General features: G+C 62.4%; 55 protein-coding genes (1 of these 55 cut by a window edge). 5 read left to right on the forward strand and 50 right to left on the reverse strand.

Features of this window, described 5'->3' with window-relative positions:
* The 6 genes from flgG to flgB all read right to left on the reverse strand — a co-directional run.
* Positions 1–425: the 5' portion of a flagellar basal-body rod protein FlgG gene (flgG, locus tag AT302_RS26545; protein ID WP_058376553.1), read on the reverse strand. Its footprint begins 358 nt before the window's first position; 425 of the gene's 783 nt are visible here — the first part of the coding sequence; its start codon is at positions 423–425; its stop codon lies off the left edge, out of view.
* 58 nt (positions 426–483) lie between these two features.
* The gene (locus AT302_RS26550; RefSeq protein WP_058376554.1) at positions 484–1,227 is read right to left on the reverse strand and encodes a flagellar basal body rod protein FlgF; all 744 of its coding nucleotides are present in this window, start codon (positions 1,225–1,227) and stop codon (positions 484–486) included.
* Between the two features lie 40 nt (positions 1,228–1,267).
* Positions 1,268–2,524, reverse strand: a complete 1,257-nt coding sequence (gene flgE, locus AT302_RS26555) for a flagellar hook protein FlgE (protein ID WP_058376555.1) — start codon at positions 2,522–2,524, stop codon at positions 1,268–1,270.
* A gap of 108 nt (positions 2,525–2,632) precedes the next feature.
* Complete coding sequence (gene flgD, locus AT302_RS26560) at positions 2,633–3,367, reverse strand: flagellar hook assembly protein FlgD (protein WP_058376556.1); 735 nt, start codon at positions 3,365–3,367, stop codon at positions 2,633–2,635.
* 22 nt (positions 3,368–3,389) lie between these two features.
* Positions 3,390–3,794: a flagellar basal body rod protein FlgC gene (gene flgC / locus AT302_RS26565; protein WP_058376557.1), complete on the reverse strand. Its 405-nt coding sequence runs from the start codon at positions 3,792–3,794 to the stop codon at positions 3,390–3,392.
* A gap of 5 nt (positions 3,795–3,799) precedes the next feature.
* Complete coding sequence (gene flgB, locus AT302_RS26570; RefSeq protein ID WP_407668813.1) at positions 3,800–4,237, reverse strand: flagellar basal body rod protein FlgB; 438 nt, start codon at positions 4,235–4,237, stop codon at positions 3,800–3,802.
* Positions 4,238–4,668: 431 nt separating this feature from the next.
* Here flgB and flgA point away from each other — a divergent pair, with 431 nt between their 5' ends.
* From flgA to AT302_RS26585, 3 genes are all read left to right on the forward strand, one after another.
* Positions 4,669–5,721, forward strand: coding sequence for a flagellar basal body P-ring formation chaperone FlgA (gene flgA, locus AT302_RS26575; RefSeq protein ID WP_058376558.1), 1,053 nt, complete (start codon positions 4,669–4,671; stop codon positions 5,719–5,721).
* A 126-nt stretch (positions 5,722–5,847) separates the two neighbouring features.
* A complete protein-coding gene (gene flgM, locus AT302_RS26580; RefSeq protein ID WP_058376559.1) occupies positions 5,848–6,183 on the forward strand; it encodes a flagellar biosynthesis anti-sigma factor FlgM in 336 nt (111 codons plus the stop codon).
* On the forward strand, positions 6,180–6,638 hold the full coding sequence (locus AT302_RS26585) for a flagella synthesis protein FlgN (RefSeq protein WP_058376560.1): 459 nt from the start codon (positions 6,180–6,182) through the stop codon (positions 6,636–6,638). The genes flgM and AT302_RS26585 overlap by 4 nt, the downstream gene beginning before the upstream one ends.
* Positions 6,639–6,680: 42 nt before the next feature.
* Here the strand turns inward: AT302_RS26585 and AT302_RS26590 are convergent, their stop codons facing one another.
* Positions 6,681–7,007, reverse strand: coding sequence for a type II toxin-antitoxin system HicB family antitoxin (locus AT302_RS26590; RefSeq protein ID WP_058376561.1), 327 nt, complete (start codon positions 7,005–7,007; stop codon positions 6,681–6,683).
* A gap of 351 nt (positions 7,008–7,358) precedes the next feature.
* On the opposite strand from AT302_RS26590, the gene AT302_RS26595 reads away from it, so the two are divergent.
* The gene (locus tag AT302_RS26595) at positions 7,359–7,631 is read left to right on the forward strand and encodes a CBU_0592 family membrane protein (protein WP_218918979.1); all 273 of its coding nucleotides are present in this window, start codon (positions 7,359–7,361) and stop codon (positions 7,629–7,631) included.
* 32 nt (positions 7,632–7,663) lie between these two features.
* On the opposite strand, the gene AT302_RS26600 is transcribed toward AT302_RS26595, so the two are convergent.
* From AT302_RS26600 to AT302_RS26815, 43 genes are all read right to left on the reverse strand, one after another.
* Positions 7,664–8,392, reverse strand: coding sequence for an RNA polymerase sigma factor FliA (locus AT302_RS26600; protein ID WP_058376563.1), 729 nt, complete (start codon positions 8,390–8,392; stop codon positions 7,664–7,666).
* Between the two features lie 37 nt (positions 8,393–8,429).
* Positions 8,430–9,278, reverse strand: a complete 849-nt coding sequence (locus AT302_RS26605; protein ID WP_058376564.1) for a MinD/ParA family ATP-binding protein — start codon at positions 9,276–9,278, stop codon at positions 8,430–8,432.
* Entirely contained in the window at positions 9,271–10,554 is a 1,284-nt protein-coding gene (gene flhF / locus AT302_RS26610) for a flagellar biosynthesis protein FlhF (protein ID WP_058376565.1), read from the reverse strand. Before flhF ends, AT302_RS26605 begins: the two co-directional genes overlap by 8 nt.
* Complete coding sequence (gene flhA / locus AT302_RS26615) at positions 10,551–12,656, reverse strand: flagellar biosynthesis protein FlhA (protein ID WP_058376566.1); 2,106 nt, start codon at positions 12,654–12,656, stop codon at positions 10,551–10,553. Before flhA ends, flhF begins: the two co-directional genes overlap by 4 nt.
* Positions 12,657–12,659: 3 nt before the next feature.
* On the reverse strand, positions 12,660–13,802 hold the full coding sequence (gene flhB, locus AT302_RS26620) for a flagellar biosynthesis protein FlhB (protein WP_058376567.1): 1,143 nt from the start codon (positions 13,800–13,802) through the stop codon (positions 12,660–12,662).
* Positions 13,803–13,904: 102 nt separating this feature from the next.
* Positions 13,905–14,579, reverse strand: a complete 675-nt coding sequence (gene cheZ, locus AT302_RS26625) for a protein phosphatase CheZ (protein ID WP_371328806.1) — start codon at positions 14,577–14,579, stop codon at positions 13,905–13,907.
* Positions 14,576–14,974 (reverse strand): chemotaxis response regulator CheY, encoded by a 399-nt coding sequence (gene cheY, locus AT302_RS26630; RefSeq protein ID WP_058376568.1) that lies wholly within the window; start codon positions 14,972–14,974, stop codon positions 14,576–14,578. Before cheY ends, cheZ begins: the two co-directional genes overlap by 4 nt.
* Before the next feature lie 129 nt (positions 14,975–15,103).
* Positions 15,104–16,126 carry a protein-glutamate methylesterase/protein-glutamine glutaminase gene (locus tag AT302_RS26635; protein ID WP_058379973.1) on the reverse strand — a complete coding sequence of 341 codons (1,023 nt, stop codon included), beginning with the start codon at positions 16,124–16,126 and terminating at the stop codon, positions 15,104–15,106.
* 53 nt (positions 16,127–16,179) lie between these two features.
* Entirely contained in the window at positions 16,180–16,854 is a 675-nt protein-coding gene (gene cheD, locus AT302_RS26640; protein WP_058376569.1) for a chemoreceptor glutamine deamidase CheD, read from the reverse strand.
* Position 16,855: 1 nt separating this feature from the next.
* On the reverse strand, positions 16,856–17,797 hold the full coding sequence (locus AT302_RS26645; protein WP_084656492.1) for a CheR family methyltransferase: 942 nt from the start codon (positions 17,795–17,797) through the stop codon (positions 16,856–16,858).
* Between the two features lie 28 nt (positions 17,798–17,825).
* Entirely contained in the window at positions 17,826–19,457 is a 1,632-nt protein-coding gene (locus AT302_RS26650) for a methyl-accepting chemotaxis protein (RefSeq protein ID WP_058376570.1), read from the reverse strand.
* Positions 19,458–19,837: 380 nt separating this feature from the next.
* Complete coding sequence (locus AT302_RS28335) at positions 19,838–21,637, reverse strand: methyl-accepting chemotaxis protein (protein ID WP_058376571.1); 1,800 nt, start codon at positions 21,635–21,637, stop codon at positions 19,838–19,840.
* A 62-nt stretch (positions 21,638–21,699) separates the two neighbouring features.
* Positions 21,700–24,093 carry a methyl-accepting chemotaxis protein gene (locus AT302_RS28340; protein ID WP_058376572.1) on the reverse strand — a complete coding sequence of 798 codons (2,394 nt, stop codon included), beginning with the start codon at positions 24,091–24,093 and terminating at the stop codon, positions 21,700–21,702.
* A 151-nt stretch (positions 24,094–24,244) separates the two neighbouring features.
* Positions 24,245–24,760, reverse strand: coding sequence for a chemotaxis protein CheW (locus AT302_RS26665; protein WP_058376573.1), 516 nt, complete (start codon positions 24,758–24,760; stop codon positions 24,245–24,247).
* A 17-nt stretch (positions 24,761–24,777) separates the two neighbouring features.
* Positions 24,778–26,922, reverse strand: a complete 2,145-nt coding sequence (gene cheA, locus AT302_RS26670; protein ID WP_237172228.1) for a chemotaxis protein CheA — start codon at positions 26,920–26,922, stop codon at positions 24,778–24,780.
* Between the two features lie 108 nt (positions 26,923–27,030).
* Complete coding sequence (locus AT302_RS26675) at positions 27,031–27,411, reverse strand: response regulator (protein ID WP_058379975.1); 381 nt, start codon at positions 27,409–27,411, stop codon at positions 27,031–27,033.
* A 29-nt stretch (positions 27,412–27,440) separates the two neighbouring features.
* Positions 27,441–28,448 (reverse strand): flagellar motor protein MotB, encoded by a 1,008-nt coding sequence (gene motB, locus AT302_RS26680; protein WP_058376575.1) that lies wholly within the window; start codon positions 28,446–28,448, stop codon positions 27,441–27,443.
* 12 nt (positions 28,449–28,460) lie between these two features.
* Positions 28,461–29,321: a flagellar motor stator protein MotA gene (gene motA / locus AT302_RS26685; RefSeq protein WP_058376576.1), complete on the reverse strand. Its 861-nt coding sequence runs from the start codon at positions 29,319–29,321 to the stop codon at positions 28,461–28,463.
* Between the two features lie 117 nt (positions 29,322–29,438).
* Complete coding sequence (flhC, locus tag AT302_RS26690) at positions 29,439–30,053, reverse strand: flagellar transcriptional regulator FlhC (RefSeq protein ID WP_058376577.1); 615 nt, start codon at positions 30,051–30,053, stop codon at positions 29,439–29,441.
* 66 nt (positions 30,054–30,119) lie between these two features.
* Positions 30,120–30,437 (reverse strand): flagellar transcriptional regulator FlhD, encoded by a 318-nt coding sequence (gene flhD / locus AT302_RS26695; RefSeq protein WP_010807753.1) that lies wholly within the window; start codon positions 30,435–30,437, stop codon positions 30,120–30,122.
* A gap of 473 nt (positions 30,438–30,910) precedes the next feature.
* On the reverse strand, positions 30,911–32,128 hold the full coding sequence (locus AT302_RS26700) for a Bcr/CflA family multidrug efflux MFS transporter (RefSeq protein WP_058376578.1): 1,218 nt from the start codon (positions 32,126–32,128) through the stop codon (positions 30,911–30,913).
* A 192-nt stretch (positions 32,129–32,320) separates the two neighbouring features.
* On the reverse strand, positions 32,321–34,039 hold the full coding sequence (locus AT302_RS26705; RefSeq protein ID WP_058376579.1) for an AMP-binding protein: 1,719 nt from the start codon (positions 34,037–34,039) through the stop codon (positions 32,321–32,323).
* A 345-nt stretch (positions 34,040–34,384) separates the two neighbouring features.
* Positions 34,385–34,804 carry a F0F1 ATP synthase subunit epsilon gene (locus tag AT302_RS26710; protein WP_058376580.1) on the reverse strand — a complete coding sequence of 140 codons (420 nt, stop codon included), beginning with the start codon at positions 34,802–34,804 and terminating at the stop codon, positions 34,385–34,387.
* A 148-nt stretch (positions 34,805–34,952) separates the two neighbouring features.
* Positions 34,953–36,344 carry a F0F1 ATP synthase subunit beta gene (gene atpD, locus AT302_RS26715; protein WP_058376581.1) on the reverse strand — a complete coding sequence of 464 codons (1,392 nt, stop codon included), beginning with the start codon at positions 36,342–36,344 and terminating at the stop codon, positions 34,953–34,955.
* Between the two features lie 61 nt (positions 36,345–36,405).
* Positions 36,406–37,293, reverse strand: coding sequence for a F0F1 ATP synthase subunit gamma (gene atpG / locus AT302_RS26720; RefSeq protein WP_058376582.1), 888 nt, complete (start codon positions 37,291–37,293; stop codon positions 36,406–36,408).
* Positions 37,294–37,381: 88 nt separating this feature from the next.
* Positions 37,382–38,923 carry a F0F1 ATP synthase subunit alpha gene (gene atpA, locus AT302_RS26725; protein WP_058376583.1) on the reverse strand — a complete coding sequence of 514 codons (1,542 nt, stop codon included), beginning with the start codon at positions 38,921–38,923 and terminating at the stop codon, positions 37,382–37,384.
* A gap of 51 nt (positions 38,924–38,974) precedes the next feature.
* Positions 38,975–39,505, reverse strand: coding sequence for a F0F1 ATP synthase subunit delta (locus tag AT302_RS26730; RefSeq protein WP_058376584.1), 531 nt, complete (start codon positions 39,503–39,505; stop codon positions 38,975–38,977).
* A gap of 2 nt (positions 39,506–39,507) precedes the next feature.
* Positions 39,508–39,978: a F0F1 ATP synthase subunit B gene (locus AT302_RS26735; RefSeq protein ID WP_058376585.1), complete on the reverse strand. Its 471-nt coding sequence runs from the start codon at positions 39,976–39,978 to the stop codon at positions 39,508–39,510.
* A gap of 122 nt (positions 39,979–40,100) precedes the next feature.
* Positions 40,101–40,367 (reverse strand): F0F1 ATP synthase subunit C, encoded by a 267-nt coding sequence (gene atpE, locus AT302_RS26740; protein WP_010807762.1) that lies wholly within the window; start codon positions 40,365–40,367, stop codon positions 40,101–40,103.
* An 84-nt stretch (positions 40,368–40,451) separates the two neighbouring features.
* Positions 40,452–41,303, reverse strand: a complete 852-nt coding sequence (atpB, locus tag AT302_RS26745; RefSeq protein ID WP_058376586.1) for a F0F1 ATP synthase subunit A — start codon at positions 41,301–41,303, stop codon at positions 40,452–40,454.
* A 67-nt stretch (positions 41,304–41,370) separates the two neighbouring features.
* The gene (locus AT302_RS26750) at positions 41,371–41,874 is read right to left on the reverse strand and encodes an ATP synthase subunit I (protein ID WP_058376587.1); all 504 of its coding nucleotides are present in this window, start codon (positions 41,872–41,874) and stop codon (positions 41,371–41,373) included.
* Positions 41,875–42,117: 243 nt separating this feature from the next.
* The gene (locus tag AT302_RS26755) at positions 42,118–43,245 is read right to left on the reverse strand and encodes an SLC13 family permease (RefSeq protein WP_058379976.1); all 1,128 of its coding nucleotides are present in this window, start codon (positions 43,243–43,245) and stop codon (positions 42,118–42,120) included.
* An 80-nt stretch (positions 43,246–43,325) separates the two neighbouring features.
* Positions 43,326–44,225, reverse strand: a complete 900-nt coding sequence (locus AT302_RS26760) for a ParB/RepB/Spo0J family partition protein (protein ID WP_058376588.1) — start codon at positions 44,223–44,225, stop codon at positions 43,326–43,328.
* Positions 44,226–44,252: 27 nt separating this feature from the next.
* Entirely contained in the window at positions 44,253–45,023 is a 771-nt protein-coding gene (locus AT302_RS26765; RefSeq protein WP_058376589.1) for a ParA family protein, read from the reverse strand.
* 184 nt (positions 45,024–45,207) lie between these two features.
* Positions 45,208–45,798: a lipocalin family protein gene (locus AT302_RS26770; protein WP_058376590.1), complete on the reverse strand. Its 591-nt coding sequence runs from the start codon at positions 45,796–45,798 to the stop codon at positions 45,208–45,210.
* Positions 45,795–46,475, reverse strand: a complete 681-nt coding sequence (gene rsmG, locus AT302_RS26775) for a 16S rRNA (guanine(527)-N(7))-methyltransferase RsmG (protein WP_058376591.1) — start codon at positions 46,473–46,475, stop codon at positions 45,795–45,797. Before rsmG ends, AT302_RS26770 begins: the two co-directional genes overlap by 4 nt.
* An 11-nt stretch (positions 46,476–46,486) precedes the next feature.
* Positions 46,487–48,451, reverse strand: coding sequence for a tRNA uridine-5-carboxymethylaminomethyl(34) synthesis enzyme MnmG (gene mnmG / locus AT302_RS26780; protein WP_058376592.1), 1,965 nt, complete (start codon positions 48,449–48,451; stop codon positions 46,487–46,489).
* Between the two features lie 2,004 nt (positions 48,452–50,455).
* Entirely contained in the window at positions 50,456–51,202 is a 747-nt protein-coding gene (locus tag AT302_RS26790) for an ABC transporter ATP-binding protein (RefSeq protein ID WP_058376594.1), read from the reverse strand.
* Positions 51,202–52,998, reverse strand: a complete 1,797-nt coding sequence (locus tag AT302_RS26795; RefSeq protein ID WP_058376595.1) for a branched-chain amino acid ABC transporter ATP-binding protein/permease — start codon at positions 52,996–52,998, stop codon at positions 51,202–51,204. The genes AT302_RS26790 and AT302_RS26795 overlap by 1 nt, the downstream gene beginning before the upstream one ends.
* Positions 52,999–53,016: 18 nt before the next feature.
* On the reverse strand, positions 53,017–54,072 hold the full coding sequence (locus AT302_RS26800) for a branched-chain amino acid ABC transporter permease (RefSeq protein WP_058376596.1): 1,056 nt from the start codon (positions 54,070–54,072) through the stop codon (positions 53,017–53,019).
* Between the two features lie 334 nt (positions 54,073–54,406).
* Positions 54,407–54,907, reverse strand: a complete 501-nt coding sequence (hpaR, locus tag AT302_RS26805; RefSeq protein WP_058376597.1) for a homoprotocatechuate degradation operon regulator HpaR — start codon at positions 54,905–54,907, stop codon at positions 54,407–54,409.
* 244 nt (positions 54,908–55,151) lie between these two features.
* Complete coding sequence (locus AT302_RS26810; protein WP_058376598.1) at positions 55,152–56,297, reverse strand: ABC transporter substrate-binding protein; 1,146 nt, start codon at positions 56,295–56,297, stop codon at positions 55,152–55,154.
* A 174-nt stretch (positions 56,298–56,471) separates the two neighbouring features.
* Positions 56,472–57,251, reverse strand: a complete 780-nt coding sequence (locus AT302_RS26815; protein ID WP_058376599.1) for a sulfite exporter TauE/SafE family protein — start codon at positions 57,249–57,251, stop codon at positions 56,472–56,474.
* Between the two features lie 74 nt (positions 57,252–57,325).
* Between AT302_RS26815 and AT302_RS27785 the strand changes: the two genes are divergently transcribed.
* Complete coding sequence (locus AT302_RS27785; protein WP_157125884.1) at positions 57,326–57,616, forward strand: hypothetical protein; 291 nt, start codon at positions 57,326–57,328, stop codon at positions 57,614–57,616.
* The last annotated feature ends 55 nt before the right edge of the window (positions 57,617–57,671 follow it).

The following is a 57,671-nucleotide window of genomic DNA, read 5'->3' on the forward strand; positions in this document are numbered from 1 at the left end:
ATCGTGATCGCCGGCTGAATCGGGTAACCCGACGCCGTCACCAACTGACCGTTGTTGTCGACCTGAAACGAGCCGTCGCGCGAGTAGGCAGTCGTGCCGTCCGGCATCAGCACCTGGAAGAAACCGTCGCCGTTGATGGCCACGTCCTTCGCGTTGCTGGTGGACGTCAGGTTGCCCTGCGTGAAGATGCGCTCGGTCGCGGCCGGACGCACACCGGTACCCAGTTGCAGGCCCGACGGCAGCAGCGTTTGCTGCGACGACTGGGCGCCGGGCTGGCGAATGGTCTGGTACAGCAGGTCCTCGAACACCGCACGGCCTTTCTTGAAGCCGTTCGTGCTGGTGTTGGCGAGGTTGTTCGAAATCACGTCCATGTTCGTCTGCTGGGCATTCATGCCGGTAGCAGCGATGTAGAGCGAACGGATCATTTGGTGTTTCTCCCCGTGTACGGTCGTGGCGCGCCGGGTGTGGCGCGCCGTCGGCCCGTTAGCTGAAATTCAGCAACTGGTTGGCGGACTGCTCGTTGGTATCGGCCGTTTGCAGCATCTTCATCTGCATTTCAAACGCACGCGACTGCGAAATCATGTTGACCAGGCTACTGACCGGGTTGACGTTGCTGTTCTCGATCGAGCCTGCGACCACGACGACATTCGGGTCGACTTGTACCGGTGCGTTGTTGCCCGTACGGAACAAGCCGTCGTCGCCGCGCACCAGATTGCCTTCCGGCGGATTGACCAGCTTCAACTGCCCCATCACGGCGATCGAGTTGGGCGGATCGCCCTGCCCCAGCGCCGAAATCGTGCCGTCGGTGCCGATGGTCACGGCCGCGCCCGGCGGCACGGAGGCCGGCCCGGCGTCGGTCATGACCGGCAGACCGTGCAGCGTGATCTGACCGTCGGCCGTCATTTCGAGGTTGCCGCCACGGGTGTAGGCTTCGCGGCCCTGCGCATCGCGCACTGCCAGCCAGCCTTGTCCCTGAATGGCGACGTCGAGCGCGCGGCCCGTTTGCTGCATCGCGCCGGGCGTGAAGTCGGTACCCGGCGTCGAGGTCGTGACGAAGGTACGCGTGCCGGCAGCGCCGTCTTCGGCGCGCACCGGCACCTGACGGAACGAGGCGAGCTGGGCCCGAAAGCCCGGCGTCGAGACGTTGGCCAGATTGTTGGCGGTGGTCGATTGCTGCTCCATCGCCTGCTTCGCGCCAGTCATGGCGACATAGATCAGACGATCCATCGACGTCCCTCGTGCAAGTTACGCATGCGCGCCGCTCCGCTTACAGGTTGACCATCGTTTGCATCAACTGGTCTTCCGTCTTGATCGTCTGCGCGTTGGCCTGATAGTTGCGCTGCGCGGTGATCATGTGGACCAGTTCGGCGGTCAGATCGACGTTCGAGGCTTCGACGGCACCGGCTTGCAGCTTGCCCATGTTCGTACCGCCCGGCACGCCGACGATGGGGATACCCGAGGCGGCCGACTCTTGCCAGAGGTTGTTGCCCATCGGGATCAGACCCTGCACGTTGTTGAAGTTGGCGAGGGCCACCTGGCCGAGCACCATCGACTGCGTGTTCGAGTACGTACCGACGATCGTGCCGTCCGCGTTGAACGTGAAGCCCGTCAGGCGGCCCGACGTGTAACCGTTCTGCGTGAGCGTGTTCGGCGTGTACGTGTTGCCGTACTGCGTCGTGCCCGTCAGGCTCATCTTGATGTTGCCCGCCGATGCGCCGTTGCCGTACGCAATCGTCGGCAGCGTGATCGGGCCGGTGACGGCAGTGCCCGTCGAGTCGGTTTGTCCCGTAAGACTGCCGGCCGAGTTGAACGTGAGCGTAGCGACCGGGCCGGTGCCGATCTGCGTCGTGCCATCGACCGACGCGTAGACCTGCCACGTGGCGTTGTTCGTCACCGGGTCGACGGCCGACTTCTTGAAGTACAGGTTCACGTCGTGGGAATTGCCCAGCGAGTCGTAGACCTTGAGCGACGTACCGTTGGTGTACGAGTTCGGATCGGTGATCGAGAACGTCGTGGTGTTCACGGCGCTGCGCGAGTCGAGGTTGAACTGACCAGTGATCGTGCTCGTGGCCGTCGGCGCCAGATCGCCCGTCGGAATTTGCAGAGCGACCGGCGACACGCTGTTGATGATGCCGTTCGGGCCGGCCAGATAGCCGGTCAGCTGGTCACCGTTGGCGTCGACGATGTAGCCGTTCTTGTCGAGCGAGAACTGACCGTTACGCGTGTAGGCGATGGTGCCGCCGTTCGACACGCGGAAGAAACCGTTGCCGGAGATCGCCAGATCGAGCTGACGGTTCGTCACGGTGATGTCGCCCTGCGTGAACTGCTGCGAGATGTTCGACACGCGCGTGCCGATCCCGACCGTATTGTTGCCGGCGCCGAACAGCGAGCTGGCGTAGATGTCGGCGAATTGCGCCTGACCCTGCTTGAAGCCGACGGTCGCCGCGTTGGCAACGTTGTTGCCGATGACGTCCAGATCCTTGGAGGCGGCGTTCAGGCCGCTCAGTCCGGTCGAAAAGGCCATGGTGATACTCCTGAAATTCGGTTGACGACGCTATCGGTCGCGATAAAACGGTTAAAGACTGACTTCGCTTGTTATGTCGCTTGATACGTATTCGGTGTCACACGCGGCTTACAAGATCTCGCGCACATCCGAGAGCTTGATGTTCGAGCCCGTGCCGACGTTGAGCAGCGGCGCGCCGGTGGTGCTGGCCACCACGCTTTGCACTTGTGCGTACGACAGCAGCGTCGGCGTCACGGCCTTGCCGTTGGACGTTGCGGTGACCGCCAGCGTGTACTTGCCGTCCGCCACGGCGTTGCCCGCGTCGTCCTTGGCATCCCACGTGAGCGCCTGCACGCCCGCGTCGAGCGCACCCGCGTTGACGGTGCGCACCACCTTGCCGGTGCTGTCCTTGATCTGGATCGTGACGGTGTCGGAGTCGCTCGGCAGCTCGAAGCCGAACGGCGTGGCCGTCTTGGTCACCGTGCCGTCGGTCGCCGTGGTGCTGCCCACGCCGATGTTGTTGCCCGGGATCAGCACGCCCTTGCCGACCAGCGCTGCGGCTTGCAGGCTCTGCGTCGAATTGAGCTGCGAGGTCACCGACGACAGCGTGGTGTTCAACTGGGTGATGCCCGAGACCGTGCTGATCTGCGCGAGCTGCGAGGTCACCTGCGAGTTGTCCATCGGGTTGAGCGGATCCTGATTGTTCATCTGGGCGACGAGCAACTTCAGGAAGCTGTTCTGCAAATCGTCCGCGCTGCCGGCCGACGATTTGGAGCTCGAGCTGCTGCTATTGGCGGTGCCGTTGACCGAATCGAGGAAGGTCTGCGAGAAATTCGCTGCGTTCGACGTATTGATACTTGCCATCTTCTGGTCTCCGCGCGGCTGCTTATTGGCCGACCGTGAGGGTTTTGAGCATCAGCGTCTTGGCGGTGTTGAGCGCCTCGACGTTGGCCTGATAGGAGCGGGAGGCGGAGATCATGTTGACCATCTCCTCCACCGGGTTGACGTTGGGCATCGTCACGTAGCCCTGCGCGTTGGCCGCCGGGTTCTTCGGGTCGTAGACGGTCTTGAGCGGCGACGAGTCTTCGACCACGCCCGCGACCTTCACACCGCCCACTTCGCTGCCCGTCACCGGGTTCACCTGAAACACGACCTGTTTGGCGCGGTACGGCTGCCCGTCCGGCCCGGTCACGCTCTCGGCATTGGCCAGATTGCTGGCGGTGACGTTCATGCGCTGCGACTGGGCCGTCATGGCCGACCCGGCGACATCGAAAATGCTCATGAGTGGCATGGCGCTTACCCTTGACTCGTGATGGCCGCCAGCATCGTCTTGATCTGGCTGGAGAGGACCGTGAGGCCCGTTTGGTAATGCACGGCGTTATCGGCGAAGTTCACCCGCTCGGCGTCGAGTTCGACGGTGTTGCCGTCGATGCTTTGCTGATACGGCACGCGGTAAAGCAATTCAGGGCTGCCCATGGCCGGGGCCGGCGTCGTGGCGCGCGCAGCGATATGGCGCGAGGAGGTGCGCGTGAGCGACACGCTCGACTCGGTGGCGAGTTGCTGCTGGGCGCCGCGCTCGACCGCCTGACTCAACGCGTTGTTGAAGTCGACGTCGCGCGCTTTGTAGCCCGGGGTATCGGCATTGGCGATGTTCGAGGAAATGACTTCCTGACGATACGCGCGCATGGCTAACGCCTGCTGGTTGAACCGCATTGCCGCGTCCAGTTTGTCCATGATCTCGCCTCGCTCGATGCTTGCCTTGATGCCCGGTACTGCTGAATAAGATGGCCCCCGCTGCCCGGGACGCCGCGATCGGTGTCCACTGGCGTCTGCGGTGTGCGCCGCTGAGCGCTGGCTCATCGGCGTGTACAGACGGGATGCCCTGCCGGGTCCGAAAAAAGTACGGACCTTTTGGCATGCTTCGCATCGTATGCCTCACCCCGTCGGTTCAATCGGAGGAATAGCAAGGGTATTGACCGCCATTTCGACCCATAGCGTGGGGCCGGACGTCTCTAGAATGGCTTCCTGACGGCATCGGGCGGAGCTCGCCCCCCAGGCACAGGAGCGCTGCCCGGTGTCGTCGGCTTCTGAAGAGGGACGCGACGTCCCGGATGGTTGAGCGTGCGGCTGACGCAACAGCGGGCCGCGCCGCAAGGAGAGAGAGCATGGCTGGCAAGTTCGGCGGCAGTTCCGCCTTGGCCTCCCGCGCGCGACAAGCGCTGCGGCATGGCCGGCGCACGGCCGTACTGCGCTCCGGCCTGCTGGCTTCGGTGCTGGCACTGGCGGGTGGATTTGGCCTCGCAGGCGTCGCCGGCATGGCAAATGCGGCCAATCCCGCGCAAGGCATCGCCACCGATCCCAACGCCCAGAATCTCGGCGATACCCTCGGACCCGGTGCCATCGTCATCCCCGGCAACAATGCCGCAGCGGGTGGCGTAGCGACCAACGCGCCGAACAATCCGCGCTCGGTTGCCCCGGCGGCTGCGGTGAACGCCAACAACGGCTATGCCAATGGCGGCGCGAATGGCGGCGTAGCAAGCGCACCGGCGCAGCAAGCCGCGCAAGCCCCCCAGAACAATTCCCAGTTCCAGAACACGGAAACCGTACGGCAGACTGCCGAGCGGTTTCTGCGCGAACAGACGACCGGCTTGCCCGGACGCGTAACCATTACCGTGGGTGACGCGGTATCGGACCGCATGCCGGCGTGCGGCGCGCTTGAGCCGTTCCTGCCGCCGGGTGCGCGCCTGTGGGGGTCGACCACGGTGGGCGTGCGTTGCGCGGGCGAGCGCCCGTGGACGCTCTACCTGCAAGCCCGCGTGAGCATCAACGCGACCTATTTTGTGGCCGCGCGCCAGATCAACCCGGGCGAGACCATCGGCCCGAACGATCTGTCGCCGCGTCAGGGCGACCTCACGCTGTTGCCGCGCACGGTGGCCACCGACGCCGGGCAGATCGTAGGCACCGTGGCCGTGAACCGTATTACGTCGGGCTTGCCGATCCGCTCAGACCTGTTGCGCAGTGCCATCGCCGTGCAGCAAGGCCAGACCGTGCGTGTGGTCACGCGGGGTTCTGGCTTTGAGGTGAGCACCGAGGGTCAGGTGCTGTCGCGGGCCAGTGCGGGCGACCCGGTTCAGGTGCGTACACGCGCCGGTCAGGTCATCAGCGGCACCGTGAAAAGCAACAAACAGGGCAATATTGAAGTCGAAGTTGCACTATAAGTAAGTATTCACTCTTACCAAGAATTTGCTGACTTCACCCGGGCACTTGAACTGGTAACAGTATGTTACTTGCCTAAAGTTACAGCGGATAATGCCGTTACACAGGCAGGTTTCTGGGGAAAGCACATGAAAATCGAACCACCCGCCAATCCGTTGCCCGGCGTCGGCCCGACGAAGGGGACGACGACCGATCGGACGAGCACCGGCGCTGCGAGCGCTGACGGCGCGGCTACGCCTGCGGCCGGTAATGACGCGAGCGTGAGCACGAGCGCGTTGTCGTCGGAGATGCGCGCGTTGCAAGCGGCCCTGGCCCAAACGGGGTCGGCCGACATCGACGTCGCCAAGGTGTCCGAGATCAAGCAAGCGATTGCGGAAGGGCGTCTTACCATCGATCCCAGCAAGATTGCGGACGGGCTCATTTCGACCGCACGCGATCTGCTCTCCACGCAATCGAACTCATGAACACCGAAGCCCTGCTGACTGCCCTCACGACCGAGATGAACGCGATCAACGCGTTTTCGGCGTTGCTAGGCGAAGAACAGCAGGCTTTGGTCAGTGGCACGCTCGACTCGCTGCCTGAGTTGACCGAGCGCAAGACGCGCGCGGTCACCGACCTCGCGACGCTCGGTCGCGAGCGCGATGCGCAATTGCAAGCGTTGGGTTATTCGCCGGATGAAGCCGGTGCGACGGCGGCTGCCGCCAGCGAACCGCGTCTGGGCGCCGCGTGGCAGGCATTGTTGGCCGCTGCGGCCGAAGCCAAGCGCGCCAACGACACCAATGGCGTACTCATCCGCACCCGCCTGACGTACACCCAGCAAGCGCTGAACGTGCTGTACGGCCCGGAACAGAACGCCCCGCTCTACGGCCCCGACGGCCGCACCACACCGCGCTCTAGCGGTGGGAGTGTGACGGCGTAATCACGCCAATCGCGGTGCGCCCTGCCCGCCTGACGCAACGCGTTAGTTTGCCGCCAGTTTCAGACTCGCCAGCCGGTTCAGGCTGACCCCCAATTCCGCAGCTTCAATCACCAGCGCACGGTGCAGCGTTGGAGGAATCCGCACGCGAAATTCTCCGCTATAGCGATGTTCCGCGAGGGGCGCGGGAACAGCTTCGCCATTCGCCTGCATATCCGCCACCACTTCGGCGACGACTTTCCGAATCCCATCAAGCGCTCCCTCCGGCGTCACGTCCAGCCACGACAGGGAAGGAAACTCGGTACATAGACCGACGTGCTCGTTGTCTTCGGGCGACCAGGTCAGGCGGTAGGTGTAGTGATCAATGTCCACGGTGGCGGTCCTCGAATTTGCGGATAGCTTCTAGAACCTGGCGTACCTGATAGCCTTTCGCCATCCCTCGCGAATTTTGCAGATTAATGCGGGGATCCCCTTGCCAAGGTGTCTTGAACACGGTGTGACTGCCCGATCGCCGGGGAACGCCAAAGTACATTTCACACAAAGACACCAATTCGATAAACCGGACGTTATCCGGTTCACGGACGATTTTGGCAAGACGTTTGGCGGAAGATGACATGCCAGAATGGTGCCAATAATAGCACCACCTCGACAAGCCTGATTATTCCGAAAAATTTGTGATCAGCGGACATCACCGCATTTGCCACGTACGATCCCCCGTTTGTCGTGACCACGCGCAGCCAGCACATGCCTATTTCCCCGCCTGATTTCATCGGCATTCTCGGCGCCGCATTCGTGGTGCTCGCCTACTTCCTGAATCAACGCGGACGACTGTCGTCCAGCGATTGGCGCTTTCCCGGCATCAATTTGTGTGGTTCGGTTTTGATTACGGTGTCCCTCATCTACAACCCGAACCCGGCTTCTCTATTGATCGAAATCTTCTGGGGAGCAATTAGTCTCTACGGATTGCAAAAAGCCCTCAGACGCGCGAGCGCCTGAGGGCTTTTCTGTTCTGCTAATGACGTTACCGTTTAACCCGCCGACGTCCACGCCTTATCGCGCAGCGTCGCGCGCAAACGTGAAATCGCCTGGCTGTGTAACTGGCACACGCGCGATTCGCTGACTTCGAGCACCGCACCGATCTCGCGCAGATTCAGCCCCTGCTCGTAGTACAAGCTCATCAGCAACTTCTCGCGGTCCGGCAGCCGGTCGATCGCATCCACCACGCCGTGACGCAACCCCTCGTCGAGCAGCATCTTGAGCGGGTCCGCCCCCGGGTCTGCGCAAATCCGGTCGATGAACGGCTCTTCATCCGCCGATTCGAAGTCTTCGTAGTAGATCAACTGGCAGCCGTGCACATCCTGCAACATCTGCTGATACTCAGTCAGTCCGATCGACAACTCGCCCGCAATCTCGCTCTCCGACGGGCCACGGCCCAGCCGTTGCTCCAGCCGCTGCACCGCCTTCTCGATCTGACGCGCCGTCTTGCGAATGCCGCGTGACGCCCAATCCAGCTCGCGCAACTCGTCAAGCATCGCGCCGCGAATGCGCTGACTCGCGTACGTCTCGAACTGCGCACCCTGCGTTTCCTGATACCGGTTCGCTGCATCGAGCAGCCCCAGCATGCCGGCCTGAATCAGGTCTTCCAGCTCCACACTCGCCGGCAGCTTGGCCATCAATTGCAGCGCCAGTCGGCGCACCAACGGCGCGTATTGGGTCAGCGTGTCGTTCGTGTCGACCTTCCCGCGCGCGGTATACATGTTTCCCTCCGCTTCCTCTCGACGCGTGCCGTGGCGCTCAGGCGGTGGCCGCAGGCAATACGCCCGCGCCATGCGCCATCTCGCCCATGTCAGCCATGCCCGCAGCCACTGTCTCGCGTGCCGCCAACGGCCAATGCATCACCTGTGCCGCCAACTGACGATACGCCACCGCCGCCGGTGCCATCGGGAACGCATCGACCACCGTGCGCGTCAGTTGTCGCGCGCGCAGCACCTGCCGATCCGACGGTACATGACCCGCCAGCTCCAGCGACACCGCCAGATACCGGCTCGCGGTCGTGGCCAGATTGCGGCACACCACTCGCGCTTCCACATCCTCGGCGCGGTTCACCAACACCCGGAACTGCGCCAACGCATATTCGAAATGGGCCTGCTTGATCCACGAGTACGCCCCCGTGATCGACGCCGGCTCACACCCCAGCACCACCAGCACATCGTGCGCATGCGCCGCCAACGGGCTCAGCAACGCGCCCGCGTGCGTGCAGTCGATGACAACCACGTCCGGCTCGCCCACGGTGAGCAACGGCATGGCCCGCACCGGGTCGATGCGCTCGGGATGACGGTGCGCCACCGGCACCAGGACAAAGTTGTCGCGCGTACTCACCCGAACGGCGTCGGGCGAGACTCGCCCAGCCAGCACGTCATGAATGTCGCCACGCAGCGGCAACCCCATGGCGGGCGCGGCATGGCCGCTTTCGTCGGCCAGCACGACATCCTGACCATGATGGGCCAGCGCACTGGCCAGATTGAGGGCAACACTCGTCTGACCGGCTTCAGGCGCACTTCCCACCACCGCGACGACGCGCGTGGTATGGCGCGCCACCAACCGGCGCAGCCCTTCCGCTTGATCGAGTACGAGTTTAACCAAAGCACGCCTCGCCTGAAGGTTGGGCGGGCGCGAACAGCCCGCTGTAGTTAGGATCGACCCCGCGCACGACGGCCATCAGATCTTCCTCGGCCGGCACGAACGGCGACCCGGTCACCGGCGCCGACAACGCCGTGTCGATCAGGAACTGACGGTCTGCCACGTGCAGGTTCTCCGGCACGCGCTGCCCCGTCGACACGTAATGCACCGGCAAACGATGACGAATCACCGTGTCGAGTACCGACCCGAGATTGGTGGTTTCGTCGAGCTTCGTCAGAATACACCCGGCCAGGTCACTGCCACCTTCCGCGCTCGCGCTCCGGTAGGCATGCACCACTTCATTGAGGGTGTCGCCATGGCTCGTGGCGTTAAGCAGCAACAGGCGCTGCACCGGCGTCTCCGCGCCGCACAGCATCGCGACTTGCTCGGGCACGGTGCGGTCGCGCTGGCTCATACCGACCGTGTCGATCAGCACCATATGTTTGTTGCGCAATTCGGTCAGCGCCAGACGCAGGTCCGTCGCGTCTTTCACCGCATGCACCGTTACGCCGAGAATCTTGCCGTAGATGCGCAGTTGCTCGTGACCACCGATACGGTAGCTGTCGGTCGTGAGCAGTGCGAGCTTCTCGGCACCGTGGCGCATCACGCAACGTGCCGCGAGCTTGGCCGTCGTCGTGGTCTTGCCTACGCCGGTCGGCCCCATGAGCGCATACACGCCACCGCGCTCCATCAATTCGTCTTCATTGGGCATGACGGGCAGGTTGCGCTTGAGCGCGTTCTTCACCCAGTCGAGCCCGGCATCGCGGTCGCTGCCTTCGGGCAGGTGTTCCAGCAACGCACGGCCCAGTTGCGCCGAGAACCCAGCGGCCAGCAGCGTGCGCAGAATCTCGCCCTGTGCCGGCGAGCGGCGCTGTTTGTCGTTCCACACCAGCCCCGCCACCTGCTCTTCGAGCAGACCGCGCATGGACTGAAGCTCGCCCATCATGCTCTGTGCAAACGCGCTGGCCGCCGCCGCGTCGTGCGCCGAAGCGGTTGGCCCGGCAACCGCAGCCGGTGCAGCCGCCACGGGTTGTATGGGCTGGGCCGGACGCGGACGTGGCCGGTGCGTCGGCATGTCGCCGCCGGCGAGTGCGTCCAGATCCTCTTCCGCCAGCGCGACGATTTCCACGCCGTTGGCGACCGAACGATTGGACAACACGACCGCGTCGGGTCCGATTTCCTCGCGAATCTGGCGCAGTGCGTCGCGGCACGTGCCCGCAAAGAATTTACGAATCTTCACGCTTGACCTCCGATGAGTGCCGTCATTTTCACGTTGCGCGTATCAGGCACTTCCGCATACGACAGAACCTTGAGCTGCGGCAGGCTGCGGCGCAAGAAGCGCGAGAGCAGCGAACGCAGCGGATGTTGAACCAGCAAGACGGCCGGCAGCCCCTGACGCTCCTGACGCGCCACCGCTGCCTGTGTTTCGCGCAACAGCGTGTCGGCGAGGCCCGGCTCCAGACCGGTACCCCCGCCAGCGGACAACGCCTGCGTCAGAATGCGTTCGAGATTGGCGTCGAGGCCAACCACTTCGAGATCGCCGTTGCCCGGGAACACGCTCTGCGTGATCGCGCGGCCCAGCGACAGGCGCACCAGCGCCGTGAGTTCGTGCGGGTCCTGCACGCGCGCGCCATGTTCGGAAATCGCATCGATGATGGTGCGCATATCGCGAATCGGCACCTGCTCTTCGAGCAGGTTTTGCAGCACCTTTTGCAGCGTAGTGAGCGCGACGGTCTTGGGCACCAGGTCTTCGATGAGCTTCGGCGCGTCCTTGCCGATGCGCTCGATGAGTTGCTGCACTTCCTGACGGCCGAGCAATTCGTGGGCGTGCCCGTTGATCAGGTGATTCAGGTGAGTGGCCACGACCGTACCGGCATCGACCACCGTGTAACCGTAAGCCTGCGCCTGGTCGCGCTGGCCCACGTCGATCCACATGGCGGGCAGGCCGAACGCCGGATCGCGTGTGGGCGTGCCTTGCAGCGGTGCGCTCACCTGACCCGGATCGATCGCGAGCAACTGGCCCGGATACGCCTCGCCTTCGCCGATGATCACGCCCTTGAGCGTGATGCGGTACTGATTCGGACGCAGTTCCAGATTGTCGCGGATATGCACCACCGGGGCGAGGAAACCAATTTCCTGCGCGAATTTCTTGCGAATGCCCTTGATGCGCTTGAGCAACTCGCCATCCTGATTGCGGTCCACCAGCGGAATCAGGCGATAACCCACTTCCAGACCCAGCGGGTCGACCAGCGCCACGTCGTCCCACGAGGCCTCGGCCACTTCGCTGGGTGCCGACGTCGCGACCGGCGCGGGACGCGTCGATTCCTGCTTGGCGCGCTCGGTGCGCTGATGCTGCCAGCGGGCCAGTGCGCCCAGCCCGAAGGCCAGTACCAGGAAGGCAAAGTGCGGCATGCCCGGAATCAGGCCCATCAACCCGAGAATCGCGGCCGTAATACCCAGCACGCGGGGGTTGTTGAACAGTTGCGAGACGACCTGCTGACCGATATCTTCGTCGGTCGCCACGCGCGAGACGACCACACCGGCCGCCGTCGAGATCACCAGCGCCGGGATTTGCGCGACCAGACCGTCACCGATCGTGAGCAGCGTGTAGTTCTTGGCGGCCGTGCCGATGTCCAAACCGTGCTGGGCCACGCCGACGATCAAACCGCCGACGATGTTGATGACCATGATCATCAGGCCCGCCACCGCATCGCCGCGCACGAACTTCGATGCACCGTCCATCGAGCCGTAGAAGTCGGCTTCCTGCGCAATCACCGTGCGGCGCTTGCGCGCTTCGTCTTCCCCGATCAGGCCGGCGTTCAGGTCGGCGTCGATGGCCATCTGCTTACCCGGCATGGCGTCCAGGGTAAAACGTGCGCCCACTTCGGCGATACGCCCGGCACCCTTGGTGATCACCATGAAGTTGATGACCACGAGGATGATGAACACCACGATACCGACGGCGTAGTTGCCACCGACGAGGAAGTGGCCGAACGCCTCGATCACCTTGCCGGCCGCATCCGGACCGGTGTGACCTTCGAGCAGCACCACCCGGGTGGACGCCACGTTCAGCGACAGGCGCAGCAGCGTGGAGAACAGCAACACACTTGGGAAGGCCGCGAAGTCGAGCGGCTTTTGCGTGTACATGCTGACCAGCAGCACCATCACGGCAAGCGCGATGTTGAACGTAAAGAGCAGATCCAGGATGAACGGCGGCAGCGGGAGGATCATCATGCCCAGAATCATGACGATCAGCACCGGCGCGGCGAGTGACTTCAGGTTGCCGCCGAGCAACGTTTGGGACGAGCGCAGAAACTGGTTCGCGCGGGGGTTGAGGTTCATTCGTTACGCTCCGGCGCGCGGCAGCGCGTCGAGTTCAGCCGGGACCGGCAGATCCGACGGGGTACGCGGCTCGGCGCCCCCTTCGTTACGCCAGCGGCGAAGCTGGAAGACCCACGCAAGCACTTCGGCCACGGCCGTGTAGAGCGTGGCCGGAATTTCGTGACCGATTTCCACGTGCTTATGCAGCGCACGGGCCAGCGGCGGGGCTTCGAGAATCGGGATACGGTGCTCTTCGCCCATTTCGCGGATACGTTTGGCCACCAGATCGGTGCCCTTGGCCAGCACACGCGGCGCGCGCATGTTGTCCTTGTATTCGAGCGCGACGGCAAAGTGCGTCGGGTTGGTGACGATCACGTCGGCCTTGGGCACGTCCTGCATCATGCGCCGGCGCGCCGCCTGGCGCTGCAACTGGCGGATATGCGCCTTGACGTGCGGATCGCCTTCGTTTTCCTTGTTCTCCTGACGCACTTCCTCTTTGGTCATGCGCAGCTTCTTGTAGTGCTGCCAGAGCTGGAACGGGATATCGATGGCCGCCACGAGCAGCAGCGACATCACGATGAACGCGCAGCACACCACGATCATCTCGCCCACGTGCGGCAGGGCCACGCGCGGCGACTGGGTCATCAGGCCCATCACGGCGTCGCGGTCGCGGGCGATCGCCCAGTAAGCGACGGAGCCCACGAGCACGGTCTTGGCGATGGCCTTGATCAGCTCGACCAGACCCTGCGTGGAGAACATGCGCCCCAACCCCTTCGCCGGGTTGAGCCGGCCGAAGTTGGGTGCGAGCGATTTGGTGGAGAAGAGCCAGCCGCCCAGCGCCATGGGCGCGGTGATCGCCGCCAGCACCAGCAGGCCGAGCAGCGGGGCAATGACCATGAGGGCGTCGGCGCCCGAGTGAGCGGCATTGGCGAGCATGCGGTGGGTGTCGAGCGCCGTGCCCGGCTCGAACTGCATGCCGTGGCGCATCAACTGGGCGAAGCCTTGGGAGATCCGGTCGGCAGTCATCCACATGCCGGCGACACCGGCAGCCAGCAGGGCAAAGGTGGATAGCTCGCGCGAACGCGCAACCTGCCCCTCCTCGCGCGCCTTTTCAAGACGCCGGGGAGACGCGGGTTCCGATTTTTCGAGATCGCTTTCCTCAGCCATGCCCTATCCACGTCGGGCGGACAGACCCACCCTATCCCGACCGATTATGTCCGTAACCGTCAAGACACAAAGGGGGGAATAGAGGCGGGAATGGGCGGTATTTCAGAACCCGAGGCTGGCAAGCAGGTCATCGACCTGCTCTTGATCGGACACGATGTCCGTGCGACCTTCTTTTTTGACCTGCGGACCGTTGAGCAGGGAGTCTTCCGCTTCCTTGCGCTTCTCGGGCGGCATGTTCTCGAGCAGCGTCTGGAACAGGTGCTTCTCGATCTCCTGCACGACTTCCATGATCTTCTTGATGACCTGACCGGTCAGATCCTGAAAGTCTTGCGCCATCATGATTTCCATCAGATGGGCATTGGTCGCGCGAGTGTCTTCGGGCACCCGGCGCAGGTAGCCGCGCGTCTCGGTGACCAGCTTGCGCGCATCTTCGAGTTCGAGCGGCTGGTCGAACCACTTCTCCCAGCGCGCGTCGAGCGCGTTGGCGTCGACTTCCAGCCGCTCCTGAATGGGCTTGGCCAGCTCAATCGCGGTGAGCGCACGCACGGCGGCCTGTTCCGTCATCGTCGCGACGTAGTTCAGCCGGTCGCGCGCGTCGGGGATAGCCTCGGCAGCTTGCTCGAGTTGTTTATCCAGGCCGAGTTCGCGCAGGTTGTCGCGCAGCATGCGCGTCAATTGCCCGATGCGCATGAGCATGCGCTCGGCCGGGTCTCCTGCCGGCGCGGCCCCGTTGGGCTCGACCGGCCATTCAGTGCTCGCGTCGTGGGTCACGCTCAGGCCCCCGTCTTTTCCATTTTCTCGAAGATCTTGCCCAGCTTTTCATCCAGGGTGGCGGCCGTGAACGGCTTGACCACATACCCGCTCGCCCCCGCCTGCGCGGCAGCGATGATGTTTTCCTTCTTGGCTTCGGCAGTCACCATCAGCACCGGCAGCTTCGAGAGGTTCGGGTCGGCGCGAATCTGCTGGAGCATCGTCAGGCCGTCCATGTTCGGCATGTTCCAGTCCGAGACCACGAATTCGAAACTGCCGCCGCGCAGCTTAGCCAGCGCCGCCGCGCCGTCTTCGGCTTCGTCGACGTTCGAGAAACCCAGCTCTTTGAGCAGGTTTCGCACAATCCGGCGCATCGTCGGGAAATCGTCGACGACCAGAAACTTCAAGTTCTTGTCTACCATCATCACTCCAATTCGGCCGGTGCCCCCGAGGGGCCCGGCGCCATTTCATGGGGCCTTCGCCGCAGCATCCCAGTGCCCTGGGAGCCCGCAAAACATGCGAAGCATACTGCGAAAACGTAAAGCGCCCTACTATACTCGTTGCGTGCGTTCGCCAAATTTCGCGACCTGATGCAGCACTTTGCGCGCCATCTCCGACAGGGGCACGACCTCTTCGGCCCCGCCCATCGCAATGGCTTCGCGCGGCATGCCGAACACGATGCAGCTCGCTTCGTCCTGCGCAAACGTGTGCGCGCCTGCCCGGCGCATCTCCACCAGCCCAGCCGCACCGTCGCGGCCCATCCCCGTGAGGATTACCCCGATCGCATTGCGCCCGGCGTGGACCGCTGCGGAGCGAAACAATACATCGACCGACGGCCGATGTCGATTCACCGGCGGTGCCGGGTCGAGCAACGCCACATAGTTGGCACCGCTACGCGAGAGCTGCAAGTGGGTGTCGCCGCCCGGCGCAATGTACGCGTGGCCCGGCAGAACGCGCTCGCCATGTTCGGCTTCCTTCACCGTGATACGGCAAAGCCCGTTCAGGCGCTGCGCGAACGACTTGGTAAAGCCGGCCGGCATATGTTGCGTAATCAGAATCGCAGGCGCATCGGGCGGCATCGGCACGAGCACTTCGCGAATCGCTTCGGTCCCGCCCGTCGACGCGCCGATGATGATCAACTTCTCAGTCGACACCAGCGGGTTGCGCAACAGCGGCGCCGCTTCGATCGGTGCCGGCGTTGCGCTCTTGGGCGGTGCACTGCGCACGCGGGCGCGCGCCGCAGCGCGAATCTTGTCGGCAATCATCTCGCCGTACTCGAGCATGCCGTCGCGAATACCCAGACGCGGCTTGGTCACGAAGTCGACCGCGCCCAGTTCCAGCGCACGCAGCGTGACTTCCGAGCCGCGCTCGGTCAGCGACGACACCATCAACACCGGCATCGGCCGCAGACGCATGAGCTTCTCGAGGAAGTCCAGACCGTCCATGCGCGGCATTTCGACGTCGAGCGTGAGCACGTCAGGGTTGTGTTGTTTGATGAGATCGCGCGCGACCAGCGGGTCGGGTGCGGTCGCCACCACCGTCATGTCCGGTTGCGCATTGATGATCTCGGTCATCAGGCTGCGCACGAGTGCGGAATCGTCCACGCACAGGACTTTGATAGGTTCGCTCAAGCCTCCTCCATTTTTCGGTTGTCAGGCCCCGGCCGAGGCTTGGCGGTTCTGGCCGGTGGCGCAAAGAGTTCTACGGAGCCCCGTACTTCGCGTGTGCGCAGTCGCTGCGCATACGCCTGTTCGCGCTGTGCAATCGCCGGGTCTCCGCGATCGCCCAGTTTCTTGACCATCACCCGGCCGGTGCGCGGCAGAAAGCACACCTTGCGCGGATGCGGTCCGAGCAGATCCTGCGCGGTCACGCGAATCTGCTCGGTCTCGAGATAGCGCAACACAAAGTTCGCGTTGCGATCCCCGATGTTCAATGTGGTCATGCCCGCCAGCACGGCGCCGCCGCCAAACACCTTGGCTTCGAGCCGCTCACGGCGTGCCCCGAGCTTGATCAGCTCGTTGATGAGCATTTCCATGGCATACGCGCCGTAGCGCATCGATGCCGAGAGCAACCGGTCGCGGTCGCTCTCGCCGTCGTCGGGCAGCATGAAGTGATTCATGCCACCGATGCCCGTGACGTTGTCGCGCACACACGCGGCCACACACGAGCCCAGCACCGTCACGAGCATGATGTCTTCGGTCGTGACGAAGTATTCGGACGGCAGCAGTTTGACGGCGCGGGTATTGAACGCGCTGTCGAAGTAATGATTGGTCGCGAGGGCTTCGGCCAGCGGCTGCGCCATGTCAGGCTCCCCTTGCTCCGGTGCCGGCCAGTTCGTACACCGTCTGCCCGCGCAGACGGAACGCCCGGCTCACATACGTGAAGTTCTCGGAATGCCCCGCGAAGAGCAGCCCGTCCGGTTTAAGCAACGGCACGAAGCGCTCGAGAATGCGCGCCTGCGTCGCCTTGTCGAAATAGATCATCACGTTGCGGCAGAAGATCACGTCGAACGGCCCGCCCAGCTGCCACGACGGGGCGAGCAGGTTGAGCGGCGCAAACGTGACCAGTTGCTGTAATTCGGGACGCACCTTGATCTTTCCGGCGTTCGCGCCCGTGCCACGCAGAAAGTGGCGGCGCAGTTGCTCTTGCGAGAGCTTGCCGGTTTGCTCGCCGTTGTAGACCGCTGCTGAAGCGCGCGCAAGCACCTGCGTGTCGACGTCGGTCGCAATCACGCTGGCGTTGGGCCGTGAGCCCAGCGTATCGACCAGCGTCATCGCAATCGAATACGGCTCTTCGCCGGTCGAGGCTGCACAGCACCAGATCGAGATCGGCTTGGCGCGGTTGCGGATGAACTCGGCGAGCAGCGGGAAGTGATGCGATTCGCGGAAGAACGACGTGAGGTTGGTCGTGAGCGCGTTGGTGAACGACTCCCACTCGCTGTCGCCGGTGTCGGCTTCGAGCATGTCGAGGTATTCGGTGAAGCTCGTCATGCCGAGCGCGCGCAGCCGCCGTGCGATGCGGCTGTAGACCATCTCACGCTTGTGTTCGGCCAGCGCGATGCCCGCACGCTGATAAATCAGATTGCGAATGCGGCCGAAGTCGGCCAGCGAGAACGCGAAGTCGCGCTCGCCCGCGAGCGCAGCCCCGCTGGCACGGGCAAACTCCGTGCTGCGGCTGCCGTCGCCACCCTCGTTACCGGGGGTGCCGCGACGCGTCGTATGCGAGGTAATGCGCGAGTCAGTCATTGAGTTTCACCGGCGTCAGTGGCTCGCCTTATGCCGCGCGAGCGAACGGTTGCGGCGTGTTTTCGCGACGCGTGGCACTCATCGCATGAATACTTGCGCTGCCCGCCCCGCTCGTCTGGAATACCGAAACCGCCGCGCGCAGTTCGTGCGCCTGCGATTCCAATGCCCCGGCGGCCGCGGCCGCCTCTTCCACGAGTGCCGCATTCTGTTGCGTGACTTCGTCCATCTGGGTCACGGCACGATTGACCTGCTCGATACCGTTCGACTGCTCGGCCGACGCCGCCGAAATTTCGCCCATGATGTCGGTCACGCGCTTGACCGCCTGCACGATCTCTTCCATCGTCTGGCCCGCTTGTGCGACCTGCGAGGTGCCGTCCTGCACCCGGCGCGACGACTCTTCGATCAGTGCCTTGATTTCTTTCGCGGCCGACGCGCTGCGCTGGGCCAGCGTGCGCACTTCGCCCGCCACCACCGCGAAGCCACGGCCTTGCTCGCCTGCACGCGCGGCTTCCACGGCGGCGTTCAGGGCGAGAATGTTCGTCTGGAAGGCAATGCCGTCGATCACGCTGATGATGTCCACGATCTTGCTGGAGCTGGCGGAAATGCCATCCATCGTCGTGCCGACCTGCCCGGCCACCTGACCGCCACGCGAGGCGATCTCCGACGCGGTCACCGCGAGTTGGCTGGCCTGACGCGCGTTGTCGGCGTTCTGCCGGACGGTCGCCGTGAGCTGCTCCATCGACGACGCAGTTTCTTCCAGCGAAGCGGCTTGTTGTTCCGTACGCGCCGACAGATCGGTATTGCCCGCCGCAATCTGCTGCGCGGCCGTCGTGATGGACTCGGTGCCCTGACGAATCTGTCCGATGGTGTCGGCCAGCGTGTGTTGCATGCGCTGCATCGCGAACAGCAGGCTGGTGTTGTCGCCGGCGGCGACGTTCACATGGCTTTGCAGATCGCCCGCCGCAATGCGTTGCGCAATTTCTGCCGCGTATTCAGGCTCGCCGCCAAGGCTGCGCTGCACATTGCGGATGATCGCGACCATGGCCGCCGTGACGATGCCGCCGATGAGCAACAGCACGATGCCGTAGCGCAGCAGCGTCGCGAGGAACGCGTCGTCGACGTCCTGCACATACACGCCGCTCATGAAACCCCAGTCCCACGGCGCGAAGTACTTCACGAACGAGAGCTTGGCCATGCGCTTGTCGCTGCCGGCCACTCGCCCGTAATAGTCGACGAAGCCCGCGCCCTTGTCTTTGGCCACGCGGGCCATTTCGACATAGAGCAGCTTGCCGTTCGAATCCTTGTAGGTGGAGACGTCTTTGTTCACCAGATCGGCGAGCGTCGGGTGCATGAGCACGGTCGGCTTGGTGTCGAAGATGACCACATAGCCGCTGCCGCCGTCGCCGTAGCGCATCGACTTCAGACGTGCCATTGCCTGCTGTTTGGCCTCGGCCTCAGGCATCTTGCCCGCAGCGGCCTGTGCGGCGTAATCGCGCACGATGCCGTCGGCGGTGGTCACGATGTCCTGCACGGCATCTCGCCGCTCGGCCAGCATCGTGCCGCGCTCATGCCACGACGCCCAACCGCCGAGCAATAAAAGACCCAGCCACATCAGCGCGAGCGCGGACCAGAGTTTTGCCTTGAGACTCAACTGCATCATGATGTGACCCTCCACCACCGGCTCACCGTCGCGCGGACATCGTGTCCCGCGCGCACGGCGGCTTTTGTCTTACCCATTGTTGCCACTTGCCGACACGCACCGCCCGGAGCTGTAAGCTGCCATCTCCGGACAGGCACGTGCACCGTTCCTGTAGTTACTGCTTGTGTTGCTTGTGTTGCTTGTGTTGCTTGTGTTGCTTGTGTTGCTTGTGTTGCTTGTGTTGCTTGTGTTGCTTGTGTTGCTTGTGTTGCTTGTGTTGCTTGTGTTGCTTGTATTGCTTGTATTGCTTGTATTGCTTGCATTGCTCGACTTGCGGGTGTTGCCTGTGCTGCGTTGCCGGAAGCGCGCGCTATCGCGTGATAACACGCGCTTCAAGACGATCAGAATGTTTCCCAATCGCCGTTGGCGTCATCCGTGCCAGTGCGCGCTGCCGGGGCCGCTGTGGCCGGGGCCGGACGGCGCAACGGTGCGGCTGCCGGGGCGGCCTTGGGTGCTGCTGCTTTCGGGGCGGCTGCCGGGGCCGGCGCGGCGGTCTTTCTCACCGGCGGGCGAGCAACGGCTCGCGGTGCGGGTGCTGCCGCCAGTGCCGGTGCCGCATGCGCGGCGTGGCCAGCATGGGAACCTGCGGCCTGACTGGCGTCCAGACGGAACACCGACACGACCGACTTGAGGCGGTTGGCCTGCTCTTCGAGCGAACCGGCAGCCGCGGCGGCTTCTTCAACGAGTGCCGCGTTCTGCTGCGTGACTTCGTCCATCTGCGTCACGGCACGATTGACCTGCTCGATGCCGCCCGACTGCTCGGCCGACGCGGCCGAAATCTCGCCCATGATGTCGGTCACGCGCTTGACCGCCTGCACGATCTCTTCCATCGTCTGACCGGCCTGCTCGACGAGCGCCGAACCGTCCTCGACCTTGTGGGCCGAGTCTTCGATCAGCTCCTTGATTTCCTTCGCGGCTGCGGCGCTGCGCTGGGCCAGCGTGCGCACTTCGCCTGCAACCACCGCGAACCCACGACCCTGCTCGCCTGCGCGCGCAGCTTCCACGGCGGCGTTCAGCGCCAGAATGTTGGTCTGGAAGGCGATGCCGTCGATCACGCTGATGATGTCGACGATCTTGCTGGAGCTCGTCGAGATGCCCTGCATCGTGCCGACCACCTTGCCCACCACGTCACCGCCGCGTGCCGCGATATCCGATGCATTCACCGCGAGCTGGCTCGCCTGACGGGCGTTATCCGCGTTCTGCTTGACGGTGGCGGTGAGCTGCTCCATCGACGAGGCGGTTTCTTCCAGCGAGGCAGCCTGTTGCTCCGTACGCGCCGACAGATCGGTGTTGCCTGCGGCGATCTGTTGCGCAGCGGACGTGATCGACTCGGTGCCCGAACGCACTTCGGCGACGGTACGCACGAGGCTGTCCTGCATGTGCTTCACGCCCTTGAACAGGCGGCCGGTCTCGGTGTCGTTCCACACGTCGATGCGCTGCGTGAGGTCGCCGCCGGCGATTTTTTCGAAGTGCTTGATGGCGTCGTCGATCGGGCCGACGATGGCGCGCGTGAGCGTGATCTGCGTGATCAGACCGACCACCAGACCCACGATCAGGCCGATACCGACCATCCACATCACCAGCGTGTAGCGGGTCTGCGCCACGTCGTAACGATCTTGCGCATTCTTGACCTGAAGGTCGGCCAGCGTCGTCATCGCCTTGGTGTAATCGCCGAACAGGCGCGGCACGTCCATCACGGTCTTGGCGTGGAAATCGGGAATGTCGCCCGATTCGATCGCCTTGAGCGCGGGCAGAATGCCTTCGTTCACGACTTTGCTGCGGGTGGCGATGGCCGCGTCGGCCAGCGGCTTTTCGCCATCGCTCATCGGCAGCGCGGCGTAGGTGGCCCACGCATCGTCAGCCTTCTTGAGGTTGTTGCGCACCCCGTCGATGGCCGTCTTGATTTCACTCGGATCGGCGATGAACTCGATGCGCGCCAGGGTCACACGTGCGGAGAGCGTGGAGAGCGTGGTCTGTGCGAGGGCACGCGACGACGCCATGTCGTTCGTGTACATATCCTGCAACGACGCGTTGCTCTGTCGCAGCGACAAGAGCCCCACCGCGGCGCCGACGACCAGCAGCACCATGAAGAGTCCAAGCGCCAGCGTCAGCCGTGCCCGGATGGTGACATTTTTAAACATAACGACCTCTACCCCGTGAATACCGGCTCACGCCGGCGTACCCATCCCAATCACCGAAACGTTCAAAACTCTTCCCAGTCGCCCGAGTCGCTCGCGCCACCGGCAGGTGCGCTGCCGGGTGCCGCTTTGCCGCGACGCGCCGCCAGTTGCAAGACCTGCGCATCTTCCTGTGCATTCGTGGCAGCCGCCGCCGATCCGGCAGCAGCGGCCGGAGCAGCCGTTTGCGGACGGCGCGTTACCGTGCGTGCCGCAGCGGCACCGGCGCTTGCGCGGGCAGTGGCTGCCCCTGCGGCGGTTGCAGCCGCTTTCGGCGCACTCGCGGCCGATGCTGCCTTGGCTGCGCTCGCGACGGGTTGCGCTGTGCTTGCTGCCGTCGAATGACGAACCGTCTGGGCGCTGGCTGCGCGTGCCGCACTGCGTGCATCGCCCGCCTTGAACGCATCACCGACACGGAACACCGAGACGGCGTCGCGCAGGCGGTGCGCCTGTTCTTCCAGCGAGCCCGCCGCCGCGGCCGCTTCTTCGACCAGTGCCGCGTTCTGTTGCGTGACCTCGTCCATCTGCGACACGGCGCGGTTGACCTGCTCGATGCCACCCGACTGTTCGGCGGACGCTGCCGAAATCTCGCCCATGATGTCGGTCACGCGCTGCACGGCCTGCACGATTTCGTCCATCGTCTTGCCGGCCTGCGACACGAGTGCCGAGCCGTTCTCGACGCGGCCCACCGAGTCTTCGATGAGCACCTTGATTTCTTTCGCGGCCGACGCGCTGCGCTGCGCCAGCGTGCGCACTTCACCCGCCACCACAGCAAAGCCACGGCCTTGTTCGCCCGCACGCGCCGCTTCCACGGCGGCGTTCAGCGCGAGGATGTTGGTCTGGAAGGCAATGCCTTCGATGACACTGATGATGTCGACGATCTTGTGCGAACTCGACGAGATGCCCTGCATGGTGTCGACCACGTTGCCGACCACCTGACCACCGCGTGCTGCAATTTCCGACGCATTGACGGCCAGCGCGCTCGCCTGTTTGGCGTTGTCCGCGTTCTGCTTGACCGTGGCGGTGAGCTGCTCCATCGACGACGCCGTCTGTTCCAGCGACGCGGCCTGTTGTTCGGTGCGTGCCGACAGATCGGTGTTGCCCGCCGCGATTTCGCGCGACGCCACGTTGATCGACTCGATGCCCTCGCGCACGTCGGAGACGATCGACAGCAAGCTGTTCTTCATGACCGTCAGGCCGAACAGCAGCTGGCCGACTTCGTCGCGCCCGGTGCCTTCGGCCTTGCCGGTCAGGTCACCCGCCGCAATCTGCTTGGACATCGACAGCGCCACGCGCAGCGGATGATTGATCGCACGGCGCAGAATGCTGCCGAGCACGAACAGCACGATGATGCCGCCGATCACCGCCACCGCCGTGAGCGCACGCACGATGGTGTGCTCGCGCTGGCCCTGTTGATACAAGTCGGTGGCCTGCGTGAGTTCCAGTCGCGTGAGCACGTTGAGCTCGTCGCGCATCGGACCGTACGCGGGTTTCACCTTCTCGAGATACGTCTGTTGCGCGCCTTCTGCCGAGCCGACCTTGAGCATCTCGACGGTCTGTTGCAGGCCATCGGTGGTAAAGCGCTGGCGAATCACGTTGAAGCGTTCGGCCTGTGCCTGCGTGGCCGGGTCGACCGACTTCATGTAGGTCGCCCACTCGCGATTGATGTCGTCGAGGCTGGCGGTGATCTCATCGCCCGCACGCTTCATCGCGTCGAGATTCGGGCTGCCGATGGCTTCCGCCACTAGCAATACGTCGCGGTCGAGTTTCTGGCCGATGGCGCCCAGCGTGCCGACCGGCACCATACCGTTCTGGTACACCTGAAGCAGCTTGGCGTTGCTGCTCGACATGCCCCACAGACCCAGTCCGCCCACAATCGCGAGCAACAGCGCACCGAGCACGATGATGCCGGTCAGGCGCGCACGCAGCGTGTCGATGCGAATCTTGCGCACGAGTGCAGCAATGCCACCCCGTTCGACCCGGCCACCGCGAATGCGCAGATTGCCGGCCTGACCATTGCGAAAGCGCGCGTAGATGGTTTCAGCCTGGTCGGTCGCCCCGGCAGCCGGACGCACGCGCACCGAGGTGTAACCCACCACGGCGTCGTTTTCGAGCGTCGGGGTGACGGTTGCCAGCACCCAGTAGAAGTCGCCGTTCTTGCGGCGGTTCTTCACGAGACCCGTCCACGTATCGCCGCGGTTGATCGTGTCCCACAGGTCGCCGAACGCTTCGGGCGGCATGTCGGGATGGCGCACGATGTTGTGCGGCGCGCCCAGCAGTTCGTCACGCGAATAGCCACTCACCTCCACGAAGGCGGGATTGGCATACGTGATCCGCCCCTTCAGATCCGTTCGCGAGATCAGGTACTGATGCTCGCCGATGACGAATTCGTTCTGGGTGACGGGCTGGTTATCGCGCACGTGCTCGGTCTCCGTAATCTTCGGGTGAGTGGGTTATGTCTGTGGGTAACGCTGCGGGTGTCTCTGCCCGTCTCTTTCGATCACTTTGCTTCTGCTTCTGTCGGCACGGCATCCCCGGACGCCGTGCCATGGTGCTTCGCTTTCGCCGACCTTAGCTCGCCAGACGCTCGATGAGCGCCATGTCGTCGCTGGTCATGAGCTTCTCGATGTCCATCAGGATCAGCATGCGGCCTTCGACCGTGCCAAGGCCCGTGATGTACTCGGTCGCCAGTTGTGCACCGAACTCGGGGGCCGGCTTGATTTCGCCGCGCGCGAGCGTGAGCACGTCGGACACGCCGTCAACGACCATGCCGACCACACGGCCGGCCACGTTCAGAATGATCACGACCGTCTGGGTGTCGTACTCGACGCGGCCGAGGCGGAACTTGATGCGCATGTCCACGATCGGCACGATGATGCCGCGCAGGTTGATCACGCCCTTGATGAAGTCGGGGGCGTTGGCGATGCGCGTGACGGCGTCGTAGCCGCGAATTTCCTGCACCTTCAGGATGTCGATGCCGTATTCCTCTTCACCGAGCGTGAAGACCAGAAATTCCTGGCCGTCGCCCTCGGTCTGCATGGCGCCGCCCTGGCGCGACATGGCATGCTCTTGCGAAAGCTTTTCCATCTGACGACTCTCCGACTTCAGTTGAAGATGGTGGCCGATGCCGAGCGCTGGCCGCGCTGAAGCGCCGCCACGTCCACGATCAGGGCCACACTGCCGTCACCCATGATGGTGGCGGCAGAAATACCGTGAATACGGCGGTAATTGGTTTCGAGGTTCTTCACCACGACCTGCTGCTGGCCCACCAGCTCGTCGACGAGCAGCGCAAAGCGGCGGCCTTCGGCTTGCAGGATCACGATGATGCCTTGCGTGGGATCCCCACGCGCCTCGGGCACGTCGAACGCACGGTACAGCTCCACCAGCGGCAGATACTCGCCACGCACCAGCACGACCTGCCCTTCGCCGGTCACCGCGCGAATGTCGTCACGGCGCGGTTGCAGCGACTCCATCACGAAGTTCAGCGGCAGGATGAAGATCTCCGTGCCGACCTTGACGGACATGCCGTCCAGAATCGCCAGCGTCAGCGGCAGCACGATGCGGATGGTGGTGCCCTTGCCGCGCGTGGACAGAATCTCCACGTGGCCGCCCATCTGCTGGATGTTTCGTTTGACGACGTCCATACCGACGCCACGGCCCGACACGTCGGTCACGGCTTCGGCCGTCGAGAAGCCCGGCGCGAAAATCAGCTGCCAGACTTCCTCGTCCGCCATCGAGTCGGACACGTTCATGCCTTGCTGCTGCGCCTTGGCGAGAATCTTCTCGCGGCGCAGACCAGCACCGTCGTCGCTCACTTCGATCACGATATTGCCGCCCTGATGCGCGGCGGACAGCACGAGCTGGCCCACGGGGTCTTTGCCCGAGGCGAGACGCGCTTCCGAGGTTTCGATACCGTGGTCGAGACTGTTACGCACCAGGTGCGTGAGCGGATCGATGATGCGCTCGATCAGACTCTTGTCGAGTTCGGTCGCCTGACCGAACGTGACCAGTTCGATCTGCTTGCCGAGCTTGGTCGCGAGATCGCGCACCAGGCGGGGGAAGCGCGAGAACACGTAGTCCATCGGCATCATGCGGATGGACATGACCGCTTCTTGCAGGTCGCGCGCGTTGCGCTCCAACTGGCCCATGCCGTTGAAGAGGCGATCGTGCAGCATCGGGTCGAGACTGCTGGCCGTCTGCGCGAGCATGGCCTGCGTGATCACCAGTTCGCCCACCAGATTGATGAGCTGGTCGACCTTTTCCACGCCCACACGAATGGAGCTATTCTCGTGACCGGCAGCGCCGCCGGCGGCCGGAGCCGCTGCGCGCTTTTCTGGCGGATGAGTGCCATTGCCACCATTGCCGCCCGCGTGAGCAACGGGGGCCGGCGGCACCACGATTTGCTCGGGTGCCGGCGCGGCGGGGACTTCGATCTGGGCCGGCGCGGCGGCGATCGGTTCGAAGATTTCGACGGCGGGCTGTGCGACCGGGGCCGCAATAACAGGCGCGGCGGGCGCAGCGGGCGCGGCAGGCGCAACAGGCGCAGCCGGAGTCGCGGCAGCAAGCGCGGCTACCGCAGCGGCATCCTGCACGTCGATCTGCGACGGTTCGATCACGAAGCAGCACACGGCGAGAATGTCGTCGGCGCCACAGGTCGTGTCGAGCCACAGATGCAGGGCGTTGTCGACCGACTGGCGGCCGGCCACGTGACCGAGGTTGCCGAGTTCTTCGGCAAGCAGGGTCTGGTCCTTTTCGCTCACGCCCGTGAGCGTGACCTTGAGACGCGTCTGGCCCGGTGCGACCGGACTGGTGGGCGCACCACTCGCGTCGGTCGTAGCTTCGGGCACCGCTGCCGCTGGCGCGGCCGCCGCAGCGGGGGCCGGTGCAGCAGGCGAAGCCGGCGCGGCCGACGGCGCCTCGCCGCTTTCTTCTGCGGCCAAGCGTTGGAGCACCGCGCAGATGCGCGTCATCGCCTCGACATCGGGTTCACTGGAGGCGCGGTAGGCATTCAACTGTTGATGCAACACGTCTTTGGTTTCCAGGAAGGTGTCGACCATCTCGGTGCGCAACTGCAACTCGCCGCGACGCGCGCGGTCGAGCAGGTTTTCCAGCAGGTGAGTGGTCTCGGTGAGCGCGGTGAAGCCGAACGTCGCGGCCCCGCCCTTGATCGAGTGCGCGGCGCGAAAGATCGCGTTGAGCTGCTCGTTGTCCGGCGCGCTCACGTCGAGCGCCAGCAAGAGATGCTCCATCTCTGCGAGCAACTCTTCCGCTTCATCGAAAAAGGTCTGGTAGAACTGGGTGATATCCACCGGTTTCCTCGTCCTAACTTGGTTGTGCCGTCGACGCCATCAACATCGTCATGTGCCCGCGCCGACAAGCGAGCCCACCACGTCGACCAGTGCCTCGGGGTCGACCGGCTTGATCAGCCAACCGCTTGCCCCCGCTTCACGGGCCGCCGTCTTATACGCGCCATCAACTTCTGTGGTGAGCACCAGAATCGGCGTTTGTGCGAACGCATCGAGGTCTCGCAGGGCACGAATCAGCGACAGCCCATCCATCCCGGGCATGTGCTGGTCGGTCAGCACCAGATCGAAATTCGCATTCGATGCCAGTGCCAGTGCCTCCTGTCCGTCGCGCGCCGTCGTCACGGCATAGCCGGCTTCGTCGAGCGTGGCCGCCAGAATCTGACGCATTGACGCGGAGTCGTCGACCGCGAGAATCGTATTGCGTGCCTGCATGGCCTCCATGCGTCTCCTCTTCTTATCGGTTATCTCGCCGCAGCGCCGTTTGCACCCGGCGCAGCAGGGGCTGCGGGGGGTGCCGGCGGCGACGGTACGCCCGGCGGCAACACGCCACTGATGGCAGCGTTGACGGCGTCGGCGCCCGAGCCTCGGGCGTTCGTCGCATCGATCGTCGGCTGATCGCCCTCGTGCTTCACAGAAGCCTCGGCACGGCGATTGAGCACGATGATGCTGATGCGTCGGTTGATCGGGTTGTAAGCGTCGTCGCGATCGAGCGGCACAGTCGAGGCCAGCCCCACCACGCGCAAGACCTTCTCGCCATCGAGGCCGCCCGCGATCAACTCGCGACGCGAGGCGTTCGCGCGATCGGCCGACAGCTCCCAGTTGCTATAGCTCTTGTCGCCCTGCGCATACGCCGTCGCGTCGGTATGACCCGACAGGCTGATGCGATTGGGTACGTCGTTGAGCGACTTGCCGATCTCGCGCAGGATGTCGCGCATATACGGTTGCACCTGCGCGCTCGCGTTGGCGAACATCGGCCGGTTCTGATCGTCGACGATCTGAATGCGCAAGCCTTCGGTCGTCACGTCGATCAGCAACTGTTTGCGGAATTGCCTGAGCGTCGGGTTATTTTCGATCGCCTTCTCGAGCCGCGCCTTGAGTTCGCGCAAACGCTGTGCATCGGCGCGCTCGGCCAACTCGGCCGTCGTGGCCTGGCGCGACCGTACCTGATCACCGCGCGATTTCTGGCCGTCGGTACGCGTCGTGTCGGTGCCGCCACCGGGAATCACGCCGCTGTTGTCCGCCGCGTTACGCCCGCCCGTGAGGGCAACCTTGAGCGGCGTACGGAAGTATTCGGCAATGCCTGTCAGTTCCTTGCTGCTCACGGAACTGAGCAGCCACATCAGCAGGAAGAACGCCATCATGGCCGTCATGAAGTCGGCATAGGCAATCTTCCACGCACCGCCATGGTGGCCGTGCCCGCCGGCTTTGCGGCGCTTGACGATAATGGGCCGCTCGTCTTTCTCGCTCATTGCTGCCGTCCGTCAACGTGCCTTAACCTGGCGCACGTGCTCTTCGAGCTCGGCGAACGACGGGCGCACCGTGGAGTACAGCACCTTGCGGCCGAACTCCACCGACAGGGCCGGGGCGTAGCCGTTCAGGCTCGCCAGCAGCGTGACCTTGATGCACTCGTAAAGCTTGACCGACTCGTTGATGCGGTGTTCGATCAGTTGGGCGAGCGGCGAAATGAAGCCGTACGCCAGCAAAATGCCGAGGAAGGTCCCCACGAGTGCCTGTGCGATCAGCGCACCGAGCACGGCCGGCGGCTGGTCGGCCGAGGCCATCGTGTGCACCACGCCCATCACGGCAGCCACAATGCCGAACGCCGGCATCGCGTCGCCGGTTTTTTGCAGGCAGTGGGCAGGCACTTCGCCTTCGTGACGGTACGTTTCGATTTCGTGATCCATCAGGTTCTCGATCTCGAACGCGTTCATGTTGCCGCTGACCATCAGGCGCAGATAGTCGGTCAGGAATTCCATGATGCGCGGCTCGTTCAGAATGCGCGGGTATTGCGAGAACACCGGGCTCGATGCCGGGTCTTCCACATCGCCTTCGATGGCGAGCATGCCGTCCTTACGCGCCTTGGCGAGCAGCACGTAGAGCAGCGCCATCAGCTCCATGTACAGCTCTTTGGTGTATTTCGAGCCCTTGAACAGCATCGGCAGCGCCTTCATCGTCGCCTTGATCGCCTTGCTGTTGTTGCCCACCACAAACGAGCCGACGCCCGCGCCACCGATGATCAGCAGCTCGGTCGGCTGAAACAGCGCGCCCAAGTGACCTCCGCCGATGACGAAACCGCCAAAGACCGAGGCAAGAACGATGATGTAACCAATGACGACAAGCACTGCCGGATACCTCTCGCAAAAATACGTCTACGGAAAAATGTCCTTCCTGTTCAGAGGGCTTAACGGCAGACAAGCAGGGAAACTGTAGGGGATGCGTCCTCGTGACGAATGTGCCGCTCAGGCAGCCAACGGAGAAATGTCCGTACCCCCGGGCCCGGGCACGCCCGCCGGGGCTTCGGCCTCGACCGGCGCCAGATCGGCGGCGTGTGCGTGTTTTGCTTTCCGCGTCTTACCGGCGCGCGACGGCGGCGCGCACAGGCCGCAGACGTACTGACCGTGAGGCTCGTGGGCGTGCGTGACGAAATGGCCGCCACAACGCGTGCACGGCGTCATTTGCAACATCTTGCTGTCGAAGAAACGGACCAGCGTCCATGCGCGGGTGAACCCGAGCACGGCTTCCCAGCCATGCAGCTCGACGTGCTCCAGGTACAGGCGATAGGCCTTGACGATGGCCTCGATGCCCTGGCAGCCGCCGTGGTGCACGAGATGGCGATAGATGTTGTGGAAAAGCGATGAGTGGATGTTTGGCAGCCAGGTCACGAACCAGTCGGTCGAGAACGGCAGCATGCCCTTGGGCGGCGAAGCCCCCTTGAGCTCTTTGTAGAGTTTGATGAGGCGATCCCGACTGAGGCTCGTTTCCGCTTCCAGCAATTGGAGGCGGGCGCCGAGTTCGATCAGTTCGATGGCCAACTGGATCTCGCGGGCCTCGAGAACGACGCTTTTGGTACGCATATGCAGGCTTCCTGGCAGGTGACGCGGCGCGCTACCCCCGGGTAGCGCGCGAATTACATCGCGTACTTAGCCGATCTGCTCGACGGGTTGCCCCGCGAGCAGAATCGATGCGTGCGACTGCTGCATACCCACGTCCTTCGCACCGTGCGTAAGGGTCGAAAGAATCACGTGGTCGTCAAAGCGAAATCGGCACAGAAGCTGGTTCGACCCCGCGAATTTGACAAGTTGAGCCAAGGTGAGACTGCCGAGCACGTCGGCAAGTTGGTCGCTGATGCCAAGGCGGAACATCGCCGCGGCACGGTCCTCGCGAATCAGGCGCTGAGCCAGTACGAGGTAGGAGAGATTCAACTCACGAATCTCATTCAGTGTTTCGCTGTTTCGCATGCGGCCCCCCGGCGCAATGGATGATCTTGCGGTACTACTCCGTTTTCCCTCGCATTGTGGATAAAGGCGAAAGATAAAGAAATCGGAGAAAAACTACATAGAAGGGCAAGAAAAGCGGAAGTTTTTTGTAGGAGTTTTTCCTACATGCGGGGCGCGAGCGGCCCCTGCGATGCATTCGGGGGGAATGATCGGTGTGAAAAGACGATGGCTTCACGCAAATGTCACGAAGCTGCGCTCTACTACTCGTCTGTATTTCGGCCGTTTTGCGCCGAACTTTAGCCGTCTTTGCAAAAAGATTTGGGGGGCTTTTGCGAAGCGGCTGGATCGTACTTTGCCGACCCGTTTCACGCCGGAACAGTGCAATTACAAAGTGTTACAGATGTAGTGACCTGTGCCGAATCTCAGGTTTGGAAGAAAACTTCGGGCAAAGTTCCCTAAATACGCCGACGTTCGAGGCGCCGGACTGACGCCCCTTAGACTTTTCCGGTCGCGGGCGGCAGCGCCGCCGGCGGACCGGCGCGGCGAATCAACAGCGTGTGCAGGCACCACGACAGCACGCCACACACCGCAATCACGGCCGCCATAGGCACCGCCGAGCGCGCGTGCAACATCCCCACCGCTGCCCCTGCGCTGGCTGCTGCGAGGAATTGCAACGCACCGAGCAATGCCGAGGCCGCGCCCGCCCGTTGGTGTTGGCGATTGAGCGCTTCGGCCACGGCGTTCGGCTGCGAAAAGCCCAGACTCGCCACGTAAGCGAACAGCGGCACCATCAACCCGGGCAGTCCACCAAGCTTCAGCGCCGCCACCGCCAACAGCACCAGCCCGAGAATAGCGACCAGATTGTTGGTACGGCGCAACACATCGGCCGGCCGGCGTTTGCGCAGCAGGTGCGCGTTGACCTGCGAGCCGAAGATGATGCCGCACGCGTTCAAACCGAACAGCCAGCCGTAGTGCGCCGGGTCGACGCCGTACAGATTGATGAAAACAAACGGCGAGCCCGTGATGTACGCGAACATGCCAGCCTGTGCCACACCGCCCGCCAGGGCGTTGCCCATGAACTCGCGGTCACGCACCAGCGCGCCGTAGTTGTGCCAGGCTGTGGCCAGCCAGTGGCGCGCCTGTTTGGCCGCGTGACGTGTCTCAGGCAGCCAGTAGACGGCCATCGCGAAGCAGATGACGCCGAATACCGTCAGGCCCCAGAAGATCCAGCGCCAGCCGACAAACATCAAGACCTGACCGCCGACGAGCGGCGCAAGAATCGGTGCCGCGCCCATGATCAGCGTCATGCGCGAGAGCACGCGGGCCACGGTATTCGTATCGAACAGGTCACGCGCCATCGCCCGGGCGATCACGAAGCAGGCGCAACCACCCACCGCCTGAATGAACCGGCAGACGATCAGCGTTTCGATGTTGGGGGCAAGTGCGCAACCGGCGGATGCGATGGTATAGAGCGCGAGCCCGGCATAGAGCGGGCGCTTGCGGCCGAAGCGGTCGGCCAGCGGGCCGTGTAGCAATTGTCCGAGTCCCAGCCCGATGAAGAACGAAGCGAGCGTGAACTGCGCTGCCGCATCCGTCGTATTCAATTCCCGCGCGATGCTTGGCAGCGCCGGCAGATACATGTCGATCGACAACGAGCCGATGGCAGACAGAATGCCGAGAACAAACACCGAGCGGAAATAGTGGGCTGACATGGCCGGGGCACCTAGGGTAATCCCGAATCATACGGCATTGTCCGTGTGCCCGTCGGCGGGGCGGCACGCGGATAACGCCAGATAGGCAAATGCCCGCTTTACTGGCGGGCATTTGCTGCGGGGATATCCATCGTTCCGTGTCCGCCGATCAGAGAAGAAATAGCTCGGCGGAAATCGATCGACACGGGCAGATCAGGCGGTCTTTTCTTCGCTCAATCCCAGCGATTCGACCATCTGCTCGCGCATGATGAATTTCTGCACTTTACCGGTCACCGTCATGGGCATGTCGTCGACGAAGCGGATATAGCGCGGCACCTTGTAGTGGGCGATTTGATCCTTGCAGAACTCACGGATGTCGTCTTCCGTGGCGCTCTGCCCCGGCTTCAGCACGATCCATGCACAGACCTCCTCGCCGTACTTCGCATCGGGGACGCCGAACACCTGCACCGCCTGAATCTTCGGATGGCGGAACAGGAATTCCTCGATCTCGCGCGGGTAGATGTTCTCGCCGCCTCGGATGAGCATGTCCTTCACGCGGCCGACGATGTTGCAGTAGCCGTCTTCATCGATCGTCGCAAGATCGCCCGTATGCATCCAGTCATCGCGAATCGCCTCGCGCGTGCGCGGTTCGTCATCCCAATAACCCAGCATCACGGAGTAACCCTTCGTGCACAGCTCGCCCTTCTCGCCCACAGGCACGATCTCGCCCGCCGCGTCGACCAGCTTCACTTCAAGGTGCGGCTGTACGCGGCCCACCGTGCTTGTGCGCTTTTCGAGCGGGTCGGTGGTCGTCGTCTGGAACGACACCGGACTCGTCTCCGTCATGCCGTAGGCGATCGTCACTTCGCTCATGTGCATCTGGCTGATCACGCGCTTCATCGTCTCGATCGGACACGGCGAGCCGGCCATGATGCCAGTGCGCAGTGAATCGAAGTGATAGTTGTCGAAGTCCGGATGGTCGAGCTGCGCAATGAACATCGTCGGCACGCCATGCAGCGCCGTACAGCTTTCTTCCGACACGGCGGCCATGGTGGCCTTCGGATCGAACGCCTCGCCCGGGAAGACCATCGTGGCGCCCGTCGAGACGCATGCCAATACCGCGAGCACCATGCCGAAGCAGTGATAGAACGGCACGGGGATGCACAGGCTGTCGTGCTCCGTGAACTTCATCGCCATCGCGATGAAGCGCCCGTTGTTGACGATGTTATGGTGCGTGAGCGTCGCACCCTTCGGGCTGCCCGTGGTGCCGCTCGTGAACTGTACGTTGATCGGGTCGTGACAGTCGAGGCCGTCGGAAATGCTGCGTAGCGTCTCGAGGCTCGCGTCGGCGCCCAGGGTCACGACGTCGCTGAAATTCATCATCCCCGGCGTGATGCCCGTGCCCATGCGGATGATCGTGGTGAGGGTGGGCAGCTTTGCTGACTTCAGCAGGCCCGGTTCGCTCTGCGCCAGCTCGGGCGCAAGCGTGTTCAGCATGTCGAGATAGCGCGACGACTTGAACGACTCGGCGGCCACCAGCGCCTTGCAGCCGACCTTGTTGATCGCGTACTCCAGCTCAGCGAGTCGGTAGGCCGGGTTGATGTTCACCAGCACCAGCCCCACGCGTGCGGTCGCGAATTGCGTGACGAGCCATTCGACGCGATTCGGCGACCAGATGCCGACCCGGTCGCCCTTCTTCAGTCCCAATGCCAGCAGACCGGCGGCAAAAGTGTCGACGTGTGCGATGAATTCGCGCCACGTCCAATCCACGCCTTGCTCTCGAAACACCACGGCCTGACGCTCAGGAAACGTCGAGGCCGTCTCGGCCAGCAGACCAAACACCGTGAGCGACGACAACGGCACCGTCGTGTCGCCCTTCACATACGACAACCCATTACGTGGGACTACGCCTGCACCTTCCCGGCTTTCCATGCTTTTGTCTCCTGATACTGAAGCAATGCTGAAATGGCGAAATGCTGTCGTGCCCGACGCTGCTATTGGCTGGTCTTTACAACAATAGCGCGTCACGCTGCGTTGACGTTTACGTTAACGTAATTCGCGTGACGTAACGAGTGGGGATGGCCCTGAGAGAATGCGGTGAATTGATGCGAGTCGCGACACGGTGATGTCACACCGGTCGTAGCGGCCATGTGGTGGCACGTGATAGCACGTGAAGCGTGCGTTGGAAAAAACAAAAGCTCCACGCACTTTCATGCATGGAGCTTTCTGCATCGCTCGCAACACCGGCGTTGCGGCCGGTACTACGACAACGCCAATTTACAGCTTTGCCTTGCGCAGCTTGCTGATCGCAGCGAGTTGGGCGATGGCTTCAGCCAATTCGGCCTGGGCTTTCGCGTACTCGATGTTCGAATCCTTGTTCGCAAGCGCTTCTTCCGCGCGACGCTTGGCATCGGCAGCTTTTGCCTCGTCCAGGTCCTTGCCGCGGATAGCGGTGTCGGCGAGCACGGTCACCGTGCCCGGTTGCACTTCGAGAATGCCGCCGGCCACGAAGACGAAATCTTCGTTACCTGCTTCGTCCTCGATGCGCACGGCACCCGGCTTGATGCGCGTGATCAGCGGCGTGTGACCGGGCAAAATGCCCAGCTCGCCGGCTTCGCCCGGCAGCGCCACAAAGCGCGCACGACCCGAGAAGATCTGCTCTTCTGCGCTGACGACGTCTACGTGAATGGTTGCCATAATCGCTCCCGTTGAGTGTGATGAAGCGGCAGAGGCACTGAGCGCGGTCGTTACCGCCCTCGCCCCGCTACCCCGCCGTTCGACAGTCACCTGCCGGTGCAGCGCAAGTCTCGCGAGAGACTTCCGCCGTCACCCGGCACTCAACCGTTTACTGCATCTTCTTGGCTTTTTCGAACGCTTCGTCGATCGTGCCGACCATGTAGAACGCCTGCTCGGGCAGGTGGTCGCATTCGCCGTCGACGATCATCTTGAAGCCGCGGATCGTTTCCTTGAGCGGAACGTACTTGCCCGGCGAACCCGTGAACACTTCTGCCACGTGGAACGGCTGCGACAGGAAACGCTGGATCTTACGAGCGCGTGCCACTGCCAGCTTGTCGTCCGGCGACAGTTCGTCCATGCCCAGAATCGCGATAATGTCGCGCAATTCCTTGTAGCGCTGGAGCGTCGACTGCACACGACGGGTGACCGTGTAGTGCTCTTCGCCAATCACGTTCGGGTCGATCTGACGCGAGGTCGAGTCGAGCGGATCGACTGCCGGGTAGATACCCAGCGAGGCGATGTCACGCGACAGCACGACGGTGGCGTCCAAGTGGCCGAAGGTGGTTGCCGGCGACGGGTCGGTCAAGTCATCGGCTGGCACGTACACGGCTTGCACCGACGTGATCGAGCCCTTCTTGGTCGACGTAATACGCTCTTGCAGCTTACCCATTTCTTCAGCCAGCGTCGGCTGATAGCCCACTGCCGACGGCATACGGCCGAGCAGTGCGGACACTTCGGTACCGGCCAGCGTGAAACGGTAGATGTTGTCCACGAAGAACAGCACGTCGAGACCTTCGTCACGGAAGTGCTCGGCCATCGTCAGACCGGTCAGCGCGACGCGCAGACGGTTGCCCGGCGGCTCGTTCATCTGGCCGTACACCAGCGCGACCTTGTCCAGAACGTTCGAGTCCTTCATTTCGTGGTAGAAGTCGTTCCCTTCACGGGTACGCTCGCCCACGCCGGCAAACACCGAATAACCGCCGTGTTCCTTGGCGATGTTATTGATGAGTTCCATCATGTTCACGGTCTTGCCCACACCGGCGCCACCGAACAGACCCACCTTGCCGCCCTTGGCGAACGGGCAGATCAAATCGATAACCTTAATGCCGGTTTCGAGCAGTTCCGTCGACGGCGACAGCTCGTCGAATGCCGGAGCCTTCTGGTGGATCGAGCGCGTGTGATCGCGTGCAATCGGACCGGCTTCGTCGATCGGACGGCCAAGCACGTCCATGATGCGACCCAGCGTCGGCTTACCGACCGGCACAGTGATCGGCAGACCGCTGTTCTTCACCATCATGCCGCGGCGCAGGCCTTCGGCAGAACCCAGACAGATGGTACGAACCACGCCGTCGCCCAGCTGCTGCTGAACTTCGAGCGTCAGTTCCGAACCGTCCATAATGAGCGCGTCGTAGATCTTCGGCATGCTATCGCGCGGGAACTCCACGTCGATCACGGCGCCGATGCACTGTACGATTTTGCCTTCAATCAAAGCAGTACTCATCGCTTTTCCTTTAGATACTCAAATTCATTTCGCCTTGCGGCGCATCGGCCCGTGCCACCGCTTAAACAGCGGCAGCGCCACCCACGATTTCGGACAGTTCCTTCGTAATCGATGCTTGACGGCCCTTGTTGTAGACCATCTGCAATTCACCGATCACGGTCTTCGCGTTGTCCGATGCGGCCTTCATGGCCACCATACGGGCGGACTGCTCCGACGCCATGTTCTCTGCGACTGCCTGATACACGACCGCTTCGACGTAACGCACCAGCAGGGCATCCACTACCGACTTTGCGTCCGGTTCGTAGATGTAGTCCCACGAATGCGTTGCCGGCACTGCGCTCGCGTCTTCCGATTGGCCTTCGAACTTCTCGGGCAGCGGCAGCAGTTGTTCGACCACGGTTTCCTGCTTCATCGTGTTGACGAAGCGGTTGTAGGCCAGATACACGGCGTCGAGCTTGCCTTCGGCATACGCGTCGAGCTGCACCTTCACGGCGCCGATCAACTTGTCGAGGTGCGGGGTGTCGCCCAGTTGCACCACGTGCGACACAACCTTCGCGCCGATACGGTTCAGGAAACCGAAGCCCTTGCCGCCAATGGCGGTGGCTTCAATCTTCAGACCTTGCGCTTCGATCGCCTTCAGCTTGGTCACCACGGCACGCAGCACGTTGGTGTTCAAGCCGCCGCACAGACCCTTGTCCGTCGTCACCACGATGATGCCGGCCGCTTTCGCGTCAGCATGCTTCACCATGAACGGGTGGTGGTATTCCGGATTCGCCTGGCCCATATGCGCAGCGATCTGGCGTACCTTCTCAGCGTACGGCCGGGCATGGCGCATGCGTTCCTGCGCCTTGCGCATCTTCGACGCGGCCACCATTTCCATGGCCTTGGTGATCTTGCGCGTGTTTTGCACGCTCTTGATCTTGCCGCGAATTTCCTTCATTCCAGCCATTGCTTACTCCTTGTCTCGGCGCGACGTCCGCTCTTGCCTGAACATCGCGCCTTCCCGGGTCCGTTGAATAGTTACCGATTCAACCGGATTAGTAAGCGCCGGTCTTCTTGAAGTCCTTGATCGCAGCGTGCAGGGCAGCATCGTCGTCCTTCGAGAGATCTTTGGTCTCTTCGATACGGCCGATCAGCGCAGCGTGGCTGGTCTTCAGAACTTCGCGCAGACCCTTTTCGAACGGCAGGACCTGAGCGATTTCGAGATCGTCCAGATAACCGTTGTTGGCGGCGAACAGCGACACGGCCAGTTCCCACACTTGCAGCGGCTGATACTGCGGCTGCTTGAGCAGTTCCGTCACGCGGCGGCCGCGCTCGAGTTGCTTGCGGGTGGCTTCGTCCAGATCCGAAGCGAACTGCGCGAACGCAGCCAGCTCACGGTACTGAGCCAAGTCGGTACGGATACCGCCCGACAGCTTCTTGATGACCTTGGTCTGGGCAGCACCACCGACGCGCGACACCGAAATACCGGCGTTAATTGCCGGACGGATACCTGCGTTGAAGAGGTCGGTTTCCAGGAAGATCTGGCCGTCGGTAATCGAAATCACGTTCGTCGGAACGAACGCGGTCACGTCACCGGCTTGCGTTTCAATGATCGGCAGTGCGGTCAGCGAGCCGCTTTGGCCCTTGATCGCGCCGTTCGTGAACTTCTCGACGTACTCTTCCGAGACGCGAGCGGCACGCTCGAGCAGACGCGAGTGCAGATAGAACACGTCACCCGGGTAAGCTTCACGGCCCGGCGGGCGGCGCAGCAGCAGCGAGATCTGACGGTACGCCCAAGCTTGCTTGGTCAAGTCGTCATAAATGATCAGCGCGTCTTCGCCGCGGTCGCGGAAGTATTCGCCCATCGTGCAACCGGCGTACGGTGCGATGAACTGCATGGCGGCCGAGTCCGAAGCGGTAGCGGTCACGATGATGGTGTATTCCATCGCGCCCATTTCTTCGAGCTTGCGCACCACGTTCATGATCGACGAAGCCTTCTGGCCGATCGCGACGTAGACGCAGGTCACGCCCTTGCCCTTTTGCGAAATGATCGTGTCGATGGCCACAGCGGTCTTACCCGTCTGACGGTCACCAATGATCAGCTCGCGCTGGCCACGGCCGATCGGCACCATGGCGTCGATAGCCTTGGTACCCGTTTGCAGCGGCTGCGACACCGACTTACGCCAAATCACGCCCGGGGCAATCTTTTCGATTGCGTCGGTCATCTTGGCGTTGATCGGGCCCTTGCCGTCGATAGGCACGCCCAGCGCGTCAACGACGCGGCCTTTCAGTTCCGGACCAACCGGCACTTCCAGAATGCGGCCCGTGCACTTGACGGTGTCGCCTTCCGAGATGTGCTCGTATTCACCCAGAATCACGGCGCCGACAGAGTCGCGCTCGAGGTTCAGTGCCAGACCGAAGGTGTTGCCCGGGAATTCGAGCATTTCACCTTGCATCACGTCCGACAGGCCATGAATGCGGCAGATACCGTCAGTCACCGAAATCACGGTGCCTTCGTTACGGACTTCGGCGCCGCTCTCGAGACCTTGAATCCGGCTCTTGATCAGTTCGCTGATTTCAGAGGGATTGAGTTGCATATGTGCTCCTGATATTCAATTCTTGCCGTCGCAGGCGATTCGCGCCGGCCGTCAGGCCGTCAGCGACGTCCGCATGGCCGCCAGGCGGGCGCGCACCGAAGTGTCCAGCACCTCGTCGCCAACCACCACACGCACGCCACCGATCAGCGACGGGTCTACCGTCACGCTCGGGTTGAGCTTGCGGCCGAACTTGTGCTCGAGGCCCTTGACCAGCGAGGTCAGTTGCTCACCGTCGAGCGGGAAGGCGCTTTCGATCGTGGCATCCGCCGAACCGGCGGCGGCGTTCTTCAACGCCTCGAACTGCTCGGCGACTTCCGTCATGGCAGCCAGGCGACCGTTTTCGACCACAGCGGCGACGAAGTTACGCACTTCAGCGTCGGTCGATTTCACGGCAGCCGTCAGCACGTCGACGACTTGCGCCGGCGTTACCTTGGGATCGTCGGCCAGATTAGCCACTTCGGGAAGCGCTGCCACTTGCGCCAGTTCGCGCACCAGCTCCGACCAGCGATTCAGATCACCGGCCTTGGCCACGCGGAACAACGCCTCAGCGTACGGACGAGCGATGGTTGCGAGTTCGGCCATGATCAGAGCTCTGCCTTGAGTTGGTTCAGCAGGTCAGCATGGGCCTTGGCGTCAACTTCACGCTTCAGGATCTGCTCGGCGCCCTTGACTGCCAGACCGGCAACGTCTTCGCGCAGCGATTCACGGACCTTGACGGCCTGGTTCTCGGCTTCAGCTTTGGCGTTGGCGATGATACGGGCGGCTTCGGCTTGAGCCTGCTGCTTGATCTCTTCGGCCACGGCTTGCGCGCGCTTTTCAGCGTCGGCAATACGCTTCGCGCCTTCGTCACGGGCTTCCGTGAGGGCTTGCGTGGAGCGCTTGTTGGCGGCTTCGAGTTCGGCTTTGCCCTTATCGGCAGCAGCCAGACCGTCAGCGATTTTCTTCGCGCGTTCGTCGATAGCCTTGATCAGCGGCGGCCACACGAACTTCATCGTGAACCATGCCAGGATCAGAAACACGACGGTTTGCGCGAACAGAGTTGCGTTGATGTTCACGGTGTTCCCTTTCGGTGTTGCGAGTCGATTGGCAAAACAGCGCGCCCCATTGTGCCTGCTGGCTTGGGCGCGCCGTTCATGTCCAGGTCGCGCGGATCAGTGCGCGACCATCCGAAAGAAACTTAAGCGAGCTTCGACAGCAGCGGGTTCGCGAATGCGAACAGCATGGCAACGCCCACGCCGATCAGGAATGCGGCGTCGATCAGGCCAGCCAGCAGGAACATCTTCGTTTGCAGCGGGTTCATCAGTTCCGGCTGACGTGCGCATGCTTCGATGTACTTACCGCCCATCAACGCGATACCCAGACAGGCGCCGATGGCACCCAGACCGATGATGATACCGATACCGATGGCGGTCAGACCCTGGATGTTAGCGATGAAAGCTTGCATGATTACTCCTATTGGTTAGAGACTTGAAACTTTAAATTTGAAAAACCGAAAAACCGGGAAACACGTAACAACCGCAACAACCGATCAGTGATGGTCGTGCGCCTGGCCGATATACACCAGCGTGAGCATCATCATGATGAACGCCTGGAGCAACACGATCAGGATGTGGAAAATCGCCCATGCGGTGCCGGCGATGATATGACCGACAAAACCCAGCACCGACGCATCTGCGCCAAAACTCCAGATACCGCCCAACAGCGCGATCAGCAGGAACACCAGTTCGCCGGCGTACATATTGCCGAACAGTCGCATACCGAGCGACACGGTCTTGGCACAGAATTCGATCAGGTTGAGCAGCAGGTTCGGGATCCACAGCAGAAAGTGGTTGCCGAACGGTGCCGTGAACAGCTCATGCATGAAACCGCCCGCGCCCTTGATCTTGAAGCTGTAGTACAGCATCAGAATCAGCACGCCAACGGCGATACCGAGCGTGCCGTTCAAATCGGCCGTCGGGACAATACGATGGTGGGTAATGATCGAGCCGAGGCCGACCCAGCCGATGACCTTCGACGGCAGGTCGACGGGCAACAGGTCCAGCGAGTTCATGAGCGCGACCCAGACAAACACGGTCAGCGCGAGCGGAGCGATGAAGGCACGATTGCCGTGCACGATGCTCTTCGACTGGTCTTCGACCATCTCGACGAGCATTTCGACCGCAGCCTGGAAACGGCCCGGCACGCCCGAGGTGGCTTTACGAGCGGCCAACCAAAGCACGAAGCAGCCCAGCGCGCCCATCGCGATCGACCAGAACATGGTGTCCCAATTGATGATCGAGAAGTCGACGATCTTCGTCTGCGTCGAGCTCGCGAGGTTTTGCAGGTGGTGCGAAATGTACTCCGACGGGTTCGGAGCGTGGCTACCGGCTTCTACTGACATAGCGATCAAACACCCAATTATGAAAATCCGCACACGGCAGCGCGCGACGCGTGAGCGGAATTGACCGCTACTTGAATGCCATCGCCAGCCAATAGGCCTTCAGCGTCAGCACGAAGGTGACCAGCAACGCTACCCAGTGAACTCCCGGGTAACCGAACGCTATGGCCACCAACAACGCAATCGTCGTTGCTACCTTGACCGCTTCTCCCGCCACTAACGAACCGACGGAGAGGCGATCACCTGAAATTCTTAGCCGCAGCGCAAACAATGCGCCCGGCACCCAACCCATCATTCCGCCCAGCCATGCAGACACCGCAGCCTCTTGGGGCGATGCCGAGAGTACCCACCAAGCCAGTGTCGCCGCGAGCGACAACAGTACCTGGGCACCCACCACTCTGAATGGAGTCACACGGGATGCGCGCCCCACATTGGGACCGAACAGGCGCTCGGCCTGCGCACGCGTGAGCGGAACGATTGTTTCTTGCTCCTGCTCGTCGTCCCAAACATCATCTGTTGCATGCGCCGGCGCTTGCGGTTTCGGTTCCAAGTTCGACCGTATTTCATCGGCCATCTCGTACCTCCCCGCCCGACTCGTGCAAAACGAATGGGCTCTTCAAGCAGTTAAACCCGCGAGATTTTACGGGAGATTACGAACGCCAGTCAATTGAAACACGCAACAAATTCGCCGAAACTGTGCAGTGCATGCTTCGATTTGGCGCCAACTCTCACGGAGTGCGCATTCTCGCATGGTGCAGCGCGGCATTCGTCCGGAAGGCCGCGCAATCACGACATCTGCGCCGCTTTGAGGGCATGATCAGACCCATTTCAGGGCAGCGAACCCTAGCCCCAGTGCCACCAGGTAAAACGGTATCGAAATCCAGTGAAAGTGCCACCAGATTTTGCTCGATTTCGCCATGCGCAATGCAATTAGGTTGGCTAACGACCCGATCGCCAGGCCAAAGCCCCCGACAGCAACGCCGTGAGCGAGTGCGGGCCAGTTTTGCGTGTACTCCGCGAGCAAAATCGCTGCGGGCACATTACTGATGAATTGTGACAACACGGCGCCGCCCAGATACGCCGTCAGGGTGCCCGAGAAGTCCACGTGCCCCAGTAGCGTGCGCACTTCCGGCATCTCGGCCACGCCGCGCAACACCACGAACATCAGCACGAAGATCGTCAGCAGCAACCAGTCGATGCCAAGCACCGCACTCCGCCGCGCCAGCAACAGCACCACCGCGACCCCGGCACACGCCCAGCCGGCGAGACCGTGATCGGCCAGCGCCACGAATGCCACGAACAATACGAGTGCAGTCCACAACAGCGGCCAGCGCACTTCGTGCGATGGCCCCCGTCGCTGAAAATGCAGGGCCCGCGAGTCGAATGCGAACGCACAGACGGCCAGCAGAAGCGCCATGAGCGCCACGGTGATCGGCGTCATCATGGCGACGTACCCACCGAAGCCCATCCCGCTGTGCTGCCACAGGAAGAGGTTCTGAGGGTTACCCAGCGGCGTGAGACTCGACCCGGCGTTGACCGCCAGTGCGAGGAAGATGATCAGCCGCTCGATGCGCACCGGCGCAATGCGAGCGAGCGACAACGCCAGCGGCACGACCGCGAACAACGCGACATCGTTAGTAAGCAGCGTGGACAACGCCGCCGCAAAACCCACCATCAACAACGCAAGGCGTCGCTCAGTGCAAAACCATCGCAACAATCGTTGCGCAAGCCAATCGAGGAAGCCGCTCTGGTCGATGGCCCGCGTAAGCATCAGCAGGCCGGCGAGCGTGAGGATGGTGTGCTGATCGATGCGCGCAAACAACGCGCCAACACTTGCGGGTCGAAATATCTGTAGCGCGATAAACGCGATCAGCAAAATCACGAGGACGCGATCGCTACGCACCCGTTCGAACAACGTGCCCAACGCACCCAATGTGCGCTTCATCAGCGTCAACCGTGCGGGTGCCGTCTGATGCTGCGCGTCATCGGTCATGTGTGGATATTCAGATAATCAGGACACCGACATTATTCGTCACGAATGCGCGCGAGAATGCCGTCGAGCGCATCGAGGCTGCCGAACTCGATGGTGAGCGCACCGGCGCCCTTGCGGCCGACCTTGATCTTCACGTTCGAGGCGAGCAGATCCGACAATTCTTCTTCGAGACGCGTCACATCGCGACCGCCCTCTTCCGCCGAACGGCGACGAATGCCATCGCCTTGCGGCTTGAGCGACGCGTTGACAATGCGCTCGGTGTCGCGCACCGACAGTCGCTTGTTCACCACTTGATTGGCGAGCGTAATCTGCGTGGCCGCATCGACGGAGAGCAACGCACGCGCGTGCCCCATATCAAGATCGCCTGCGAGCAGCATCGTCTGCACCGGTTGCGCGAGGTTGAGCAGGCGCAGCAGATTCGACACAGCACTTCGCGAACGGCCGAGCGATTCAGCGGCCTGTTCATGCGTGTAATTGAATTCACCGAGCAGGCGTTGAATGCCCTGCGCTTCTTCCAGCGGATTCAGATCTTCGCGCTGAATGTTCTCGATGAGCGCCATCGCGGCAGCGGCTTCATCGGGCACATCGCGCACGAGCACAGGCACTTCCGACAGACCGGCCATGCGGGCGGCACGGAAGCGCCGTTCGCCAGCAATAATTTCGTACTTCTCACCATCGACACGGCGCACGAGAATCGGCTGCATCAGCCCTTGCGCGCGAATGCTCGCGGCGAGCTCCTGCAATGCGCCTTCATCCATGCGCGTACGCGGCTGGTACTTGCCCGCCTGCAAGCGGTCGAGCGCCATCACCGACGGTGCCCCTTCGGCCGAGGCTTCGTCTGCGCCGTTATGGTTATCGGCGTGTGCGCCGAGCAGCGCTTCGAGGCCGCGGCCCAGGCCCTTCTTTTTGAGTGCGTTGGTCTTGGTCGCCATGACAATGCGTTCCTGCGCGAATGCGCCTTACATAGTTTGAATGCGCGCGATCATCTCTGCGCCGAATTGCAGATACGCCTGCGCGCCACGCGATGCGGGGTCGAAGACGACGCCGGGCATGCCGTAACTCGGCGCCTCGGCGAGCCGCACATTGCGCGGAATGATCGCGTTGAAAACCTTGTCGCCGAAGTGCTGCTTGAGCTGCTCCGAGACTTGTTGTTGCAGCGTGATACGCGGATCGAACATCACGCGCAGCAAGCCGATCACCTTCAGGTCACGGTTCAGATTCGCGTGCACCTGCTTGATCGTATTAACGAGATCTGAGAGCCCTTCGAGCGCGAAGTACTCGCACTGCATCGGAATGATCACGCCGTGCGCAGCACACAGGCCATTCAGCGTCAGCAGCGAGAGCGTCGGCGGGCAATCGATGAGGACGAAGTCGTATGCGTCGTCCACTTTCTCGAGTGCCTGCTTGAGGCGCGTATCACGGTTCTCGAGCGACACCAGCTCCACGTCGGCCCCCGCGAGTTCGCGGTTGGCGGGCAACACGTCGTAGTTACCCGTCTCCGAACGCTGACGGCTCACGCTCACGTCCGTGCCATCGACCAGCACCTCGTAGACGCTCGTCTCGAGCGCGCCCTTGTCGATGCCGCTGCCCATTGTCGCGTTGCCCTGCGGATCCAGGTCGACCAACAGGACACGCTGTCCGTGCGACGCCAGACCGGCGGCGAGGTTCACCGTGGTGGTCGTCTTGCCGACGCCGCCCTTCTGATTGGCCACGCAGAAAATTTTCGCCATGCCGATGTAGTCCTCCGAATGCTGCCTTGTTCAAGCGCGGTTGATGCTGATGAAGCGGGGTGATGCAGGTCGTGCCGCCAAGTCGGCGAACGATTCGACAGCATGACATGGTCACGCGGCCGGCCGATGGCTGACTTGCCGATAAATACTGCAAATTCGATGAATTCGATTACCTGAGCAATGCTCAGTTATTGCCGGTGCTGGCTTTCTGGGGCGTCAACACGAGCTTGTCGGTGTCGTAGCCTTGTTTGCGCAACTGCGCGCGCATTTGATTCAACGTGTTCTCGTCGATGGTCGGCGTGCGCGACAGGATCCACAGGTACTCGCGGCCCGGCTCTCCGACGGCGGCATACTGATAGTCGCCGTCGAGCACGATAACCCAGTAGTTCGCCCAAAGCCAGGGAATCCAGCGCAACCAGTCCGGCGCGAAGGTCACCTTGAAGCGCGCGGTGCCGGTGCCCTGCCCGTCGGTGCGTGCGAGGCCTGCATCACTCACCCAGGTGCCATCGTCTTTGCGGCACTTGTTCGTGACTTCGATCCGGCCATCGGCGCGCGCTACGTATTCAGCGGTCACGTCCGACACACATTTTCGCTCGAAGAAATTCGGATAGCGTGCTATTTCGTACCAGGTGCCGACATAACGCGTCTTATCGATCGCCCCGACCGGGCGTACCCGTGTGGTCAGCGATTCTTGTCCGGTTTGCGCCCAGGCAACGGCGGCGAGCAGCGAAAAACCAACGATCGCAGCACCAATCCAGCGGGTAATTCCGGTCATGCAGCCACCTTCACGCGAAGCAAATGACGCTCGGCGTCGAGGAATGGCACTTGCAGCGGCAAGCGTTCGACCAGCGCGTAACCCGGCGGCAAAGCCAGTTCACTCTCGGCGGCGACACCCTTCATAGCCCAGAAGCTGCCTTCGGGCGCCAGCAGATTCTGCCCCAGCGTCACGAAGTCGTTCAGCTCGGCAAAGGCACGCGACACGATGGCGTCAAAGGCCGCCGGCACTTCCTTGCCGATCACCAGCGACTCCACACGGCCAGTTACGACGGTGAGGTTGGTCAGCTTGAACGTGGCCCGTGCTTGCGTCAGGAACGCGGTCTTCTTGTGCACGATGTCATTGACCGTCACCTGCCAGTCCGGGCGCACCATGGCCAGCACCACGCCCGGCAACCCGCCGCCTGAGCCCACGTCAAGTACACGTGAAATCGGCTCACGGTCGAGGCGCGGCAGAATCGAGAGGGAGTCCAGCAGGTGCTTGACGACCATCTGTCGCGGATCGCGAATCGAGGTCATCTGCAAAGCGGCATTCCACTTGGCCAGCAACGCCTGAAAATCGAGCAAGCGCACTTGCTGCTCGGGGCTGATCGACAAGCCGAGTTGTGCGATGCCGTCGGCCAATAGCGTAGCCAGCTCGTTGCCGCCTTGCGCGGCAGTGTTTCTTGAAGCCGTCATGTCGTCTCCGGTCAGGCGGCGTGCTGGTCGCCGTCATCGGCGCCCGCACTTGTGTCACCCGACGCGCGACGGCGTCCCAGCCCCTTCTTCAGATGGATCATCAGCAACGAGATCGCCGCCGGTGTCACCCCGGAGATACGCGACGCTTGCCCCAACGTTTCGGGACGCTGAGCCGCGAGCTTCTGGCGCACTTCTATCGACAGACCCCGCACCTCGTTGTAATCGATGCTCGCGGGCAGCACGGTGTTCTCATTGGCTTCCTTGCGAACGATCTCGTCGGCCTGACGATCGATGTAGCCTTGATACTTGGCCGCAATCTCGATCTGTTCACGAATCTGCCCGGCTTGCAGCGGATCGTCGGACAGCGCATTTTCAGGGGCGAGTCGACCGCCCTGCACTGCCATCAGCGCGTCGTAGCTGACTTCCGGACGACGCAGCAGATCGGCAAGCGAATACTCGTGGTCGATGGCCTTGCCGAGCAACGGCACGGCATCTTCCGCCGGGAATGTCTTGGGATTCACCCACGTGGTTTTGAGGCGTTCTGTTTCACGTGAAACAGCATCGCGTTTGCGACAGAAGGCTTCCCAACGAACGTCGTCCACCACACCGAGTTCGCGACCGACTTCGGTCAGGCGCATGTCGGCATTGTCTTCACGCAGCGACAGGCGGTATTCGGCGCGGCTGGTGAACATGCGATACGGCTCGGACACGCCACGCGTAATCAGGTCATCCACGAGCACGCCCAGATAGGCCTGATCGCGACGCGGGCACCAGGCTTCGCGGCCCTGCACCTGAAGCGCGGCATTCATACCGGCAAGCAGCCCCTGTGCCGCGGCTTCTTCGTAACCCGTGGTGCCGTTGATCTGACCGGCAAAGAACAGGCCCGAAATCACACGCGTTTCCAGCGAGCTACGCAGCCCACGCGGATCGAAGTAGTCGTACTCGATGGCATAGCCGGGACGCAGGATATACGCGTTCTCCATGCCCTTCATCGAGCGGACCAGTTCGAGTTGCACGTCGAAAGGCAGACTCGTGGAGATGCCGTTCGGATAGAACTCGTTGGTCGTCAGCCCTTCCGGCTCCAGATAGATCTGGTGCGACGTCTTGTCGGCGAAGCGATGAATCTTGTCTTCGATCGACGGGCAGTAGCGCGGCCCTACCCCTTCGATCACGCCCGTGTACATCGGCGAGCGGTCGAGCCCCCCACGGATGATGTCGTGCGTGCGCTCATTGGTATGCGTGACCCAGCACGGCACTTGGCGCGGATGCTGGGCAGCCGAGCCCAAGAACGAGAACACGGGTACCGGATCAAGGTCACCCGGCTGCTCTTCGAGCACGGAGAAGTCGATTGAACGACCGTCGATACGCGGCGGCGTACCGGTCTTCAAGCGACCTTGCGGGAGTTTCAACTCTTTCAGGCGCGCCGACAGGCTGATAGCCGCCGGGTCACCGGCGCGACCGCCGACGTAGTTGTTCAAGCCAACGTGAATCTTGCCGTCGAGGAACGTGCCAGCGGTCAGCACCACGGCACGAGCGCGGAAGCGCAGCCCAACCTGCGTGATGGCACCGACAACGCGGTCGCCTTCAACGATCAGGTCTTCGACGGCCTGCTGGAACAGCCAGAGATTCGGCTGATTTTCCAAACGATGACGGATCGCCTGCTTATAGAGAATGCGGTCGGCTTGGGCGCGCGTCGCACGTACGGCCGGCCCTTTCGACGAATTCAGAATGCGAAACTGGATGCCGCTCTCGTCGGTCGCCGCCGCCATGGCGCCGCCCAGCGCATCGACTTCCTTAACGAGATGGCCCTTGCCAATGCCACCAATCGAGGGGTTACAGCTCATCTGACCGAGCGTCTCGATATTGTGGGTAAGCAAAAGGGTTTTACAGCCCATGCGGGCCGAGGCGAGCGCAGCCTCAGTGCCGGCATGGCCGCCACCCACTACGATCACATCGAACTCGGTTGGATAAAGCATCGCAATTTTGCCGCGTGCGGCAAACTCTCTGGATTCGGTAATTGCGGAATTATAGCGGTATTGCGATGCATCATTTGTAACCACGCTATGTTTCACGTGGAACGTGAGTGGAAAACGACGATATTGGAGACTGTTCCACGTGGAACATTGGGAAGGTTTGGTGGATTTGAGGAGATATGGCGGTGGATTGCTTGGAGACTGGTTCGTTGAAATGACAGTCACCCCTCTCATGTTTCACGTGAAACACGGGGAGTCTAGCGTTCCCGGCGGGCAATCCAGCGTCATTGATCGAGCCCAGTGGGTGTCAGGCCCGTCCGATGACAAACCAAGTTCGCCGGAGAAGCGCCCTCCCCCGAGTTCGGCGTGCCGTCGACAATGCTCGCGACTAAGGCCAGCGGTAATTGTCCAACCGGTCACGAATGCCCATCACGTTTCACGTGAAACATCGGAGCGTCGCGCTCCCGGAGGATCAATCCACCGACCGACTCAAAATGAATTCCCCGGATACCAATCCCATCGTCGGCACCGGGCCATCACCAAGCGAAGTCATTCAATTCTCCCCATCCATCGCCGTGGCTCCGGCCAACGACAATTGTCGAATCACATCACCGCGCCTTCCATGTTTCACGTGAAACAGAGTCCCTCTCTCCGGACCAATGGCATCTCAGAAATCAAGGCGAGAGTTCCACGTGAAACACTGCCCTGAAACCCCAGCGTGATGAGCCACTCGGGAGCCAACCCCGCGCGGATCTCAACCTCTGGGCATGTCTCTCGATCTCAAGAGCCTATTCGCGGCGTGCCGGTGCTACCACCCCAATCGCGAGCGCTCCACCGATACCTCCCGCCAAATGAACGACTCAATGGCACCCGTCCTGATGAAGTCGTCCACCACCCCACCGTGTTTCACGTGAAACGAAAGCGCTTCTCGACAGGAGCGTCTCAATGCGAACACGTCGCGGGGAATCAGAATCCGAAAACCCGTGACACGCGAGATTTGGCGCAAGACCGGAGCGAGACCGATATGCCGCAGGCAGGGGGAATAGCTCGGCACTTCGATAGCAGCAACAAACTCATGGAACATGCTTTCCCCTCTGCCCTGCGCGGACAAACGCATCCACCCCGGCATCCACATCCACATCCACATGAGAAATACCAAGATGCCGTGTTCCCGAACCCGAGACCGAATTCGAGAATGAAGCACCTACTCCACCCCGGTATCAAATCAAACCGGCCAACACCGTGAATACGGAAATTCAGAGACACACGACCTGAACATCCATCCAGTAACGTTGCCGTCGATCACTGGATGCAAACACAGGACCGCAGCCACCAAAGATAGCGACGCAACAAGACGCAATCACCCAGCGCTCCCCAACTGCGAAATCCACCTCGGAGATTTTCATCTCGACCACTGGATGCAACCACAGCACTGCGCGTTCCACGTGAAACCCATCGCACGTATCCATTCCCCACAACCGAGGCATTGCGCGTTACCGCTAACGTGAGCGGCAACCACCAAAAACCACAATCGTGTTCGCCAAAACACAACGCACCGGCGGTACAACTTCATCGACTAAAGTACGAGCGCACTCCCCGTTATCCACATCACTCGACACCCACGCAAAACCTCAAACAAGAAATTGCTTTTCTGTGGATAACCCTAAGCGACGAATTCACTCGAAAATCGTAAAAATCGCCAAACCCCTTATTGCGGCAGTGCGCCATAGATTTGCGCGTTGCATAACTATCCACAAGCAACTGTGAATAAGTGAGTTCTCGTTGTCGTGGATAACTCGCTTTTTGGATCGTCCGGAAATTGGGGCCGGATCATATTCGCGACAATCTTTCATTGCCACCCGACGCCACAAAAAAAGCCCCGTCACCTCTCCGACGTCATCACAACTCGCGCTCAACACACCGCCATAAAAAAACCCGCCGGGAGGCGGGTTTCTTGTTCAACGTCGGCAAGGACATGCCGCGCCAGATACGCATGCTTCAGCAGTATCAGGCAGCCTTCTTTGCCAGCCCCAGATACGTCTCGATCACCTTCGGGTTGCTCGCCAGCTCTTGTGCAGGGCCTTCCAGCGCCAGCTCACCCGTCTCGATCACGTAACCGTAGTCAGCCACCTGCAAGGCCGCCCGGGCATTCTGCTCGATCAGCAGCGTTGCCACGCCCGTCTTGCGCAAGTCGTTGATGATGTGGAAGATTTCCTTCACGATCAGCGGCGCAAGCCCAAGGCTCGGCTCGTCGAGCATCAGCAGTTGCGGCTTGGCCATCAACGCGCGGCCCACCGCCAGCATCTGGCGCTCACCGCCCGACAGCGTACCGGCCTGCTGCACGCGGCGCTCTTTCAGGCGCGGAAACAGCGCGTAGACCACTTCCATCTGATCGAGGAAGTTCTTCTCCCCGGCCTTCTTGCGGCGGTACGCGCCGAGCAGCAGGTTGTCTTCGACCGTCATCGTCGAGAACAACTCGCGCTTCTCCGGCACCAGACACATGCCGCGCGCCACGCGCGTCTCGATGCTCAGCGCCGACATCTCGTGGCCGAGATACGCCACGCTGCCGCGGCTCGAACCGTTGTGCGGCAGCGCGCCCATGATCGCGTTGAGCATGCTCGACTTGCCTGCGCCGTTCGGACCGATCACCGTGACGATCTGACCGGCTTCCACGCGCAGGTGAGCCCCATGTACTGCCTCGACCTTGCCGTAGGCTACCGCCAGGTCCTTGACCTCCAGAATCGCCTCTGCCATCACTCCACTCCTCCGAGGTACGCCTCGAGCACCGCCGGGTTCTTCTGCACGTCTTCGGGCAGCCCCTCGGCGATCTTGGTGCCGAACTCCATCACCACCAGGTGATCGGTCAGGTTCATCACGAAATCCATGTCGTGCTCGACCAGCAGCACGCTCATGCCTTCATCTTTGAGCTTGCGCAGCAAATCGCCCAGCGCCTGCTTCTCTTTGTAACGCAAGCCAGCGGCCGGCTCGTCGAGCAACAGCAGTGTCGGATCGCACGCCAGTGCCCGCGCAATTTCCAGAATCCGTTGCTGCCCCAGCGCGAGACTGCCCGCTTCGTCATACATGTGCGCGCCAAGGCCCACACGCTCGATCTGCTTCGCAGCTTCGTGCAGCAGCATGGCCTCTTCATGGCGGTCCAGACGCAGCACGCTCGACCACACACCGCCCTGCGGACGCCGGCGCAGGCCGTTCTTATCACGCAGATACGCGCCGATCGCCACGTTCTCCAGCACGCTCATATGCGGCATCAAGCGCACGTGCTGGAAGGTCCGGCCGATACCGCGCTTGACGATCTCACGCGACGGCAGACGATCGATCCGCTCGCCGAGGAACGAAATCTCACCGCGCGTGGCCTGCAACACCCCGGTCACGAGATTGAACGTGGTCGACTTGCCGGCGCCGTTCGGACCGATCAGACCGACGATTTCACCGGCCTTCACTTCGAACGACACATCGTTGACCGCCACCAGCCCGCCGAACTCCTTGCGCGCCTTCTCCAGCTTGAGCACCACTTCGCCCACGGCCGGCTTGGCACGATGGCCCAACGCGTCCGCTTGCTCAGGGGCCCGGGCCACACGGCGTGCCGGGAAGATCTTCGCGAAGAACGGCCACACGCCATCGCGTGCGTATTGCAGCAGCAACACCAGCAGCACCCCGAAGACGATCGTCTCGAAGTTACCGTTAGCACCCAGCAACACCGGCAGGATGTTTTGCAGGTAGTCCTTGAGCACCGTCAGGATCGCGGCCCCCAGCACAGCGCCCCAGACGTGCGAGACGCCGCCCACCACCGCCATGAACAGGTACTCGATGCCGTGATTCAGGTTGAACGGCGTCGGGTTCACGGCACGTTGCAAGTGCGCGTACAGCCAGCCCGAAATCGCGGCGAGCACGGCGGCGTAGACGAACACCACCACCTTCATCCACGCGGTGTTCACGCCCATGGCTTCGGCCATCACGCCGCCACCCTTGAGCGCGCGAATCGCACGGCCCTGACGCGAATCCAGCAGGTTCTTGACCGACACCACCGCCAGCACCACGACCACCCAGATCAGATAGAACATCTGACGCCCGCTCGCCAATTCGACGCCGAACACGTTGATGGTCGGAATGTCGTTCAGGCCGTCGTACTTGCCGAGGAACTCAAGGTTGCCGAACAGGTAGTACAGCGCCAAGCCCCACGCGATCGTACCGAGCGGCAGGAAGTGGCCCGACAGACGCATGGTGATCGCGCCGATCACGAGCGCCGCAGCGGCCGTGATGACGATGCCGACCACCAGACCGAGCCACGGCGAAGCGCCGTAGGCCGTCGTCAGATAAGCCGTCGCATAGGCACCCAGACCGACGAACGCGGCCTGACCGAACGACGTCATGCCGGCCACACCCGTGAGCAATACCAGACCGATGGCCACGATGCTGTAGAGGCCGATGTAATTGAGCAGCGTCACCCAGTATTCGGGCAGACGTACCGGCGCAGGCAGTACCGGCAACACGGCCAGTAGCACCAGAAAAATCAGGAAGTATTTGTTTTTCATTCTGTGGTCCGCCCCGGCTTATTCCTCGTCCTCTTCCACGTGCTTGCTTGTGAGCGACAGCCACAGCAGCACCGGAAGGATCATCGTGAACACGATGACCTCTTTGTACGCACTCGCCCAGAACGACGAGTACGACTCAAGCAGGCCCACGAGAATGGCGCCGAGCGCCGCGACCGGGTAACTCACCAGACCACCGATGATCGCGCCCACGAAGCCCTTCAGACCGATCAGGAAGCCCGACTCGTAATAGATGGTCGTGATCGGTGCAATCAGAATGCCGCACAGCACACCCAGTGCCGCCGCCAGCGTGAACGCCAACCGCCCGGCCTGCACGGTGCCGATACCGACCAGACGCGCGCCCAGACGATTCACGGCGGTTGCGCGCAGTGCCTTGCCCGAGAGCGAACGGTCGAAGTAGAAGTACAGCGCCAGAATCATGACCACCGACACCCCGAGCACCCACAGACTCTGGCCCGAGATCATCACCGAGCCGATGTTGTAGCTGGCATCCGAGAACGGCTGCGTGCGCGAGCCTTCGGCACCGAACATCACCAGACCCAGCCCGGTCAGCGCAAAGTGCACACCCACCGAGACGATCAGCAGCAGCAGCGTGCTCGCTTCGGCCAGCGGTTGATAGGCCAGGCGATAGAGCATCGGCCCCATCGGCACGACCAGCAGCAGCGTGATGGCGATCTGCACGAGCATCGGCAGCGTCATCGGTGCCAGCGCCTTCACGACGAAGAACACGGCAATCGGGAACACCAGATACTTGCCCGCCAGCACCGGCACCAGTCGGCCCGCGAGCTTGCGGCGTTCGCTATGGCGCAACACACCGGCCGTCTCCACGATGAACGTGCACACGCCCATGGCCACGAGCAGCCAGCTGGTCAGCGGGAATTTCTGGGTTTGCAGGGCCGCGAGCGTGAGTGCGCCATACGACACGAACTCGCCCTGCGGAATAAAGATGACGCGGGTAACGGAGAACACCAGTACGAGGGCCAATGCCAGCAAGGCATAAATCGCACCCGTAGTGATGCCGTCCTGCGCCAGGATGGCGGCAATCGAAAGATCCATGCTCCTCTCACTTCGTTTGAGTACTTCTTGAACCGGCTGGCGAGACAGCCGGTGTGATGCACGGCGCGGCGCGCTGCCGCCCCGTTCCCCTTCACTTCGACACACCCTCCCGGTCTCCAAGGAGTGATGCAGCGAATTATGAATTGTATAAACGGTTATGCATTGGTAAAACCCGGGTGACTACTGAGATAACGCCCGTCCCGTTGTCACCCGCCCTTCACAAATCGACCGGTCAGGCACCCCGCCTGCGTCGACAACCCCGGACAACATCAGCCAACCACCGCCGACATTAGGGCTTCACACCCCAACGTCCGGCAACACATATGCGTACAAGTCAAGGCCCAGCCTTGCGGCGGCGGCGCGGCTTGGCCGGCAGCGATGGCGCTTCGGCCAGCACTTCAGGCGGCAACGCCTCGCGTACCACGTCAAGCAGGCGGTAGATTTCGGCGAGCGTGTCGCGCCCGACCTTGTCTTCCAGATAGCCGTATCGCTCCTCGACCAACGGGCCGAGTTTCTTGCACAAGGCCCGGCTCGCCGGCGTCAGCGACACCATGACCCGGCGTTGATCGGAAGACACACGCTTGCGCAGAATCAGGCCTGCGGCCTCCATGCGCTCCAGCATGCCCGACAGGCTCGGGCTGAGAATGCAGCACTCCCGTGCCACTTGCCCGATTTCCATCTCCCCCGATTCACTGTCATTTACGGTACGGATCACGCGCCATTGCTGCTCGGTGATGTCGTAACGATTGAGCAAGGGCCGGAACAGCCCCATCACCGCTTCACGCGACTGCAACAACACCAGAGATAGATTGCGGTGCTCGAATTCACCCGTCATGGATTTACGCTCGAAAGGATCGCGCGGACAGCCCCCCGGCTGCGGCGATCAGGTTGGGACAACGCGGCCTCTCATGTGCCGCTCGTTTCGCATGTCCTGCCGACTCTTTGCGAAGCGCGAAACTACCACGCTCAAAAAAAACGGGCGCGAACGCCCGTTCTTCCGCCCAAACTCACGCCGGGCGCAGATACCGCAGATGAGAAAGCGGAGCATGCCTGAGTGCTATAGGCAGCCCCGCGGCGTATCAGTTCGCCAATTTCCACTTGCCGTCGACGATTTGCACCATCACGCGCGAGCGCTGGTCCAGACCGTTGTGGTCGTTTTTGCTCATATTGAAGATACCGGCGGTGCCCGGCATTTCCTTCACGTTTTCCAGCGCTTCACGCAGTGCGGCGCGGAATTCCGGGGTGCCCGGCTTAGCTTTCTTGAGCGCGACCGGAATGGCCGTTTGCAGCAGCAGACCGCCGTCCCAGGCGTGGCCGCCGAAGGTCGAGATCGAACCGGCGCCGTAGGCCTTCTCGTAAGTGGCCTTGTACGCGGCAGCCGACTTCTTCACCGGGTTGTCCGCCGGCAGTTGGTCGACGACGAGCAGCGGGCCCGCCGGCAGGAACGTGCCTTCGCAGTCCTTGCCGCACACGCGCAGGAAGTCGTTGTTCGCCACACCGTGCGTCTGATACAGCTTGCCCTTATAGCCGCGTTCCTTGAGCGAGCGTTGCGGCAGTGCGGCCGGCGTGCCCGAACCGGCGATCAGCACGGCGTCCGGGTTCGCACCCATGATCTTGAGCGTCTGACCGGTCACCGACGTGTCGGCGCGGTTGAAGCGTTCGTTCGCAACGATCTTGATCTTGTTCAGGTCGGCGGCCTTCAGGAATTCCTTGTACCAGCCTTCGCCGTACGCATCCGAGAAGCCGATGAACGCGGCGGTCTTCACGCCCGTGTCAGCCATGTGCTTGGCAATGGCGGTGGCCATCAGAATGTCGTTCTGCGGCGTCTTGAACGACCAGGCGCGCTTGGCATCCATCGGTTCGACGATGGCAGCCCCTGCGGCCATCGAGATCACCGGCGTCTGCGTTTCCGCAGCCACGTCGACCATCGCCAGCGAGTTCGGCGTGACCGTCGAGCCGAGCACGGCGTCGACGTGATCTTCGCTGATGAGCTTGCGCATGTTCTTCACGGCGGTCGTGGTGTCGGTCGCATCGTCGAGCACGATGTACTGCACCGTCTGCCCTGCGATCGTCTTCGGCATCAGCGAGATCGTGTTCTTCTCGGGAATGCCCAGCGATGCCGCGGGACCCGTCGCCGACAGCGACACGCCAATCTTCACTTGAGCGTGCGCGACGCCCGCAGCCAGCATCATCGCCGATGCCATGCACAGCAACTTCAGTTTCATTTGGGTCTCCTCACAAAATTTCGAATTCGTTCTTCTTACATTAACCGACCGCTCAGTCGGTGAATTGCCGCCCATCTTACGGGCACCCGTACCGTCTCGTAAAGTGCGGTTTCCCCAAATGTGGCAATTGCCACAAGGGGTTTTCCCGGCATGTTGCACTGCGAAGGCCAAAACCTAGCGCAGGAAGGCATCGTAACCCGTCTTCAGGATCAATACGCCAACCACACAAAGGAACATCCGGCGCACGAAACCGACACCGTGCCGCAGCGCGAGACGGCTACCGATCTGACTGCCCAGCACATTCATCACAGCCATGCCCAGCCCGAGCTGCCACCACACGTGACCGCCCATGCCGAAGAGCAGCAAGGCGGCCAGATTTGTCGCCACGTTGACGATCTTCGAGGACGCCGAGGCATTGACGAAATCCTGTCCGAACAGCCGCACGAACAGGAACACGAGAAAGCTGCCCGTGCCCGGGCCGAAGAAACCGTCGTAGAAGCCGATAGCCGCCCCTACCCCCACGGCGGCAAGGGTGACCCCCGTGCCACCTTTGACAGGCGCGTGTACCGTCCCGAAATCCTTCTTGCGCAGGGTATAGATCGCCACGCCAACCAGCACGAACGGCAGCAGCTTGCGCAGCGCATCGGCGGGCAGATGGGTGACGGCAAACGCGCCGCAGAACGAAAAGACGAACGCCGTCACCGTCGCGGGCAGCAGGATCGCCCAGCGCAGTTGCACGCCACGAGCGAATCGCCACGCCGCCGACGCAGTGCCCCAGACACCGGCCATCTTGTTGGTGCCCAGCAACAGCGGTGGCGCGGCGTTGGGAAAGACGGCGAAGAGCGTGGGCACGGCGATGAGTCCGCCACCGCCCACGACGGCATCGACGAGACCGGCGAGAAACGCCCCGCCGGCCAACATCAAGAGATCAGGGAGCGCCAGCGTGGTCAGCATGGCGAGCGTCCCGGACCTGCGTTAAATGGGGCAATGAGCGAAGCAATGCGATCAATAGCGGGAAGCATGGGGGAATGAAGGCATGCGCCGGGAATGACCGGCGCCAGAATGGGAATCACACGGAATATGGCGGCGAACGCTGTGGAGAACAGCGCGAAAGCCAGCGCGGCTTGCGGCGAGAGGTGACGCGAGACGTGACGCAAAAAGTGAAGCGCGACGTGGCGCGCGAGCGCAGTGAAAAGCACGATGTCGAAGCACAATATAAAAAGCGCTGTTGGAGCATTCTCCAACAGCGCTTCCTTTTTGGCGGTGCGCGTTATCGCGCTTATTGTCTCCTCGTTCCTCGCCCCTATATCCTGCTGTGACGCGAACTAGGGGTGAGAATAAAGGAGCACCCAATGCACCACAAGTCAGCATTTA

It is taken from the genome of Pandoraea norimbergensis (genome assembly GCF_001465545.3).
Taxonomy (GTDB): Bacteria; Pseudomonadota; Gammaproteobacteria; order Burkholderiales; family Burkholderiaceae; genus Pandoraea; species Pandoraea norimbergensis.

Excerpts from the sequence above, each read along its gene's own strand:
- AT302_RS26665 (WP_058376573.1), bottom strand. The coding sequence starts at position 24,760 with ATGGAAAAGCTTTCGCAAGAGCATGCCATGTCGCGCCAGGGCGGCGCC.
- AT302_RS26600 (WP_058376563.1), bottom strand. The coding sequence starts at position 8,392 with ATGTATACCGCGCGCGGGAAGGTCGACACGAACGACACGCTGACCCAA.
- atpE (WP_010807762.1), bottom strand. The coding sequence starts at position 40,367 with ATGCAAGCTTTCATCGCTAACATCCAGGGTCTGACCGCCATCGGTATC.
- atpG (WP_058376582.1), bottom strand. The coding sequence starts at position 37,293 with ATGGCTGGAATGAAGGAAATTCGCGGCAAGATCAAGAGCGTGCAAAAC.
- flhD (WP_010807753.1), bottom strand. The coding sequence starts at position 30,437 with ATGCGAAACAGCGAAACACTGAATGAGATTCGTGAGTTGAATCTCTCC.
- flhB (WP_058376567.1), bottom strand. The coding sequence starts at position 13,802 with ATGGCTGAGGAAAGCGATCTCGAAAAATCGGAACCCGCGTCTCCCCGG.
- AT302_RS26815 (WP_058376599.1), bottom strand. The coding sequence starts at position 57,251 with ATGCTGACCACGCTGGCGCTCCCTGATCTCTTGATGTTGGCCGGCGGG.
- cheY (WP_058376568.1), bottom strand. The coding sequence starts at position 14,974 with ATGGTAGACAAGAACTTGAAGTTTCTGGTCGTCGACGATTTCCCGACG.
- mnmG (WP_058376592.1), bottom strand. The coding sequence starts at position 48,451 with ATGCTTTATCCAACCGAGTTCGATGTGATCGTAGTGGGTGGCGGCCAT.
- flhC (WP_058376577.1), bottom strand. The coding sequence starts at position 30,053 with ATGCGTACCAAAAGCGTCGTTCTCGAGGCCCGCGAGATCCAGTTGGCC.
- AT302_RS26800 (WP_058376596.1), bottom strand. The coding sequence starts at position 54,072 with ATGGATCTTTCGATTGCCGCCATCCTGGCGCAGGACGGCATCACTACG.
- AT302_RS26645 (WP_084656492.1), bottom strand. The coding sequence starts at position 17,797 with ATGACTGACTCGCGCATTACCTCGCATACGACGCGTCGCGGCACCCCC.
- AT302_RS26750 (WP_058376587.1), bottom strand. The coding sequence starts at position 41,874 with ATGGCCGATGAAATACGGTCGAACTTGGAACCGAAACCGCAAGCGCCG.
- flgM (WP_058376559.1), top strand. The coding sequence starts at position 5,848 with ATGAAAATCGAACCACCCGCCAATCCGTTGCCCGGCGTCGGCCCGACG.
- AT302_RS26635 (WP_058379973.1), bottom strand. The coding sequence starts at position 16,126 with ATGACCGAGATCATCAATGCGCAACCGGACATGACGGTGGTGGCGACC.
- flgD (WP_058376556.1), bottom strand. The coding sequence starts at position 3,367 with ATGGCAAGTATCAATACGTCGAACGCAGCGAATTTCTCGCAGACCTTC.
- flgA (WP_058376558.1), top strand. The coding sequence starts at position 4,669 with ATGGCTGGCAAGTTCGGCGGCAGTTCCGCCTTGGCCTCCCGCGCGCGA.
- AT302_RS26810 (WP_058376598.1), bottom strand. The coding sequence starts at position 56,297 with ATGAAACTGAAGTTGCTGTGCATGGCATCGGCGATGATGCTGGCTGCG.
- AT302_RS26710 (WP_058376580.1), bottom strand. The coding sequence starts at position 34,804 with ATGGCAACCATTCACGTAGACGTCGTCAGCGCAGAAGAGCAGATCTTC.
- motB (WP_058376575.1), bottom strand. The coding sequence starts at position 28,448 with ATGAGCGAGAAAGACGAGCGGCCCATTATCGTCAAGCGCCGCAAAGCC.
- AT302_RS26795 (WP_058376595.1), bottom strand. The coding sequence starts at position 52,998 with ATGAAAAACAAATACTTCCTGATTTTTCTGGTGCTACTGGCCGTGTTG.
- AT302_RS26765 (WP_058376589.1), bottom strand. The coding sequence starts at position 45,023 with ATGGCGAAAATTTTCTGCGTGGCCAATCAGAAGGGCGGCGTCGGCAAG.
- flhA (WP_058376566.1), bottom strand. The coding sequence starts at position 12,656 with ATGAACCTCAACCCCCGCGCGAACCAGTTTCTGCGCTCGTCCCAAACG.
- flgE (WP_058376555.1), bottom strand. The coding sequence starts at position 2,524 with ATGGCCTTTTCGACCGGACTGAGCGGCCTGAACGCCGCCTCCAAGGAT.
- AT302_RS28335 (WP_058376571.1), bottom strand. The coding sequence starts at position 21,637 with ATGTTTAAAAATGTCACCATCCGGGCACGGCTGACGCTGGCGCTTGGA.
- atpD (WP_058376581.1), bottom strand. The coding sequence starts at position 36,344 with ATGAGTACTGCTTTGATTGAAGGCAAAATCGTACAGTGCATCGGCGCC.
- AT302_RS26650 (WP_058376570.1), bottom strand. The coding sequence starts at position 19,457 with ATGATGCAGTTGAGTCTCAAGGCAAAACTCTGGTCCGCGCTCGCGCTG.
- AT302_RS26730 (WP_058376584.1), bottom strand. The coding sequence starts at position 39,505 with ATGGCCGAACTCGCAACCATCGCTCGTCCGTACGCTGAGGCGTTGTTC.
- atpB (WP_058376586.1), bottom strand. The coding sequence starts at position 41,303 with ATGTCAGTAGAAGCCGGTAGCCACGCTCCGAACCCGTCGGAGTACATT.
- AT302_RS26755 (WP_058379976.1), bottom strand. The coding sequence starts at position 43,245 with ATGAAGCGCACATTGGGTGCGTTGGGCACGTTGTTCGAACGGGTGCGT.
- cheA (WP_237172228.1), bottom strand. The coding sequence starts at position 26,922 with ATGGAGCATCTCTTGCTGGCGCTCGACGTGAGCGCGCCGGACAACGAG.
- AT302_RS26760 (WP_058376588.1), bottom strand. The coding sequence starts at position 44,225 with ATGGCGACCAAGACCAACGCACTCAAAAAGAAGGGCCTGGGCCGCGGC.
- AT302_RS27785 (WP_157125884.1), top strand. The coding sequence starts at position 57,326 with ATGAAGGCATGCGCCGGGAATGACCGGCGCCAGAATGGGAATCACACG.
- AT302_RS26790 (WP_058376594.1), bottom strand. The coding sequence starts at position 51,202 with ATGGCAGAGGCGATTCTGGAGGTCAAGGACCTGGCGGTAGCCTACGGC.
- AT302_RS26705 (WP_058376579.1), bottom strand. The coding sequence starts at position 34,039 with ATGGAAAGCCGGGAAGGTGCAGGCGTAGTCCCACGTAATGGGTTGTCG.
- AT302_RS26700 (WP_058376578.1), bottom strand. The coding sequence starts at position 32,128 with ATGTCAGCCCACTATTTCCGCTCGGTGTTTGTTCTCGGCATTCTGTCT.
- cheD (WP_058376569.1), bottom strand. The coding sequence starts at position 16,854 with ATGGCGCAGCCGCTGGCCGAAGCCCTCGCGACCAATCATTACTTCGAC.
- rsmG (WP_058376591.1), bottom strand. The coding sequence starts at position 46,475 with ATGACGGCTTCAAGAAACACTGCCGCGCAAGGCGGCAACGAGCTGGCT.
- flgB (WP_407668813.1), bottom strand. The coding sequence starts at position 4,237 with ATGGACAAACTGGACGCGGCAATGCGGTTCAACCAGCAGGCGTTAGCC.
- flgC (WP_058376557.1), bottom strand. The coding sequence starts at position 3,794 with ATGCCACTCATGAGCATTTTCGATGTCGCCGGGTCGGCCATGACGGCC.
- AT302_RS26585 (WP_058376560.1), top strand. The coding sequence starts at position 6,180 with ATGAACACCGAAGCCCTGCTGACTGCCCTCACGACCGAGATGAACGCG.
- AT302_RS26550 (WP_058376554.1), bottom strand. The coding sequence starts at position 1,227 with ATGGATCGTCTGATCTATGTCGCCATGACTGGCGCGAAGCAGGCGATG.
- AT302_RS26770 (WP_058376590.1), bottom strand. The coding sequence starts at position 45,798 with ATGACCGGAATTACCCGCTGGATTGGTGCTGCGATCGTTGGTTTTTCG.
- hpaR (WP_058376597.1), bottom strand. The coding sequence starts at position 54,907 with ATGACGGGTGAATTCGAGCACCGCAATCTATCTCTGGTGTTGTTGCAG.
- atpA (WP_058376583.1), bottom strand. The coding sequence starts at position 38,923 with ATGCAACTCAATCCCTCTGAAATCAGCGAACTGATCAAGAGCCGGATT.
- AT302_RS26675 (WP_058379975.1), bottom strand. The coding sequence starts at position 27,411 with ATGCAGGCACGCAATACGATTCTCGCGGTCGACGACTCCGCGTCAATG.